50 protein-coding genes and 2 riboswitches (2 of these 52 running past the window's edge) are annotated in these 57161 nt (G+C 71.1%); of the genes, 28 read left to right on the top strand and 22 right to left on the bottom strand.

Annotated features, from left to right (window positions below; all coding sequences use genetic code 11):
• Positions 1 to 759: the 5' portion of a citrate synthase 2 gene (locus BJ971_RS37110; RefSeq protein WP_184997966.1), read on the bottom strand. Its footprint begins 348 nt before the window's first position; the window shows 759 of its 1107 coding nt (coding positions 1-759); it begins with the start codon at positions 757 to 759; the stop codon falls past the left edge of the window.
• 209 nt (positions 760 to 968) lie between these two features.
• Here BJ971_RS37110 and pdxH point away from each other — a divergent pair, with 209 nt between their 5' ends.
• From pdxH to BJ971_RS37075, 7 genes are all read left to right on the top strand, one after another.
• Positions 969 to 1595 (top strand): pyridoxamine 5'-phosphate oxidase, encoded by a 627-nt coding sequence (pdxH, locus tag BJ971_RS37105; RefSeq protein ID WP_184999295.1) that lies wholly within the window; start codon positions 969 to 971, stop codon positions 1593 to 1595.
• Complete coding sequence (locus tag BJ971_RS37100) at positions 1592 to 2914, top strand: MFS transporter (protein ID WP_184997965.1); 1323 nt, start codon at positions 1592 to 1594, stop codon at positions 2912 to 2914. The genes pdxH and BJ971_RS37100 overlap by 4 nt, the downstream gene beginning before the upstream one ends.
• Positions 2915 to 2980: 66 nt before the next feature.
• Positions 2981 to 3910 (top strand): aldose 1-epimerase family protein, encoded by a 930-nt coding sequence (locus BJ971_RS37095; RefSeq protein WP_184997964.1) that lies wholly within the window; start codon positions 2981 to 2983, stop codon positions 3908 to 3910.
• A 2-nt stretch (positions 3911 to 3912) separates the two neighbouring features.
• Positions 3913 to 4548 carry a nitroreductase family protein gene (locus BJ971_RS37090; RefSeq protein WP_184997963.1) on the top strand — a complete coding sequence of 212 codons (636 nt, stop codon included), beginning with the start codon at positions 3913 to 3915 and terminating at the stop codon, positions 4546 to 4548.
• 69 nt (positions 4549 to 4617) lie between these two features.
• On the top strand, positions 4618 to 4911 hold the full coding sequence (locus BJ971_RS37085) for a type II toxin-antitoxin system VapB family antitoxin (RefSeq protein ID WP_184997962.1): 294 nt from the start codon (positions 4618 to 4620) through the stop codon (positions 4909 to 4911).
• Between the two features lie 16 nt (positions 4912 to 4927).
• The gene (locus tag BJ971_RS37080) at positions 4928 to 6100 is read left to right on the top strand and encodes an acyl-CoA dehydrogenase family protein (protein WP_184997961.1); all 1173 of its coding nucleotides are present in this window, start codon (positions 4928 to 4930) and stop codon (positions 6098 to 6100) included.
• A gap of 62 nt (positions 6101 to 6162) precedes the next feature.
• Positions 6163 to 6897 carry a DUF4230 domain-containing protein gene (locus tag BJ971_RS37075; RefSeq protein ID WP_184997960.1) on the top strand — a complete coding sequence of 245 codons (735 nt, stop codon included), beginning with the start codon at positions 6163 to 6165 and terminating at the stop codon, positions 6895 to 6897.
• A 53-nt stretch (positions 6898 to 6950) separates the two neighbouring features.
• Here BJ971_RS37075 and BJ971_RS37070 read toward each other — a convergent pair whose 3' ends face one another.
• Positions 6951 to 7133, bottom strand: a complete 183-nt coding sequence (locus tag BJ971_RS37070) for a PspC domain-containing protein (protein ID WP_203709662.1) — start codon at positions 7131 to 7133, stop codon at positions 6951 to 6953.
• A 214-nt stretch (positions 7134 to 7347) separates the two neighbouring features.
• Between BJ971_RS37070 and BJ971_RS37065 the strand changes: the two genes are divergently transcribed.
• The 6 genes from BJ971_RS37065 (at position 7348) to BJ971_RS37040 (ending at position 17106) form a co-directional block, all read left to right on the top strand.
• Complete coding sequence (locus tag BJ971_RS37065; protein WP_184997958.1) at positions 7348 to 9378, top strand: DUF5941 domain-containing protein; 2031 nt, start codon at positions 7348 to 7350, stop codon at positions 9376 to 9378.
• Positions 9378 to 11552 carry a bifunctional glycosyltransferase/CDP-glycerol:glycerophosphate glycerophosphotransferase gene (locus tag BJ971_RS37060; RefSeq protein WP_184997957.1) on the top strand — a complete coding sequence of 725 codons (2175 nt, stop codon included), beginning with the start codon at positions 9378 to 9380 and terminating at the stop codon, positions 11550 to 11552. Before BJ971_RS37065 ends, BJ971_RS37060 begins: the two co-directional genes overlap by 1 nt.
• Before the next feature lie 214 nt (positions 11553 to 11766).
• The gene (locus BJ971_RS37055; protein ID WP_184997956.1) at positions 11767 to 13065 is read left to right on the top strand and encodes an ABC transporter ATP-binding protein; all 1299 of its coding nucleotides are present in this window, start codon (positions 11767 to 11769) and stop codon (positions 13063 to 13065) included.
• 290 nt (positions 13066 to 13355) lie between these two features.
• A complete protein-coding gene (locus BJ971_RS37050; RefSeq protein WP_184997955.1) occupies positions 13356 to 13868 on the top strand; it encodes an ATP-binding protein in 513 nt (170 codons plus the stop codon).
• 90 nt (positions 13869 to 13958) lie between these two features.
• On the top strand, positions 13959 to 14696 hold the full coding sequence (locus BJ971_RS37045) for an HAD family hydrolase (protein ID WP_184999294.1): 738 nt from the start codon (positions 13959 to 13961) through the stop codon (positions 14694 to 14696).
• 43 nt (positions 14697 to 14739) lie between these two features.
• Positions 14740 to 17106, top strand: a complete 2367-nt coding sequence (locus tag BJ971_RS37040) for a glycoside hydrolase family 65 protein (protein WP_184997954.1) — start codon at positions 14740 to 14742, stop codon at positions 17104 to 17106.
• Between the two features lie 66 nt (positions 17107 to 17172).
• Here BJ971_RS37040 and BJ971_RS37035 read toward each other — a convergent pair whose 3' ends face one another.
• Positions 17173 to 18192, bottom strand: a complete 1020-nt coding sequence (locus BJ971_RS37035; RefSeq protein ID WP_184997953.1) for a coiled-coil domain-containing protein — start codon at positions 18190 to 18192, stop codon at positions 17173 to 17175.
• Positions 18193 to 18197: 5 nt separating this feature from the next.
• A riboswitch (cyclic di-AMP (ydaO/yuaA leader) is annotated at positions 18198 to 18334 on the bottom strand.
• A 281-nt stretch (positions 18335 to 18615) separates the two neighbouring features.
• Positions 18616 to 18765: riboswitch (cyclic di-AMP (ydaO/yuaA leader) on the top strand.
• Positions 18766 to 18768: 3 nt separating this feature from the next.
• Between BJ971_RS37035 and BJ971_RS37030 the strand changes: the two genes are divergently transcribed.
• Entirely contained in the window at positions 18769 to 19857 is a 1089-nt protein-coding gene (locus BJ971_RS37030) for a coiled-coil domain-containing protein (RefSeq protein WP_184997952.1), read from the top strand.
• A 17-nt stretch (positions 19858 to 19874) separates the two neighbouring features.
• Here BJ971_RS37030 and BJ971_RS37025 read toward each other — a convergent pair whose 3' ends face one another.
• Complete coding sequence (locus BJ971_RS37025) at positions 19875 to 20696, bottom strand: ABC transporter ATP-binding protein (RefSeq protein WP_184997951.1); 822 nt, start codon at positions 20694 to 20696, stop codon at positions 19875 to 19877.
• Positions 20653 to 21549, bottom strand: coding sequence for an ABC transporter permease (locus tag BJ971_RS37020; RefSeq protein WP_184997950.1), 897 nt, complete (start codon positions 21547 to 21549; stop codon positions 20653 to 20655). The genes BJ971_RS37025 and BJ971_RS37020 overlap by 44 nt, the downstream gene beginning before the upstream one ends.
• A 206-nt stretch (positions 21550 to 21755) precedes the next feature.
• Here BJ971_RS37020 and BJ971_RS37015 point away from each other — a divergent pair, with 206 nt between their 5' ends.
• On the top strand, positions 21756 to 22313 hold the full coding sequence (locus BJ971_RS37015) for a TetR/AcrR family transcriptional regulator (protein WP_239087807.1): 558 nt from the start codon (positions 21756 to 21758) through the stop codon (positions 22311 to 22313).
• Between the two features lies 1 nt (position 22314).
• Here the strand turns inward: BJ971_RS37015 and BJ971_RS37010 are convergent, their stop codons facing one another.
• Complete coding sequence (locus BJ971_RS37010; RefSeq protein ID WP_184997948.1) at positions 22315 to 23748, bottom strand: glycoside hydrolase family 76 protein; 1434 nt, start codon at positions 23746 to 23748, stop codon at positions 22315 to 22317.
• Positions 23749 to 23878: 130 nt separating this feature from the next.
• On the opposite strand from BJ971_RS37010, the gene BJ971_RS37005 reads away from it, so the two are divergent.
• The 3 genes from BJ971_RS37005 (at position 23879) to BJ971_RS36995 (ending at position 26707) form a co-directional block, all read left to right on the top strand.
• Positions 23879 to 24448 carry a hypothetical protein gene (locus BJ971_RS37005; protein ID WP_184997947.1) on the top strand — a complete coding sequence of 190 codons (570 nt, stop codon included), beginning with the start codon at positions 23879 to 23881 and terminating at the stop codon, positions 24446 to 24448.
• 208 nt (positions 24449 to 24656) lie between these two features.
• Positions 24657 to 25571, top strand: coding sequence for an IPT/TIG domain-containing protein (locus BJ971_RS37000; RefSeq protein WP_184997946.1), 915 nt, complete (start codon positions 24657 to 24659; stop codon positions 25569 to 25571).
• A 221-nt stretch (positions 25572 to 25792) separates the two neighbouring features.
• Positions 25793 to 26707: an IPT/TIG domain-containing protein gene (locus BJ971_RS36995; protein ID WP_184997946.1), complete on the top strand. Its 915-nt coding sequence runs from the start codon at positions 25793 to 25795 to the stop codon at positions 26705 to 26707.
• Positions 26708 to 26769: 62 nt separating this feature from the next.
• Here BJ971_RS36995 and BJ971_RS36990 read toward each other — a convergent pair whose 3' ends face one another.
• Complete coding sequence (locus BJ971_RS36990; RefSeq protein ID WP_184997945.1) at positions 26770 to 28332, bottom strand: GGDEF domain-containing protein; 1563 nt, start codon at positions 28330 to 28332, stop codon at positions 26770 to 26772.
• A 99-nt stretch (positions 28333 to 28431) separates the two neighbouring features.
• On the opposite strand from BJ971_RS36990, the gene BJ971_RS36985 reads away from it, so the two are divergent.
• Positions 28432 to 29358, top strand: a complete 927-nt coding sequence (locus tag BJ971_RS36985) for a DUF1996 domain-containing protein (RefSeq protein WP_184997944.1) — start codon at positions 28432 to 28434, stop codon at positions 29356 to 29358.
• Here the strand turns inward: BJ971_RS36985 and BJ971_RS36980 are convergent.
• Positions 29352 to 30113, bottom strand: a complete 762-nt coding sequence (locus BJ971_RS36980) for a hypothetical protein (RefSeq protein ID WP_184997943.1) — start codon at positions 30111 to 30113, stop codon at positions 29352 to 29354. The genes BJ971_RS36985 and BJ971_RS36980 overlap by 7 nt on opposite strands.
• A 201-nt stretch (positions 30114 to 30314) precedes the next feature.
• Here BJ971_RS36980 and BJ971_RS36975 point away from each other — a divergent pair, with 201 nt between their 5' ends.
• Both BJ971_RS36975 and BJ971_RS36970 read left to right on the top strand, forming a co-directional pair.
• Positions 30315 to 30866, top strand: a complete 552-nt coding sequence (locus BJ971_RS36975) for a sigma-70 family RNA polymerase sigma factor (protein WP_184997942.1) — start codon at positions 30315 to 30317, stop codon at positions 30864 to 30866.
• Entirely contained in the window at positions 30863 to 31564 is a 702-nt protein-coding gene (locus BJ971_RS36970) for an anti-sigma factor family protein (RefSeq protein WP_184997941.1), read from the top strand. The genes BJ971_RS36975 and BJ971_RS36970 overlap by 4 nt, the downstream gene beginning before the upstream one ends.
• 21 nt (positions 31565 to 31585) lie before the next feature.
• On the opposite strand, the gene BJ971_RS36965 is transcribed toward BJ971_RS36970, so the two are convergent.
• Positions 31586 to 32302 (bottom strand): TetR/AcrR family transcriptional regulator, encoded by a 717-nt coding sequence (locus tag BJ971_RS36965; protein WP_184997940.1) that lies wholly within the window; start codon positions 32300 to 32302, stop codon positions 31586 to 31588.
• A gap of 83 nt (positions 32303 to 32385) precedes the next feature.
• Between BJ971_RS36965 and BJ971_RS36960 the strand changes: the two genes are divergently transcribed.
• Positions 32386 to 34044: an MFS transporter gene (locus BJ971_RS36960; RefSeq protein WP_184997939.1), complete on the top strand. Its 1659-nt coding sequence runs from the start codon at positions 32386 to 32388 to the stop codon at positions 34042 to 34044.
• 41 nt (positions 34045 to 34085) lie between these two features.
• Here the strand turns inward: BJ971_RS36960 and BJ971_RS36955 are convergent, their stop codons facing one another.
• From BJ971_RS36955 to BJ971_RS36945, 3 genes are all read right to left on the bottom strand, one after another.
• Entirely contained in the window at positions 34086 to 34511 is a 426-nt protein-coding gene (locus BJ971_RS36955; RefSeq protein WP_239087669.1) for a rhodanese-like domain-containing protein, read from the bottom strand.
• Positions 34508 to 34981: a cysteine dioxygenase gene (locus tag BJ971_RS36950; RefSeq protein WP_184997938.1), complete on the bottom strand. Its 474-nt coding sequence runs from the start codon at positions 34979 to 34981 to the stop codon at positions 34508 to 34510. The genes BJ971_RS36955 and BJ971_RS36950 overlap by 4 nt, the downstream gene beginning before the upstream one ends.
• Positions 34982 to 35276: 295 nt before the next feature.
• A complete protein-coding gene (locus BJ971_RS36945) occupies positions 35277 to 36269 on the bottom strand; it encodes a magnesium transporter CorA family protein (RefSeq protein WP_184997937.1) in 993 nt (330 codons plus the stop codon).
• Positions 36270 to 36533: 264 nt separating this feature from the next.
• Between BJ971_RS36945 and BJ971_RS36940 the strand changes: the two genes are divergently transcribed.
• The 3 genes from BJ971_RS36940 to BJ971_RS36930 all read left to right on the top strand — a co-directional run bounded on the left by BJ971_RS36940 (position 36534) and on the right by BJ971_RS36930 (position 39073).
• Positions 36534 to 37703: a neprosin family prolyl endopeptidase gene (locus BJ971_RS36940; RefSeq protein WP_184997936.1), complete on the top strand. Its 1170-nt coding sequence runs from the start codon at positions 36534 to 36536 to the stop codon at positions 37701 to 37703.
• 147 nt (positions 37704 to 37850) lie between these two features.
• Positions 37851 to 38372: a sigma-70 family RNA polymerase sigma factor gene (locus BJ971_RS36935; RefSeq protein ID WP_184997935.1), complete on the top strand. Its 522-nt coding sequence runs from the start codon at positions 37851 to 37853 to the stop codon at positions 38370 to 38372.
• The gene (locus BJ971_RS36930) at positions 38369 to 39073 is read left to right on the top strand and encodes a zf-HC2 domain-containing protein (RefSeq protein ID WP_184997934.1); all 705 of its coding nucleotides are present in this window, start codon (positions 38369 to 38371) and stop codon (positions 39071 to 39073) included. Before BJ971_RS36935 ends, BJ971_RS36930 begins: the two co-directional genes overlap by 4 nt.
• Here the strand turns inward: BJ971_RS36930 and BJ971_RS36925 are convergent.
• From BJ971_RS36925 to BJ971_RS36890, 8 genes are all read right to left on the bottom strand, one after another.
• Positions 39070 to 39477, bottom strand: coding sequence for a thiol-disulfide oxidoreductase DCC family protein (locus BJ971_RS36925; RefSeq protein WP_184997933.1), 408 nt, complete (start codon positions 39475 to 39477; stop codon positions 39070 to 39072). The two genes, BJ971_RS36930 and BJ971_RS36925, sit on opposite strands and share 4 nt — an antisense overlap.
• A gap of 12 nt (positions 39478 to 39489) precedes the next feature.
• Positions 39490 to 40506, bottom strand: coding sequence for an ABC transporter permease (locus BJ971_RS36920; RefSeq protein WP_184997932.1), 1017 nt, complete (start codon positions 40504 to 40506; stop codon positions 39490 to 39492).
• A complete protein-coding gene (locus BJ971_RS36915; RefSeq protein WP_184997931.1) occupies positions 40503 to 41474 on the bottom strand; it encodes an ABC transporter permease in 972 nt (323 codons plus the stop codon). The genes BJ971_RS36920 and BJ971_RS36915 overlap by 4 nt, the downstream gene beginning before the upstream one ends.
• Positions 41467 to 42999 carry a sugar ABC transporter ATP-binding protein gene (locus BJ971_RS36910; protein ID WP_184997930.1) on the bottom strand — a complete coding sequence of 511 codons (1533 nt, stop codon included), beginning with the start codon at positions 42997 to 42999 and terminating at the stop codon, positions 41467 to 41469. Before BJ971_RS36910 ends, BJ971_RS36915 begins: the two co-directional genes overlap by 8 nt.
• Before the next feature lie 94 nt (positions 43000 to 43093).
• Positions 43094 to 45856, bottom strand: a complete 2763-nt coding sequence (locus BJ971_RS36905) for an AbfB domain-containing protein (RefSeq protein WP_203709512.1) — start codon at positions 45854 to 45856, stop codon at positions 43094 to 43096.
• Between the two features lie 184 nt (positions 45857 to 46040).
• Positions 46041 to 47132, bottom strand: coding sequence for an ABC transporter substrate-binding protein (locus BJ971_RS36900; RefSeq protein WP_184997928.1), 1092 nt, complete (start codon positions 47130 to 47132; stop codon positions 46041 to 46043).
• A 302-nt stretch (positions 47133 to 47434) separates the two neighbouring features.
• The gene (locus BJ971_RS36895) at positions 47435 to 50914 is read right to left on the bottom strand and encodes an ATP-binding protein (protein WP_184997927.1); all 3480 of its coding nucleotides are present in this window, start codon (positions 50912 to 50914) and stop codon (positions 47435 to 47437) included.
• A gap of 55 nt (positions 50915 to 50969) precedes the next feature.
• A complete protein-coding gene (locus BJ971_RS36890) occupies positions 50970 to 53273 on the bottom strand; it encodes an ATP-binding protein (protein ID WP_184997926.1) in 2304 nt (767 codons plus the stop codon).
• Between the two features lie 219 nt (positions 53274 to 53492).
• Here BJ971_RS36890 and BJ971_RS36885 point away from each other — a divergent pair, with 219 nt between their 5' ends.
• The 3 genes from BJ971_RS36885 to BJ971_RS36875 all read left to right on the top strand — a co-directional run bounded on the left by BJ971_RS36885 (position 53493) and on the right by BJ971_RS36875 (position 55168).
• Positions 53493 to 53816 carry a hypothetical protein gene (locus BJ971_RS36885; protein WP_184997925.1) on the top strand — a complete coding sequence of 108 codons (324 nt, stop codon included), beginning with the start codon at positions 53493 to 53495 and terminating at the stop codon, positions 53814 to 53816.
• Between the two features lie 71 nt (positions 53817 to 53887).
• Positions 53888 to 54511, top strand: coding sequence for a helix-turn-helix transcriptional regulator (locus BJ971_RS36880; RefSeq protein WP_184997924.1), 624 nt, complete (start codon positions 53888 to 53890; stop codon positions 54509 to 54511).
• A 51-nt stretch (positions 54512 to 54562) separates the two neighbouring features.
• Positions 54563 to 55168 carry a TetR/AcrR family transcriptional regulator gene (locus tag BJ971_RS36875; RefSeq protein ID WP_184997923.1) on the top strand — a complete coding sequence of 202 codons (606 nt, stop codon included), beginning with the start codon at positions 54563 to 54565 and terminating at the stop codon, positions 55166 to 55168.
• Positions 55169 to 55172: 4 nt separating this feature from the next.
• Here the strand turns inward: BJ971_RS36875 and BJ971_RS36870 are convergent, their stop codons facing one another.
• Positions 55173 to 56216 carry a S66 family peptidase gene (locus BJ971_RS36870; RefSeq protein WP_184997922.1) on the bottom strand — a complete coding sequence of 348 codons (1044 nt, stop codon included), beginning with the start codon at positions 56214 to 56216 and terminating at the stop codon, positions 55173 to 55175.
• 55 nt (positions 56217 to 56271) lie between these two features.
• Positions 56272 to 57161, bottom strand: partial view of a PseG/SpsG family protein gene (locus BJ971_RS36865; protein WP_377885326.1) — the 3' portion only. The gene runs 148 nt beyond the window's last position; only the last 890 of its 1038 coding nucleotides appear in the window; its start codon lies beyond the right edge, outside the window — the gene reads right to left on this strand; the stop codon is at positions 56272 to 56274.

Raw genomic sequence — 57161 nt, 5'->3', positions numbered from 1 at the left:
CGGGTCCTCCGCGCGGTAGACGCGGTGGCCGAAGCCCATCAGCCGCTCGCCGCGGTCGAGCACGCCCTTGACGTAGCCCTCCGCGTCGCCGCTGCGCTCGACGCCCTCGATCATGTGCAGCACCCGGGACGGCGCGCCGCCGTGCAGCGGGCCGGACAGCGCGCCGATGCCGGAGGAGATGCAGGCCGCGGCGTCCGCGCCGGTGGAGGCGACGATGCGGGCGGTGAACGTGGACGCGTTCAGCCCGTGCTCGGCCGCCGAGATGAAGTAGGCGTCGACCGCCTTGACGTGCCGGGGGTCGGGCTCGCCGCGCCAGCGCTTCATGAACCGCTCGACGATCGTCTGCGCCTTGTCGATGTCCTTCTGCGGCACGGCCGGCAGGCCCAGCCCGCGGGCGGCCTGCGCCACGAACGACAGCGCGGTCACCGAGACCCGGGCCAGGTCGGCGCGGGTCTGCTCCTCGTCGATGTCGAGCAGCTGGCTGAGCCCCCAGTACGGCGCCAGCATGGCGACGGCCGACTGCACGTCGACGCGGATGTCGCCGGAGTGCACCGGCACCGGGAACGGCTCGGCGGGCGGCAGCCCGGGCCCGAAACGGCCGTCGACGAGCAGCGCCCAGACGTTGCCGAAGGACACGTGACCGATCAGGTCCTCGATGTCGACGCCTCGGTAACGCAGCGAACCGCCGGCCTTGTCCGGCTCGGCGATCTCGGTCTCGAAGGCGATGACGCCTTCGAGGCCCGGCTTGAAATCGGACACGTCACGCCTCCAGAGGACCCCGCCGGACGAAAGCCGTGGGTGTTTCATCTTGCCTGCTGGGTGACCGGCGGTCGACCCGCGGAAATGTGCTGTCTGCGACACCCATCCTCGCCGAGCAGACGCATCGCCGTCCGGGACTTTAGGTTCGTGGGGTCAATCTTCCCGGAGGAGAGCGCGTGAACCCCGAACCGTCGTCGTCGCCCGCCGGTATGCGGCGCGACTACACCGAGCGTGGCGCGCTGCTCGAGAGCGACCTGGCCGCGGACTGGACCGCCCAGTTCACCCGCTGGTTCGCCGATGCGCAGGCCGCCGGCCTGCCCGAGCCCAACGCGATGATCGTCGCTACCGCGGACGCCGACGCCCGGCCGAGCGCGCGCACGGTCCTCCTCAAGGGGTACGACGAGCGCGGTTTCGTCTTCTTCACCAACTACCGCTCGCGCAAGGGCGTTGAGGCGCTGGCGAACCCCGTCGCCAGCCTGGTCTTCCCCTGGTTCGCGATGCAGCGGCAGGTGCTTGTCGCCGGCGCCGTCGTGCCGGTGGACCGGGCCGAGACCGAGGCGTACTTCGCCACCCGGCCGCGCGGCTCGCAGCTCGGCGCGTGGGCCAGCCCGCAGAGCCAGGTGCTGCCGGACCGGGCCGCGGTCGAGGCCGGGCTGGCCGCGGCGATCGAGCGCTTCGGCACCGAGGGCGAGGTTCCCGCGCCGCCGCACTGGGGTGGGCTGCGGGTGGTGCCGGAGACGGTCGAGTTCTGGCAGGGCCGCGGCAGCCGGCTGCACGACCGGCTGCGCTTCCGGCGTACGGGCGAGGGTTTCGTGGTGGAACGGCTCGCGCCGTGAGTCAGGAGCCGGTCGAGGCGGCGGCGAAGGTCGCCGAGGAGGCGGCCGAGGGCGGGCGCCGGAGCTGGGTGATCGACGTCCGGCCGCTGCGCGGCGCCGCCTACCGGCGGATGTGGATCGGCAACGGCGTCGGGTTCTTCGGCTTCCAGTTCACCGCCGTCGCCGTGCCGGTGGAGATGTTCGCGATCACGGGCTCGTCGGCCTGGGTCGGCCTGCTCGGCGTCGCGAGCCTGGTACCCCTGTTGATCTTCGGGTTGTGGGGTGGCGCCGCGGCCGACGTTGTCGACCGGCGCAAGCTGCTGCTGGCCAGCTCGATGCTGGCCTGGCTGTCGACCGTCGGCCTGCTGGCGCAGGCCGTCCTCGGGCTGGAGAGCCCGGGGGTGCTGCTCGCGCTGACCGCCGTGCAGTCGGCGGGCTTCGCGATGAGCTCACCGGCCCGGCAGGCGATCATCCCGCGGATCGTGCCGGGCGAGCTGGTGCCGGCGGCGAACACGCTCGCGTACACGACGACAACGGCCGGCGGCGTCCTCGGGCCGCTGGCCGCGGGCCTGATCTTCGGCGCGTGGTCGACGGGTACCGGCGTCACGATCGCGTACGCGGTGGACGTCCTGCTCTTCACCGTCTCGTTCTGGGCCACCTACCGGCTGCCGGCGATCCCGCCCGTGCACGACGACGGCGCGGCCGAGCGGCCGACGGCCGGCGTGCGCGGCATCGTCGACGGGCTGCGCTTCCTGGTCACCCAGCCGGTCCTGCTGCTGTCGTTCGCGGTGGACATCGTGGCGATGGTGCTGGCCATGCCCCGGGCGCTGTTCCCGGAGATCGCCGAGGACCGCTTCGGCGGCGGCTCGGCGGTCGGCTGGCTCTTCTCCGCGATCGCGATCGGCTCGCTGGCCGGCGGCCTGACGTCGGGCTGGATCGGCCGGGTCCGGCGCCAGGGTGCCGCACTGGTGGTCGCCGTCGTCGGCTGGGGCCTCGCGGTCGGCCTGGCCGGCCTCGCGCACTCGCTGTGGCTGATGGTGCTGCTGCTCGCGGTCGGCGGCGCCGCGGACCTGGTCAGCGCGGTCTACCGGCAGTCGATCCTGCAAACCTTCGCGCCCGACCGGCTGCGCGGCCGGCTACAGGGCGTCTTCACGGTCGTGGTGGCCGGCGGTCCCCGGCTCGGCGACCTGCGGGCGGGCGCGACGGCCGACATCGCCGGCCCGACCTTCTCGTGGGCCGGCGGCGGTTTCGCGGCCGCGGGTGTCGCCGTTGTGCTGGCCGCGGCCTTCCCCGCCCTGCTTCGATACCGTCCTCCCGCTGACGCGGAGGTCACCCGATAATGTCAGGGGTATGACCGACGGTATTCCTGTGCCTCGCGGCGCCGGGAAGCAGAGCGAGGCGGTGGCGTGACAGACGTCGTGGCGGCGAAGTCCGGTTTGCAGTGGACCATCGAGGCCGAGGGGCACCGTGCGGTGATCGCGGAGGTCGGCGGCGTGCTGCGCGGCTACTCCGTGGGTGAGCGGGAGGTCGTGGACGGCTTCGGGCCGGACGAGATCTCGCCCGCCTCGGCCGGCCAGATCCTGGCGCCGTGGCCCAACCGCATCCGCGACGGGCACTACACGTTCGAGGGCACGGCCTACCAGCTTGCGCTGACCGAGCCGGCCCGGCACAACGCGATCCACGGGCTGGCGAACTGGGCACGCTGGCGGCTGGTCGAGCAGGCGGACGACGCCGTGACGGTCGAGCTCGATCTGCCGCCGCAGATGGGTTACCCCTGGTCGCTGACGCTGCGCACGCGGTGGAGCGTCTCCGCGGACGGGCTGCGCTCCGATCAGGAGGCCGTCAACACCAGCGACGGCAACGCGCCGTGGGGCTTCTCCGTGCACCCGTACCTGCGGCTGCCGGGTGTCGCGGTGGAGGACATCCTGCTCCAGGTGCCCGGCCGCAGCCGGGTACTTACCGACGCCCGGCTGCTGCCCATCGGCGCGGTCAAGGTCATCGGCAGCGACTACGACTACACCGAGCCGCGCCGCATCGGCGAGGCCGTGCTGGACACGACGTTCGGCGACCTGACCTATGCGGCCGACGGCGGCTCATCGGTGCGGATCGCCGCGCCGGCGGGCGGGCCGTCCGTGACGGTCTGGGGCGACGAGAACTTCCGCTGGTGGCAGATCTTCACGGGCGACACCCTGCACGGCGAGCGGTTCCGCCGGTCGGTGGCGATCGAGCCGATGACGTGCCCGCCGGACGCGTACCGCTCGGGCCGGGACCTGGTCGTGCTCGAGCCGGGGCAGACCTGGCGCGCCTCCTGGGGTGTCCGGCCGGCGGTCGCCTGATCATGGAGTTCGACGAGGTTCTCCGCCGCCGGCGGATGATCCGCACGTACGACCCGGACCGGCCGGTGCCGCCGGAGATCGTGGACAAGCTGATCAGGCACGCCCTGCGCGCGCCCTCGGCGGGCTTCTCGCAGGGCTGGGGCTTCCTGGTGCTGCGCGACCAGGCCGACCGCGACCTCTACTGGTCGGTGACGGCCGAGCAGGACGACGCGACCGCGGGCTCGTGGCTGGACCGGATGCGCACCGCGCCGCTGATCATCGTGGCGCTGTCCAACAAGTCGGCCTACCTGGACCGGTACGCCCAGGCCGACAAGGGCTGGACCGGCCGGGACGAGAAGCGCTGGCCGGTGCCCTACTGGGACATCGACACCGGCTTCGCCGCCCTGCTCATCCACCTGACCGCGGTGAACGAGGAGCTGGGCTCGCTGTTCTTCGGGGTGCCGGCCGCGCGGGTCGGTGCATTCCGGGAGGCTTTCGGCGTTCCGGAGGAATTCACCCCGGTCGGGGTCCTCACCGTCGGCTATCCGGCGGCGGATAAGAGGTCACCGTCACTGCGCCGGGGGCATCGCCCGGTAGACGAGGTGGTGCATCATGGCCGATGGGCCACGACGGACCGGCCCGGCGCGAGTGACATCTGACGACGGGTGCCGGCGGGCGGCTCGCTAGGCTGGCGTGACGTGTGTGAGGACCGAGGGGAGCGTGCCGTAGTGATCTTCAAGGCGGTACGAGACGGAGCACCGTACCCCGACCATCACACGACGCTCAAGAAGTGGGCGGAGATCCCTCCGCGCCCCATCCGGCTCGCCGATCTGATCACCACCAAGCGCGAGCTCGCGCTGGACAAGCTGCTCGCCGAGGACTCGACGTTCTACGGCGACCTCTTCCCGCACGTGGTGGAGTGGCACGGCGGCCTCTACCTGGAGGACGGGCTGCACCGGGCGCTGCGCGCCGCGCTGCAACAGCGCAACCAGATCCACGCCCGGGTCCTGGTCATCGACTAGGCGCTAGGGTCGATCCATGGCCGCCGTCTCTCCCCTTGACCTTCTCGACCTCGACGACCTGCTCAGCGAGGAGGAGCGCGAGGTCCGCGCGCTGGCCCGCCGGGTCGTCGACGATCGGGTCCGGCCCTACGTCGCCGACTGGTACGAGCGCGGCGAGGTGCCCGTCCGTGAGCTAGCCCTGGAGTTCGGCAAGCTCGGCCTGCTCGGCATGCACCTGACCGGCTACGGCTGCGCCGGCGCGTCCGCGGTCGCGTACGGACTGGCCTGCCTCGAGCTGGAGGCCGCCGACTCCGGCGTGCGCTCGCTGGTCTCCGTGCAGGGCTCCCTGGCGATGTACGCCATCTGGAAGTACGGCAGCGAGGAGCAGAAGCAGCGCTGGCTGCCCGGCATGGCCGCGGGCGAGCTGATCGGCTGCTTCGGGCTGACCGAGCCCGACCACGGCTCCGATCCCGGCAACATGGCGACCCGGGCCCGCCGCGACGGCGACGACTGGATACTCACCGGCGGCAAGATGTGGATCACCAACGCCCCGGTCGCCGACGTGGCCGTGATCTGGGCCCGCGCCGAGGAGGGCGTGGTCGGCTTCGCCGTGCCGACCGCCACCGAGGGCTTCGCCGCCCGCGAGGTGCGGCTCAAGCTCTCGCTGCGCGCCTCGGCCACCGGCGAGATCACCCTCGACGACGTCCGGGTGCCCGAATCGGCCCGGCTCCCCGAGGCGCGCGGCCTGCGTGCGCCGCTGTCGTGCCTGACCGAGGCCCGGTTCGGCATCATCTGGGGCGCGCTCGGCGCGGCCCGCGACTGCCTGGACGCCGCCATCGCGTACGCGACCAGCCGCGAGCAGTTCGGCCGCCCGATCGCCGGCTTCCAGCTGACGCAGGCGAAGCTCGCGGACATGGCGCTGGAGCTACAGAAGGGCTACCTGCTGGCGGTGCACCTCGGCCGCCGGGCCGACTCGGTGGGGCTGCGCCCGGAGCAGGTAAGCGTCGGCAAGCTCAACAACGTGCGCGAGGCCATCAAGATCGCTCGGGAGTGCCGGACGATCCTCGGCGCGAACGGCATCAGCGGCGAGTACCCGGTGCTCCGGCACGCGAACAACCTCGAAAGTGTGCTCACGTACGAGGGAACTTCGGAGATCCACCAGCTGGTGATAGGCCAGGGATTGACCGGGCTCAACGCCTTCGGCGGCTGACCGCGCTGCGAGTGTCGCACCCCTTCCGTACCGTGGATGGCAGAAGGAAGGGGTGAGCCCCGATGGCCAAACCGAGCGAGATCGACGAACCCACCCGGGAGTATCCAGAGGTCGAGGACCAGCCAACGCCTGCACCGGAGCCCCGGACCGGCATGGGCGGGTTCGCCCGCGTTCTGATCTTCACCGGCGTGGTCTTCGCGCTGATCGTGGCGATGTGCCTCGGCCTGCGTGCGGTCAACGTCCTGCCCGGCTTCGACAACCCGTTCTCCGACAAGACCACCGACCGCAGCCAGCCGGTGCTGTTGCAGTCGATGCGCGACCTGAGCCGCTACGTGGCGGCCGACGGCACCTTCCAGGTCATCGTCGACCTCCAGGAGAACCGGGAGAACATCCCCGACTTCCTGCTCAACAAGCGCACGCTCTTCGTGGGCTCCGGCACGGTCGAGGAGTATGTCGACTTCGGCCAGCTCGCCGAGGGTGCGGTCAAGGTCGACAACAACGACAAGTCGGTCACCATCGAGCTGCCCCCGCCGCAGCAGGGTCAGGCGGCCCTCGACATGGAGCGCAGCTACGTCGTCGCCGAGGAGCGCGGCCTGCTCAATCGCTTCGGCGACGCGTTCCGCAGCGACCCCGGCCAGCAGCAGCGGGTCTACCAGCTGGCGCAGCAGCGCATCACCGAGGCGGCCCGGGCCAGTGGGCTGGACCAGCGTGCCCGGGACAACACCACAAAGATGTTGCAGGGCCTGCTCACCAGCCTGGGCTACACCTCGGTGACCGTCACGTTCGCCAGCCCCTGACACCCGGGACAAGGAGCCCCGGCCCGATCGGGCCGGGGCGCCAAGCCGTGGGGTCACTCGTTGGGCATCATGATCCAGAGGATCAGGTAGATCAGGAACTGCGGGCCGGGCAGCAGGCAGGACAGGACGAAGATCAGTCGCACGACGCCGGAGGACAGGCCGAACCGGCGTGCCAGGCCGGAACAGACACCGGCGATCCATCGGTCGTCACGGGGCCGGGACAGTCGGCGGGTCACGTCTACCACTCCATTCGGTGCGGCTGCGACCGTGCGTCACAACCACGTTCAACGATATGAGCGCCGCACCGGGCCGCCCTCGGTCCCGAGGTGGAGAAGTGCCCTCGCGTTCCCGTAAGGGCTACCCGTAGCCCGTGTGAAACCACTGTTAGCATCGGGCGATCCCGCCCCGGACACCCCGTCGCCATGGGCGGCGTATGGGAGGGATGTCTCGGTGACGCTCGCCGTGCTGTGCGGGAGTACCGGCAACGACCTCGACCCGGGTGCGGCCCGTCGGCTCGCCGACGAGCTCACCGCGGCCCTGGCCGCGGCCGGGGCCACCGCGGTCGTGCCGGTGGAGGGACTCGACGTCGCGGCGCAGCTGCGCGAGATCGCCAGGATCGCCGCGGACGCGGCGGAACCGTTGCTGCTGTGCGCCGACAATCTCGTCGCCCACCCGAGCCTGCTCTGGACCCTGGCCACCGAGCCGGCCGGCCGCAGCACCGCCCTGGTGATCGCGGAGGACGGCGGCGACCTGCGCGAGGAGCGCGGACGGCTGGTCGCGGCGGTGGACGGCACGACCCGCTTCCTCGGCGCGATCAGCATCGCCCCGGCCGACCTGCCGATCCTGGCCACGGCCGCCGCCCGCGCGGCAGATCACGTCCCGGCCGGCCCCGAGCCGGCCGGTGCCGCCGTCGCCACGACCGCCGGCTCGACCGGCGTCGCCCGGCGGGACGCGGTCGACGTGCTGCTGCCGGGGCTGATCGACGGTGGACTCGTGCCCATCGCCACCCGGGTGCGGCTGCTGCACGCCGAGCGGGTGCACACTCCCGCCGAGCTGACCGCCGCCCGCGCCGCGGTCGCCGCCGTCGACGAGGACTCCGCCCTGCTGCGGCTCGCGGTCAAGGAGAAGGACGACTTCTTCACCACCTATGCCGTCAGCACCTGGTCGCCGCTGGTCACCAAGTGGTGTGCCCGGCTCGGCCTGAGCCCGAGCGGCGTGACCGCGCTGTCCGTGCTGTTCGCGGTGGCCGCCGCGCTCGCGTTCTGGCAGGCCTCGCGGCCCGCGATGATCGCCGGGGGGATCCTGCTCTACCTGGGCTTCGTGCTCGACTGCGTGGACGGGCAACTGGCCCGGTACACCCGCAGCTTCTCCGCGTTCGGCGGCTGGCTGGACACGATGGCAGACCGGGCCAAGGAGTACGCGGTCTACGCCGGCCTGGCCGCCGGCGCCGAGCGGGCCGGCCTGCCGTACGCCTGGCCGCTGGCGATCACCGCGATCCTGTTGCAGACGGTCCGGCACATGACCGACACCTGGTACGGGGCGCTGCACGACGAGGCCGCCGCCCGGCAGTCCGTCGGCACCGCGGGCAACGCCGACGCCGGCGGCGGGGTGGGTGCGCGGCTCAGCCGGGCGTCCAACCGGGTGCAGGCGGACACCGGCTCGGCCGCGTACTGGCTGAAGCGGATCGTGGTCTTCCCGATCGGCGAGCGGTGGGCGCTGATCGCCGTGCTCGCGGCGTTCGGCAACGGCCGGATCGCCCTGGCGGCGGTGGTGATCTGGGGGCTGCTCGCGGCCGCGTACACGTTGGGCCTGCGCTCCCTGCGCTCGATCTCGATGCGCGTCGGAGTGCTCGACACGGTCGACACGTCGCGGCACCGCGACGACGGCCTGCTGGTCCGCGCCGTCCTGAGCGCGGCTCGGGTCGGCGCGCCGCTGGCCGCGACGGTGGTGGCGGCGCTCGCGGCGCTGGTGCTGGTGGTCGGCCTGCTGGCGGGCTGGGTACCGATCGGCACCTCGGTCGGCCGGTGGGTGAGCGGCGGGCTCCAGGTGGAGTTCGTCCGGGCCGGCGGCGGCGCCGCGGTCTGGCTCGTGGTGACCGCGGTGCTGGTGCTCGGCGCCGGGCTACCGGCCCGGTCCCGGCACGACGGGCCGCTCGACTGGCTGATCCCCGCCGGTCTGCGGGCTGCCGAGTACCTGGTCGTGGTAGCCGTGGGGTTGATCTGCTCGGTGCCGCCGCCGGTTGTTTACCTGTTGTTGTTCGTACTGGCACTCCGCCACTACGACCTGACCGCCCGGATGGAGAAAGGTGCACCGGGCGCCTCCGCGGCGAGGGCGTGGCTCGGCTGGGACGGCCGGGTCGTACTGCTCGTGGTGTGCGCACTGTGCGGGGCCGCCACCATCGGTGAGCTGCTGCTCGCCCTCGTGGTGGGCGGTTCCTTCCTGGCGGGGGCGGTCGGAGACTGGAGATCCGGAGGTTCGTAGTGCCCCTGCTCAGCGTGGTGCTGCCGGTGTACAACGTGCGGGGTTACCTGCGCCAGTGCCTGGACTCACTGCTCGAGCAGGCCTTCACGGACTTCGAGGTGGTCGCCGTCGACGACTGCTCACCGGACGACAGCGGCGCCATCCTCGCCGAGTACGCGGCGCGTGACCCGCGGGTCCGGGTCGTCTCGCTCGAGACGAACGCGGGGCTGGGCGGGGCGCGCAACGCCGGCCTCGATCAGGCGATCGGCGACTACGTCTGGTTCGTCGACAGCGACGACTGGCTGGCGCAGGGCGCGCTCACCGCGGTCGCCGGCCGGCTCGTCGACACGGACGCGGACGTGCTGGTCGTGGGCTTCGACCGGGTGTACTGGGACGGCCGGGTGGAGGTCGCCGGCGCCGGGGCGGTGCTCGCCACCGCGCCGCGGACGTTCACGCTCGCGCAGTGGCCGGTGGTGCTGACCGTGCTGCACGTGGCCTGGAACAAGGTCGTGCGCCGGGATCTGCTGATCAAGCTCGGCTTCCGCTTCGAGTCGGGCTGGTACGAGGACGTCTCCTACACGTTCCCGGTCCTGGCGGCGGCCGACCGGATCAGCGCACTCGGCCGCACCTGCGTGCACTACCGGCAGCGCCGGACCGGGGCGATCACGCGTACGGTCGGTGACCGGCATTTCGAGATCTTCAGGCACTGGGAGCGCGCGCTCGAGCTGGTGGAGGAGTACGCGGAGCGGCCCGAGGAGCTGCGTCCGTCGCTGTTCGATCGGATGATGTGGCACTACGTGGTCGTGCTGCGCAATCCCGAGCGGATACCGCCGGCCTCGCGCCGGGTCTTCTTCGACCGGATCGTCGCGGACTTTCACCGGTACCGGCCGGCCAAGGGCTATCGCCCGCCGCCGGGGGCCATGGGCCTGCGGCACCGGTTCATCGAGCGGGGATCCTTCCTGTCGTTCCGGGCGCTGAACCGGGCCGTCAACGTGGTCAAGGCCCTGAACCGGCGGCGGCGGATGCCCGCGCTGAAGGTGCGGGGGATGGCCAAGCGGGCGCGGCAGGCCGCCTACCGCGGCTACTACCGGCTACACCTGCGGCTGCCGGTGGACGACCGGCTCGCGCTGTACGCCGCGTACTGGTACCGCGGGGTGACCTGCAACCCGGCGGCGATCTCGAGCAAGGCCGCCGAGCTGGCCCCGGAGGTGCGCAACGTCTGGGTCGTCGGCCGGGCCGGCGCCCGTTCCGTCCCGCCGGGCACCGACTACGTGATCGCCGGTTCGCTGCCGTACTACCGGGCGCTGGCCCGGGCCCGCTGGCTGGTCAACAACGTGAACTGGCCGAACTGGGTGGTCAAGCGGGACGGCGCCACACACCTGATGACCCACCATGGCACGCCGCTGAAGATGATGGGCCTCGACCAGGCGGATCATCCGGCCGCGGTCAAGGACCCGGACTTCCGCGCACAGATGCGCCGCGCGGACCGCTGGGACTTCAGCATCTCGGCGAACGCGCACACCACGGTCGCCTGGGAGCGGGCGTACCCCTGCCGGTACGAGACCCTCGAGGTCGGCTACCCGCGCAACGACCGGCTGGCGTCCGCGTCGCCGGCCGAGACGGCGGCCGTGCGGGCGAGGCTCGGCATCGCACCGTCCGAAAGGGTCGTCCTCTACACGCCGACGCACCGCGAGTGGCTGCGCCTGGGCGAGCGGGTGCTGGACGTCGAGGCGTTCGCCGAGGCGCTGGGGCCGGAGACCGTGCTGCTGGTCCGCGCGCACTACTTCCACGTCGCTCCGGACGAGGAGACGCGGACGCGCCGGGGGCGGATCGTGGACGTGTCGGGATACCCGGTGGTCGAGGACCTCTATCTGGCCGCCGACGTGATGGTCACCGACTACTCCTCGGCGATGTTCGACTTCGCCGTGCTCGACCGGCCGCTGGTGATCTTCGCGCCCGACTGGGAGGCGTACCGGGAGCTGCGCGGCACCTACTTCGACCTGATGGAACAGCCGCCGGGAGCCGTCGCGACGACCTTCCCGGAGTTGGTCGGCGTCTTCGCCGGCGGCGGGTACTCCGGCGGTGAGGCGGCCGCCCGTCGTGCCCGCTTCCGGGAGAGGTTCTGCTACCTCGACGACGGCCGGGCCGCCGAGCGGGTGGTGCGCCGCGTCTTGCTGGGCGAAACCGCGCCGTAATTCTTCGCGACTGCGAACCCGGGCCCGCTCGCGTCCCGCGAACGCCCGTCCGGCCTGCCACCTGCACAGACTGTGCAGTTAGTTGATCTTGTGACGTCCGTGAATGGGTAATCGTCCGGTGACTGTGGGCAAATGGCCTTTTCACCCGATGGCAGACATCGATGTGTGTAGTCACGCTAAGCCATCGTCGCAGCTCAAACGCAGGAGGTTGACGGTGTCCACCGTCGCGCTCAAGGACGTCACCAAGGTGTGGCCGCACGGCAGCGTCGCGGTCGACCGGGTCAGTTTGGACGTCGAGGACGGTGAGTTCCTGGTCCTGCTCGGCCCCTCCGGGTGCGGCAAATCGACAATTCTTCGCATGATCGCCGGGCTCGAGGACCCCACCTCCGGCGCGATTCTGCTCAACGGCGAGCCGGTCATGGACCTTGCACCGCGCGATCGCCGGATCGCCATGGTCTTCCAGGACTTCGCCCTCTACCCGCACATGACGGTCGGCGAGAACATCGGCTTCCCGCTGAAGCTCTCCGGCATCGAGCTCGTGCCGCGCGGCGAGCGGATCGGCGACGTGGCGAGCGCCCTCGGCATCGGCGACGTGCTCGCCCGCCGGCCCGGGCAGCTCTCCGGCGGCCAGCGCCAGCGGGTCGCGATGGGCCGGGCCATCGTGCGCCGCCCGGGGCTCTTCCTGATGGACGAGCCCCTGTCCAACCTGGATAGCGGCCTGCGCGCCGAACTGCGTTCGGAGATCACCGGCCTCACCCGCGAACTCGGCGTCACCACCATGTACGTCACCCACGACCAGGCCGAGGCGCTGACAATGGCCGACCGGGTGGCGATCATGCGCAAGGGCGTGCTCCAGGACATCGGTACCCCCACCGAGGTCTACGGCAGGCCGGCCACCCTCTACGTCGCCGCGTTCCTCGGCGCGCCCCGGATGAACCTGCTCGAGGCCTCGGTGTACGTGCACCTCGATCGCTACATCGCGCTCAACCTCGGCGAGCAGGCGCTCTACCTGCCCTGGAACGACATTCGGTCGCGGGCGATCGCGCACTACCACGGCGAGCGCATCGTGGTCGGCATGCGGGCCGAGGCGCTGGCGCCCGTCGCACCCGACACCCCGGGCGACGTGCTCCAGGGGCGCATCCGCCACCTCGAACACCACGGCCACGAGTCCCTGGCCTTCCTGGACATCGGCGCGACCGCCGTCGTCGTCGACGAGCTCGCCGGCATGACCGCCGACTCCGTCCCCGATGCCGGTGCCTTCCGGCGGATCGGGGGAGCGCTGCAACGGCTCGCCGGCCGCGGCGACAAGGCGGTCCTCGAGCGCGACGACCCGGAGAAGACCTCGGTGCTCAGCGACCCCGGCCGGCACCAGCGGCGCCCGGCCGAGCTGGCCGTGCGGCTGGCGCCGTACCCGGCCGTCTCGCCGGGGCATCCGCTCGCGATCAGCGTGCGGATGGACGCCCTGCACTTCTTCAACGATCGCGGAGATCGCATCGACGTCGGTTGGCGCTGAAGCTCGCACGCATTGACGGCATGGCATATCGTTCCGCGCACGTCGGTGCGATGGCGTATCGACGTCGTTGATCTGAAGGGTGGCGGCCAGCTCGGTGATCGCACGCCGATCTCGCTCTTCTTCCTGATCACCGCACCGGACTACGGCTGGATCCTGCTCTTCGGCTTCGTCGGCACCCAGCTGGCGTGTTCTACGCGGAGATCTTCCGAACCCTGTCCGACCTCTTCTGAGAAGTTTCTTGGGATCTCTCGGCTGCCACGGAGGCGGTACACAGCGTAGGCTGCTCGGCGGTGGAGGAAACTGTCGACCACGATGTGCTGCGTCCGGCTCCGGGCAGGGAGTCGCCGGACGGTGCACCGGCGCGTACAGATCCTGATCGATCCGGTCTCACCCTGCTGGACCGCACGTTCGGCCGCGACGAGATCACCGTGGTGCGCCACGAGGTCACGGCGCGGCTCGATCGCGGAGCGCTCGGCGATCGCCTGCACGGCTTCGTGCTGGCGATCAACGAGATCATCACCAATGCCGTCCTGCACGCCGGCGGTCACGGCCGGATCGTGCTGTGGGGCACCGCCGGGTCCCTGTGGTGCACGGTGACCGACTCCGGGCCGGGGATACCGGAGCGGTTCCGGCATCCGCCGGAGGCGCCGGAGGCGTTCGAGGTGGGCGGCCGGGGCATCTGGCTGGCGCACCAACTGTGCGACGAAGTAACGATGGCCACCGGTCCGATTGGGACGACTATCGGACTCCGAATTGGCCTGCCCGGGCGTATTACCCTGTCTGACCTGGTCAACGGCGCTTAGGACAACGATTGAACACGGCATGAAACGCCGTGGAAATATCGTCCTGCGCATGGAGCGGTGTTGGCAACGCTGGGCGACTACATTGGTCCAGTGCTCGGACTACCTCCCCAAGTGACGGCCTGCCTTTTCGACCTCGACGGTGTGCTCACACAGACCGCCCTGGTACATAACGCGGCATGGAAGCAGACCTTCGACGCGTTTCTCGAGGCGTGGTCAGCGCGGCATGAACAGCCGTTCGTGCCGTTCGACTCCGGCGCCGACTACCACAAGTACGTCGACGGCCGGCCGCGCGCCGACGGGGTTCGCACCTTCCTCGCCTCGCGGGGCATAACCCTGCCCGAAGGCACGCCCGACGACGGTCCCGACGAGGAGACCGTCAACGGCATCGGCAACCGCAAGAATGAACTCGTCCTCCAGAAGATCGCGGAAGGCGCGGTACAGGTGTACGCCGGATCGGTCGACTACCTGCACGCCGTCCGGGACGCGGGCCTGCGCCGCGCCGTCGTCTCGGCCAGTGCCAACTGCGCGGACGTGCTGAACGCGGCCGGCATCGCGGACCTGCTCGAGGTGCGCGTTGACGGCGTGACGGCCCGCGCGGAGCAGCTGCCGGGCAAGCCGGCCCCGGACACCTTCCTGTACGGCGCCAAACTGCTCGGCGTGGATCCCGCAAACTGCGCCGTGTTCGAGGATGCCCTGGCCGGCGTGGCCGCGGGCAAGGCCGGCGGATTCGGCATCGTGATCGGCGTCGACCGGGTCGGCCAGGCCGACGCGTTGCGCGCACACGGCGCCGACATCGTCGTGCAGGACCTCGCCGAACTCCTGAAGTAAACCCCACAGACTTTCTTTCCTTTTCAGTGCGAGAGGCACCACCGTGATCCGTGAACGGGCCTACCCCGTCGATCCCTGGCATATCCGGGAGACCCGGCTGGACCTGGACCTGATGGCTCAGTCCGAGTCCGTATTCGCCCTGTCCAACGGCCACATCGGCATCCGCGGGAACCTGGACGAGGGCGAGCCGCACGGCCTGCCCGGCACCTATCTGAACTCGTTCTACGAGCTGCGGCCGCTGCCGTACGCCGAGGCGGGCTACGGGTTCCCCGAGTCGGGCCAGACGATGGTCAACGTCACCAACGCCAAGCTCATGCGGCTCCTCGTCGACGACGAGCCCTTCGACGTGCGGTACGGCGAGCTGCGCTCCCACGAGCGCACCCTGGACCTGCGCGCGGGCACGCTCGAGCGGATAGTGGAGTGGATCTCCCCGTCCGGCCAGGCGATCCGGGTGCGCACGGTCCGGCTGGTGTCGTTCACCCAGCGGGCGGTCGTCGCGTTCCTCTACGAGGTCGAGGCGGTCGACTCACCCGCCCGGCTGATCCTCCAGTCCGAGCTGGTGGCGAACGAGCAGCTCCCGCCGACCAGCAAGGACCCCCGCGTCGCCGCGGTGCTGGACCACCCGCTCCAGGCCGAGGAGCTGCTGGAGCAGCGCACCGGCGGCCTGCTCGTGCACCGGACCAAGGCCAGCGACCTGCGGATGGCCGCGGCGATGGAGCACCTCGTCGAGGCGCCGGGCAAGCACGCCGTCACCACCGAGGGGCACCCGGACTGGCTGCGTACCACGGTGGCCTGCAAGCTCGAGCCGGGGCAGAAGCTGCGCGTCGTCAAGCTGGCCGCGTACGGCTGGTCCAGCAACCGTTCGCTGCCCGCGGTGCGCGACCAGGTCGGCGCCGCGCTGGCCAGCGCCCGGCTGGACGGCTGGGAGGGCCTGGTCGAGGCGCAGCGCGACTACCTCGACGCGTTCTGGGACCACTCCGACGTCAAGGTCGAGGGTGACCCGGAGGTGCAGCAGGCGGTGCGCTTCGGCCTCTTCCACATGCTGCAATCCGGCGCCCGCGCCGAGCAGCGGCCGATCGGCTCCAAGGGCCTCACCGGCCCGGGCTACGACGGCCACACGTTCTGGGACGCCGAGACGTTCGTGCTGCCGGCCCTGACCTACACCCAGCCGTCCGCGGCCGCGGACGTGCTGCGCTGGCGGCACTCGACGCTGGATCTGGCCCGGGAGCGCGCGCAGACCCTCGGCCTGCAAGGCGCGGCCTTCCCGTGGCGCACCATCCGCGGGCAGGAGTGCTCGGCCTACTGGCCGGCCGGCACGGCCGGCTTCCACATCGGCGCCGACATCGCCGACGCCGTGCGCCGCTACGTCTCGGCGACCGGTGACTTCGACTTCGAGCGCGAGGTCGGCCTCGAGCTGCTGGTCGAGACCGCCCGGCTGTGGCGTTCGCTGGGCCACCACGACCGGCACGGCCGCTTCCACATCGACGGCGTCACCGGCCCGGACGAGTACACGGCCGTGGTCAACGACAACATCTACACCAACCTGATGGCGCAGCAGAACCTGTTCGCCGCGGCGGACGCGGTGAAGCGGCATCCCGACCTCGCCCGCAGGCTGGGCGTGGACGGCGAGGAGTCGGCGTCGTGGCGGGACGCGGCGGCGTCCGTGCACATCCCGTACGACCGGGAGCTCGGGGTGCATCAGCAGTCGGAGGGCTTCACCCGGCTTCAGGAGTGGGACTTCGAGAACACCCCGCCGGAGGCGTACCCGCTGCTGCTGAACTACCCGTACTTCGACCTGTACCGCAAGCAGGTGGTCAAGCAGGCCGACCTGGTCATGGCGATGTACGTGCGCGGCGACGCCTTCACGCCGGAGGAGAAGGCCCGCAACTTCGCGTACTACGACTCGCGTACCGTGCGGGACTCGTCGCTGTCGGCGTGTATCCAGGCCGTCATGGCCGCGGAGGTCGGTCACCTCGAGCTGGCCCATGACTACCTGGGCGAGGCCGCCCTGATGGACCTGCACGACCTGCACCAGAACGCCCGCGACGGCGTGCACGTGGCGTCGCTCGCCGGCTCCTGGATCGCACTGGTGGCGGGACTGGGCGGCATGCGGGACTCGGGCGGGCAGCTGTCGTTCGCGCCGCGCCTGCCGAGCCGGATCAACGCGCTGGAGTTCTCGCTGCTCTGGCGCGGTCTGCGGCTGCGGGTGGAGGTGACGGCCGACGAGGTCACCTACTCGCTGCGCAACGGCGGCGGCTCGGCCCGGCTGGACCTCCTGCACCACGGCAAGGAGGTCACGATCACCCAGGTGAAGCCGGTCGTGCTGGCCATCCCGCCGGCGCCGCCGACCGGACCGCAGCCGAACCAGCCGTTCGGTCGTGCCCCGGTCCGGCGGGCCACCGGCAGCTGACCGCCGACCTCGGCAGACAAGAAAGCCCCCGTCCGCCAGGACGGGGGCTTTCTTTTGGCGCGGGGATCAGAGCATCGACACGTGCACGTGGTCCGTGTGGTCGCTCGGTCCGGAGTATGACTTCCAGCCAGTCGCCGGGAACCAGATCTGCTTGTTCCAGATGACGTAGAGAATGCCCAGCCTGTCGGCGTTGCGCACCAGGAACGCCATCAGGTTGTTGCCGTACTCCCGGGTGTCCTGGTTGTGCCAGGGCGAGAAGCCGCTCTTCTGCAGCGACCAGTCGCAGGCCCGGCCCTTCGGATGCTCGAACGGGCCCCCGTTGCGGTGGCAGCCGACGAACCGCTTGAAGTTCGCCTTCTTCACTTCCTTGTACATGTGGAAGGTCCGCGGGGTGATGCAGCCGCTGGTCGTGGGGTCGTTAACGCTGCACGACTCGGGACTGAACTCGCCGTCGGAGTTACGCGGAGCCGCGGCGGCCACCGGCGAATTGACGAGCACGAAACCGCCGGTCACGATGTTGCCGCCGACCTTCGCCAGGGCCTTCTCCGCCGACTGCTTCTGCTTCTTCATCGCGGCGAGGTTCTGCTGCTGTGCCTTGACCTCCTGGTCGAGGCGGGCCTTGGCGGTGTTGACGTCGTCGATCGCCTGGTACAGCGCGTGCAGCTTGCCGTCGTTGAGGGCGCTGATCTCCTCGAGGGAGACCGCCTTCTTGAGGAAGCCTTCCGGGCCGTCCGTGTTCAGCAGGAAGCCCATGGTGGAGATGCCGCCGGTGCGGTACTGCTGTGCCGCGACGGCGCCGACCTCGGGAAGCATGGCGTCCCGGCGGGCCTCGGCGTCCTTGACCTTGAGGGCCAGGCCGAGCTGCGTCTTCGTCGACTTCGCGACCGCCGACTTCGCCGCGACGAAGCGTCGTCCGGTGGAGTCGAGCACTTCGTTGAGGAGCGGGTCGTCTTCGCCGTCGTCGGCGGTCGACGTCTTCTTGTCGTCCGGGTCGGCGTTTGCCGGGCCGGCGGGCACGAGCAGCATCGTGACCGCGACGAGCGGTGCCAGGGCGAGGACCAGCCACCGGCGGGGTCTTGCCGTCATTCAGAATCCTTCCGCGTGGCCGCCGACCGGGTTAGCTGACGGGTTCGGGACGGAAGCAATCCCTACCACTGTTAAGTGGATTCACCCCACTACTACGTGTGGTTCCCCGGCTCGCCTCGCGGCGATTAGGCGGTGGACTGCCGGCACCTTGGGGGCGGTGCCTTCCTTGGCAGTAACCGGCGGCCAGCTTACCCGACAACGGGCCGTCTGCCAGTCTCCACGACGGCCGTAAAAGCGTTACCCCGCAACGACTTTCCGTTACATTTCGATGGAATGGCCCAGGTGGTTAACGCCGGGCGGGCCATCGGTGTGAGTCACTGCATTCTTATCGCGCCGAAATTACGCCGAGTGGCGGCATTGTTGCCCTAAGTACGACACCTGTCGATTCCTAGCATCGATGGGTAGTGTTCGTCACGGTCTCCGCGGAGACCGTCGCCTAATCGCCGCATGGCGAGCCGGGGAACCAACCGAGTAATGGGGTGAATCGGGTCCGAGCCGCAGGCACGGACCTGTAGGGATCGCTTCCGTCCCGAACCCGTCAGCTAACCCGGTCGGCGGCCGACGGAAGGAAAGCACTTGAGGCTCAAACCTGCCCGCCGACGATTAGCGGCCGTCCTGGCCGCGCTCGTCGCCACCTCGGGGCTGGCGCTGACCGCCCCGTCCCCAGCCTCCGCCGCACCCCGCCCGCTCGCCGCGCCCGGCGACTCCGGCGACGACGGCGAGGGTGGCTCCAAGTCACTGGTGCAGCAGCTCGAGGCGGCGTCCAAGGGCTTCGTCGAGGCCAAGGAGGCCCTGGCCCGCTCCAAGACGCGCCAGCAGCAGTTGATCGCCAAGCTCAAGGAGATCGACGCCGAGCTCGGCCCCCGGCAGGCGGCGCTGGACGACATAGTCCAGCAGTCGTATCGCGTCGGGCGCCTCGGGCCGATGACCGCCCTGCTCAACGCCGACTCGACCGGCAGCATGCTGGACCGCGCGGAGATCCTCGAGACGGTCGCCGTCAAGCAGGACCGCGCGGTGCGTGATCTCAAGGACTCCCGGAGCCGGCAGGAGCGGGCGAAGGCCGAGATCGACGCCGAGATCCGCGATCAGCAGCGCCAGGTCGAGATCATGGCCAAGCGCAAGGCACAGGCGGAGGGCGCCCTCAAGGCGGCCAACGCGGCGAACGGCGTCGAGGAGGAGTCGTCGAGCGGCGCCGACTCCAGCAGCGGTGGCAGCAGCGACGGCGGCAGCAGCCTGCGGGCCGCGGCCGCGCCGCGTAACTCCGACGGGTCGCTGCCGAACCAGTCATGCAGCGTCAACGACCCGACCACGTCCGGCTGCATCACGGCGCGCACCCTGCACGCGATGAAGGAGGCGCAGAAGGACGGCTTCACCCACTTCGTCGCGTGCTTCCGCACGCAGAACAGCGGTGAGCATCCGAAGGGCCGGGCCTGCGACTTCGCCGCCGACAAGAACGGCTTCGGAGGCGTCGCCTCGGGCAGCAGCAGGACGTACGGCAACCGGCTGGCGAACTACTTCATCAACAACGCCAGCGCGCTGGGCGTGCTCTACGTGATCTGGTTCAAGCGGATCTGGCTGCCCAGCAGCGGCTGGAAGGCGTACTCGAGGGGTAACGGCGACCCCTCGAGTGATCACACGAACCACGTGCATCTCTCGATGCGCTAGCTGACAGGGTGCGGGGCCTACCGCTTGACGTAGGCCTCGTACTCCTTCAGCACGTCCTCGGTCGGGCCGTCCGCCCGGATCAGCCCCGACTCGAGCCAGATGCTGCGCTCGCAGGTGTCCCGGATCGACTGCTCGCTGTGGCTGACCAGGAAGACCGTGCCGGCCTCGGCCCGCAGGTCGCGGACCCGCTGCTCGCTGCGCCGGCGGAACTTCGCGTCACCGGTGGCCAGCGCCTCGTCGATGAGCAGCACGTCGTGCTTCTTCGCCGCCGCGATCGAGAACCGCAGCCGCGCCGACATGCCGGAGGAGTAGGTGCGCATCGGCAGCGAGCTGAAGTCGCCGCGCTCGTTGATCCCGGAGAACTCGATGATGTCCTTCACCTGGGACTTCACGTCGGCCGGTGACATGCCCATCGCCAGGCAGCCGAGCACGACGTTGCGCTCGCCCGGCAGGTCGTTCATCAGGGCCGCGTTGACGCCGAGCAGCGACGGCTGGCCGGCCGCGTAGATCGCGCCCCGCTCGACCGGGAGCAGCCCGGCGATCGCGCGCAGCAGGGTTGACTTGCCGGAGCCGTTGGTGCCGATCAGGCCGACGGCCTCGCCCTTGTACGCGACGAAGCTGACGCCCTTGATCGCGTGCACCTCGCGCAGCGTGGCCGGCTTGGTGCCGGTGACGAGCCGCTTGAAGCTCGCCAGCGGGCTGCCGGTGCCGGCCGTGGCGGCCTGGTGCACCCGGTAGACCACGTGTGCGTCGTCGACGATGACCGTCGGTTCGCGCCGGTCGGTGCTGGAGTTGTCAGCCACGGCCGTAACCCTTCTCTCCGCGCCAGAAGTAGACATAACCGCCGAGTCCGACCAGCGCGGTCCAGCCGATCGCCTGGAGCCAGAGCACCGGGGCCGAGGCCGCCAGCGTGACGTCCTCCATCAGCGCGTGCCGCATCAGCTCGATGAAGATCAGCAGCGGGTTGGCCTCGACCAGGTACAGCTTCCAGCCGCTCAGGTGATCGGAGAACTGGGTCACCGGGTAGAGCACGGCCGAGCCGTACAGCCAGATCCGCATGATGAACGGCACCAGCTGCTTGAAGTCGGCGACCTTGGAGCCCAGCCGGGCCGTACCCATGGCCAGGCCCGCGTTGAAGATCGACTGAAGCACGAAGGCCGGGATGATCAGCAGCCACTCCCAGGTGATCGGCTCGCCGAAGGCCAGCACGATGACCATGAGGACCGCCATCGAGGCGAACATGTTGCGAATCTCGACCATGGTGATGGCGAGCGGCAGGCTGGCCCGCGGGAAGTGCAGTGCCCGGATCAGGCCCATGTTGGAGCTGATCGACTGGATGCCGGACTGCACCACCGACTGGGTGAAACCGAAGACGAAGACACCGATGCAGAGGTACGCGACGAAGTTGTCGACGCCCCGCTGGGTGTTCAGGAGCACACCGAAGATCACGTAGTACACGGCCGCGTTGATCAGCGGCGTCAGCACCTGCCAGAAGGCGCCGAGTTTGGTGCGGCCCAGCGACGAGCTGACCTTGGCGTTCGCGTACGACGCGATGAAGTGCCGGTATGACCAGAGCTGCCGCGAGTAGTCGCGCAGGCTGGGCAGCTTGCCGGCGGCGCTCAGGCCGTGCGTGCGGGCCAGCTCCTTGAGCGCGAGGCCGGTGTCGGAATCGGCGACCGCCGTAGGGGGCATGGGGTGGCGCTCCGATCTTGTCGGTCCGATGGGGGCCGAGGACCTGGTTGAATCGTCCGGGGACACAGGTACAAGTGTGCGCGATGGAACGGGTTCGTATCGACGCTGGCCCGAAACTATCCGACCGGGCGCCGGAACGCAACCGTTGCGTCCTCGCGTATAGTGAGACCGTGGCAACAGCGAAACGTGCACCCGCCGGAGCGGCGGTGCTCCGCGGGGACATCACCGCGGCCATTCGGAATGCGGTCATGAACGAGCTGGCCGAGGTCGGCTACGGACGGCTCTCCATCGAGGCAGTTGCCCGCCGCGCGGGTGTCGGCAAGACGGCAATCTACCGCCGGTGGAGCAACAAGCTCGAAATGGTACTCGAGATAGTGTCCGCGGTAGCGGAGCGTAGCGTGCCCATGCCCGATACCGGAAGCTTCGCGGGCGATCTGCAACTGCTGATGTTCATCGTCAGCAAGGCGCTCGGGCACCGCATCGCGTCGCAGATCATCCCCGACCTGATGGCCGAGGCGGCACGCAACCCGAAGATCGCCGAGACGTTGCAGGGTGCGCTGCGCACCCATCAGCAGGCCGTCGGCGAGAAGATAGTCGGCCAGGCCGTCGCCCGCGGCGAACTGCCCGCGGGCACCGACCCCGACCTGGCCGTCGATCTGATGCTCGGGCCGCTGTACTGGCGGCTCGCGGTCGCCCGGACCCCCATCGACGACGACTACCTGGAGAAGCTCGGCGCCGCCGTACTGGCCGCACTGCGCGCCTGAGCTAAGGCGCCGCGTTCAGCAGATCCAGCGCGCTGTGCTGGCAGGAGTGGTTCGTGCTGACGTACGGCCCGGCCCAGTGGCTGCCGTACGCGTCGAAGCCGGTCCGGTCCCTGGCGTACGCGGAATCGGCCTGTCGCCGCAGGTAGGTGTCGTACGGCCGGCCGACCGCGGCGTTCAGCACGCCGAGCCCGCGGACGAACGCGCCCTTGAACGAGACGCCGTCACCGGAGCACTGGTCGGGCTCGTTGGGTTCGCGCAGGATGCCGCCGCTGTTGAGGTAGGTGCTCGTGGTGGCCGCGTCGGCGACCCGGCGGGCGACCGCTAGGGCGTTCGCGTCCCCGGTCAGCCGGTTGAGCTGGACCAGCGCGTTGATCAGCACGCCCTGGTTGTAGGTCCAGGTGACGTCGCCGTTGTTGCGGCAGGTGCCGAGGTTGACGCCGTCGTTCACCAGGTTCGAGCTGTTGATCATCCCGGTGCTCTGGAACCAGGCCCAGCCGGCCTGTGCGCGCCCGCGGTAGACGGAGTCGCCGGCGATCCGCTGGGACAGGGCCGCGTTGAGCTGGATGTAGAGGCTGTTGGAGATGGCGTTCTTCACGGTCCGGTCGGTGCGCCAGTAGATGCCGCCGCCGCAGCGGGTGTCCCAGTAAGCGAACATGTGGTCCGCGTCGGCCCGGGCGGTGTTCAGGTAGCGGCTGTCGCCGGTCCGGTCGTACGCGGCCACCCAGGCCAGCCCCCACCAGCCGGTGTCGTCGAGGTACTCGTTGCGGAACTGCCCCCGCGCGGCGTTGATCTGCTTGTCGTACGTCGCGGCGATCGCGTAGTCGTAGCTGTGCATGCCGCTGATCCGGCTGTTGTCGATCAGCGCGGTGAGCGCGTTGGCGCCGGTCCACCAGCCGTTGGTGTCGAACAGCCCGGTGCCCCGGTCGAAGCGCATCATCAGCGCGGTCGCCGCGGCCGTGCGCCGGTCCCAGGCGTTCCAGGTGCTCCGCGCCCAGCCGGTGCAGGTGAGCTCGGGGCGGTCGCCGGCCTTGCCGCAGGCGCGCAGCACGCCGACGCCGAGGGCGCCCCAGTCGTCGACGTTGAACATGGCGGTGCGCCAGCCGCCAGCGCCGGCGGGAACGACGGTGAAGCCGATCCGGCTGTCGCCCTGCCAGGTGCGACCGCCGTCGAAGGAGCGGTCCAGCCACACCTCGTCGCCGGGCCGGCCGTTCTCCACGGTCGCCCAGATCATCGCGTCGGCGTCGTTGACGTGGACCTTGAACGTACGGCCGTACAGGATGGCGCTGGTCGCGACGCGGTCGCCGGGGGAGAGCGCGGGGTCGCGGCCGTCGCAGTACCGGTTGCAGACGGTGGCTGCCAGGGCCGGGGACCCGGCCGGCAGCTGGAGCAGGGCGGTGGCGGCGACCGTGGCGGCCGCGATCCACTTCGTGTGCATGGGGATACCTCCGTGCCGGGGATGCACTTGGGTATCTGTTAATAAAGTACACATATTCTTAACAGTCAATGCCTTGCGCGCCATCTGTCAGACCGCTAAGCCCGGCCCGATCGGGGCCGAAACTGGGTGCATGCGGTACAAGAAGGCCCTGCTCCCGTTGCTGGCACTGCCGGTCGCGCTCGGCGGGTGCGGCCTGCTCGGCATGGGCTCGGCCGGCACGCAGGCGGTGTCCGCGACGCCGACGCCCGGCCAGACCTGGATGGTCGTCGCCTCGGGCAGTGCCACGCCGAGCCCGAAGCCGTCGTTCACCGGAACGCGGCCGCCCGCGCTGCCGCCCGTTTCGTTCCTGCCGGTCGACCCGCAGTGCACCAAGGACAACCGGATGGTCCGGGAGGGCCAGGCGCTGATCCCGCTCGAGGTGGTGCCCGGCGCCGGCAGCCTGACCGTGACCTGGCCGCGGCAGTACATGTCCGACTACCGGGTCACCGCCGTCAAGCAGCCGCTGAGGGGCGGCAACCAGCCGGACTACACCTGGCAGAGCGTCCCGCCCGCGACCAGCTGCACGGTCACCGCCACGATCACCGGGCTCAAGAAGGGCACGCCGTACATCGTGTGGCTGGACGCCCCCAACACCGGCTATCTGCGGGACGGCACGCGGCATCCGTACAGCGGTCGTTCGGGCGTGGTCTTTCCGCGCTGAGTAGTCAGGTTCCGTAGTAGACGCCGAGGGGTCCCCGACCCCTCGGCGTCTCTGCTTTTGCGGCACACGGGGATTTCTCATTTTTGGTTGGGGACTTTGCTCAAGGTCGGGTCAAGGCGGGCGATAACTCTGGTGTCCGAGCGATCGGGCACAGGAACGGGGCCGGAGGGCCCAACCCTTTAAGCCCCAAACTCACGGAGGAGATCTCATGAAGGTTCGCGCTTACCAGGCCGGCGTCGCCGCCGCCGCCATCGCCGCTGGTGTCGGCATCTTCGGTCTGTCCGGCACGGCGTCCGCCGCCGTTGGCGCGCTGGACCCGGTGGTCACCAAGCTCAGCGTTTCCAAGGGCAGCACCGCTGGCGGCACGGTCCTGACGATCACCGGTAAGAACTTCGACACCGCCACGGGCGTGAAGGTCAACAGCGTCGCTGTCACGTCCTTCCTGATCGCTTCGCCGACCACGATCGTCGCCAAGGTTGCGGCTTCGACCGGCACCAAGACCCAGGTCGAGGTCACCAACCCCTCTGCCTCCAGCGCCGACAGCACCGCCGATGACTTCACCTTCCTGGCGCCGATGAACGCGACGGCGGCCTCGGCGCTGCTGAACCCGTTCGGCAAGAGCGTGATCACGGTTACCACCACCGGTGCGGGCACGACCGCAGACCTCTTCAAGGCCAACAAGGTGACCGCGACGGTCAACGGCACGGCCGCCACGGTGGCGTGGGTCAGCGACACCGTCGTCAAGGTGACGGCTCCGGCCGGCACCCCGTCCGCCACCGCCGCCACCGTGAAGCTGTACCGCGACGGCGTTGAGGGCACCCCGGACACGACCAACGCCAAGTACGCCGCGGTCATCACCAAGCTGAGCAAGGTCAGCGGCTCGACCGCCGGCGGCGGCACCATCGCCATCACCGGCAAGGGCCTGTCCACCGCCACGGCGTTCAACTTCGGCGCCACCGCCGCGACCGGCTGCACCGCGGTCTCCGTCGCGAAGCAGGACACCGACTGGACCTGCACCATCCCGGCCGCCGCGGCCAACGGTGTCGCAGTGAAGGCCGTCCTGCCGACGATCTCGTACGGCGTGCTCCCCTCGGCCGCCTACGTCTTCAGCGACATCAGCTGAACCAGCACCACTGACTGACCCGTCGGCCCGGCCCCCCACCAGGGGGCCGGGCCTTCGGCATTCGCCGATCAGGACGCGGTGGCGGGGTTCTCATTTTTGGTGGGGGACTTTGCTCAAGGTCGGGTCAAGGCGGGCGATAACTCTGGTGTCCGAGCGATCGGGCACAGGAACGGGGCCGGAGGGCCCAACCCTTTAAGCCCCAAACTCACGGAGGAGATCTCATGAAGGTTCGCGCTTACCAGGCCGGCGTCGCCGCCGCCGCCATCGCCGCTGGTGTCGGCATCTTCGGTCTGTCCGGCACGGCGTCCGCCGCCGTTGGCGCGCTGGACCCGGTGGTCACCAAGCTCAGCGTTTCCAAGGGCAGCACCGCTGGCGGCACGGTCCTGACGATCACCGGTAAGAACTTCGACACCGCCACGGGCGTGAAGGTCAACAGCGTCGCTGTCACGTCCTTCCTGATCGCTTCGCCGACCACGATCGTCGCCAAGGTTGCGGCTTCGACCGGCACCAAGACCCAGGTCGAGGTCACCAACCCCTCTGCCTCCAGCGCCGACAGCACCGCCGATGACTTCACCTTCCTGGCGCCGATGAACGCGACGGCGGCCTCGGCGCTGCTGAACCCGTTCGGCAAGAGCGTGATCACGGTTACCACCACCGGTGCGGGCACGACCGCAGACCTCTTCAAGGCCAACAAGGTGACCGCGACGGTCAACGGCACGGCCGCCACGGTGGCGTGGGTCAGCGACACCGTCGTCAAGGTGACGGCTCCGGCCGGCACCCCGTCCGCCACCGCCGCCACCGTGAAGCTGTACCGCGACGGCGTTGAGGGCACCCCGGACACGACCAACGCCAAGTACGCCGCGGTCATCACCAAGCTGAGCAAGGTCAGCGGCTCGACCGCCGGCGGCGGCACCATCGCCATCACCGGCAAGGGCCTGTCCACCGCCACGGCGTTCAACTTCGGCGCCACCGCCGCGACCGGCTGCACCGCGGTCTCCGTCGCGAAGCAGGACACCGACTGGACCTGCACCATCCCGGCCGCCGCGGCCAACGGTGTCGCAGTGAAGGCCGTCCTGCCGACGATCTCGTACGGCGTGCTCCCCTCGGCCGCCTACGTCTTCAGCGACATCAGCTGAACCAGCACCACTGACTGACCCGTCGGCCCGGCCCCCCACCAGGGGGCCGGGCCTTCGGCATCTCAGGACGCGGTGGTGTTGCGGCCGCTCCACTTGGCCGCGTACAGGCGGCCGTCGGCGGCCCGGAACAGGGCGTCGCCCGTCATGCCGGGCGACCAGGCGGCCACGCCGACGCTCACCGTCAGCCGGGCCTCCGGCAGGACCTTCGCCACCGCCACCGCGGAACGGACGCGTTCGGCCACCTCGCGCCCCGCCGCGCGGTCGCCGCGGAGGAAGATCACGAATTCGTCGCCCGCGTAGCGGACCGCCTCGTCGCCCGCGCGGCAGTGTGCCCGCAGTATCGTCGCCACCGCGCGCAGGGCACGGTCGCCGGCGCTGTGCGAGTGCGCGTCGTTCACCGCCTTGAAGTGGTCCAGGTCGATCAGGAGCAGGGTCAGCGGCCCGCGGTCCACCCGGCCGTCCACCTCGGCGATCAGCAGGTCGAACTTGCGGCGATTGCCAAGGCCGGTCAGCGGATCCAGCAGGACCTCGCGCGCGGCCCGGTCGTGCGCCGCCTCGATCTCCTCGCGCTGGGCCGCCTGGCGCAGCATCGCCAGCCGCTGGAGCCGCAGCCGCCACAGCTCGCGTACCTGGCCCTCGACCGTCTCGAACAGGTCCCGGCTGGGCTGGCCGTCGTCGAGTTCGAGCGCCGTCAGCGCGAGCTCGAAGCGGATGATCGGCCGTTCGTCCGGCCGGCAGCCGTACTCGCTCAGCTCACGGGCGGCGATGAACTCGCGGCGCGACTCGTGCAGCAGCCCCTGCGCGCGCAGGCTGATGCCCAGCGCCAGGTGCGCCATCCGGGCGTACTGGTAGGTCTCGCCGAGGCGCAGCGGCATGATCGCCTCCCGGGCGAGCTTCTCCGCCACCGTCGTGTCGCCCAGCTTGGCCAGCGCCAGCGCGTGCGCCGCCAGGACGTGTGAGTCCGGCCGGTGATCCAGCCGGCGGCCGGTGATCTCCGCGCTGCGGCGCAGCCGGGCGCGGGCCTCCTCGGTCCGGCCGACGTGCGCCAGGCGAAGTCCCCAGTAGAGCAGCGTCACCGCGTGTACCAGGTCGAACGACGACGCCGTGCGGTTAGGCGCGTCGTCCGCGCACAACTGGTCATATGCCGTCGCGGCGACCTCGTACATCTCCGCGACGGTCGCGGCCTCGGCGAACGAGCACATCGCCGAGCGGTACCGGTCGCCGCCGGCCGGACCCGAGCTCAGCATGACCCCGGCCCGGGCGAGGTTGCGCATGCAGTCGACGTAGTGCCCGCGTAGCAGGTGCAGCTGGGCCAGGTCGCAGAGCGTCTTGGCCTCGTTCAGCAGGGTTCCCGCGGTGTGCAGGAGCTCCTCGCCGAGGAGCATGGCCTCGCCGATCCGGCCCATCGCGAGCAGGGCGTACATCTTCGACTGGGTGAGGAAGCGGACCGACCTGACGTCGCCGACGGTCCGGGCGATGACCAGGTACGCGTCGGCGGCCGCGATCGCCTGCTGGGGCCGTCCGTCCTCTGTCATCCGGTGTACCCGCTGGACCAGCAGGTGCAGCGGGCCGAACGCGGTCACCGGCACCGGTAGCCGGCCGCGCGGGGAGATCCAGTCCGCCATGACCCAAGTATCAGCCGTTTACCACGCAAGTAAATGTGCGCGCGGAACGTTGTCCAGTTGAGATACACAGTGCAACGCCTTGCATGCGTATGGTTACTTATGGCGTACGCCGGGTCGGGTCGGCGCAGGGCCGCCTCGCTGGCCCTCGCGATCGAGATCCTGCTCGCCGGCCTGGCTCTCGGCGCCGGACTGGCGCGCCGCGACCCGCTGGGCGCCGACTACGTCCACATAGAGGACGTCGCCGCCCGGCCGTCCGACTTGGGCACGGGCTCGTACACCTGGGACTGCGGGCGCAACGAGATCGGGCATCGCAACACCGCGAACGTCGTCGTGACGCCCGGCCGGGCCGGGCCGTCGCACCACGTGCACGACTACATCGGGAACCTGTCCGTCGACGTCGGCTCTACCGTCAGGTCGCTGGCCGGGGGAGGCACCACCTGCGGGAACGGCGACGAGTCCAGTTACTACTGGCCGGTGCTGCGCACCGTCGGCGCCGACGGCGCGCAACACGGGGGCGCGGTGCAGGTGCCCGTTTCGCTGACACTCACGTACTACGGCAACGCGCGCGGTCCGGTGGTCGAGATGCCGCGGCTGCTCCGCGGTGCCGTCGGTGACGCGTACGCGTTCACGAACGGCGGGGCCCGGGCGGCGCCGGTCTGGAGCTGTTCCGGCAGCCCGGACCGGTGGTCGGCGCGGTACGTGATCTGCCCGGACTCCGAGCGGGTGCTGCGGGTCTTCGACTTCCCGAGCTGCTGGGACGGCCGCCGGGCCGACAGCAGCGACCACCGCCGGCACCTGGTGTTCCCGGCGCCGGGCGGTGGCTGTCCGATCTCGACCTTCGCGGTGCCCCACCTGCGGATCGTCGTCGCGTACGACATCGCGAAGGGCACCCGGTACCGGATCGACTCGTTCGAGGCTCAGCGGCACAGTCCGCTGACCGATCACGCGTTCTTCGTCAATCTGATGCCGAGTGCCCTGATGCGCGAGATTGTGCGCTGCTTGAACGCCGGGCGGGTCTGTCAGTAGCCGTTGCCGGCCGGTGCGTCGTCGGCGGGGGCGTCGTCCGCGCCGCCCGTGCCTCCGGCGGACTCGGGCAGGGCTCCGGTCTTTCCGCCCTTCGGGTTGATCGCGAACCAGGTGCCGCCGACGCCCTGGCCCAGGATGTCGCCGGGCTTGGCGTCCTTCGCGAAGAAGTAGACGGGCCAGCCGTTGATCGTGACCTGGCAGTGGCCGTCGGCGCGCTCGACGTACCCGATGATCTTGGGGTTGATGCCCTTGGGGTAGATCTTGCCGGGCGACTTGATCAGGAGCGGCGGCCAGGCCTTGGCGCAGTCGCCGTTGCAGGTCGCCTTCGGCGGATCCGCGGAGTCCTCGTCGAAGCGGTAGAGCGTGCGGCCGGCGCCGTCGGTGACGTAGGTGCCGATCACCTTGTTCTCGGCCGTCTCCAGCTCGACGGTCTTGCTGCCCTTGCGGATGCCGGCCGGCGGCGTGATGTCCTTGTCCGACTCGCCGCTGAAGATCTTCACCCACTTCTGGGTCTTCGCGACCGTTGGCTCGGGGATCGGCTGCGCCGGCGCGCCGGGTGTCTCCTCGGCCGCGAGCTGCTCGGTGTCGACGGCCGGCGCGGGCGGCGCGCTCGGGTCGGCGGTGGGGTCGGCCGGCGCGTCATCCTCCGCGGCCACGTAGCTGACCGCGGTCGGCACCCCCGTCCCCGCACACGCGGTGAGGCCAAGTGCGCTGGTCAGTGCCACTGCGGCTAGGGCGATCCGGCTGCGCTTCATGATTCCCCCTGAAAGTGAGCGCGTACGCCACCCACACGGGCATCGATGCGATCCGGTTCAGCCGTAAGTTTGTCTGAACCGTTTTTGACTCAGCCACGTGTGAGGGGAGTCAGACCGACGAAACGGGGGTCGAGGGTGGCCGGGCCAGCGCTCCGTCCGGCCAGCCTCGGCATGAAGTCCGCCGTCACCTGGGGGTAATAGATGCCGGGGTTAAGGCTCCAACGTCGCCGGGAGGTGGCCGATGAAGCACTTGTCAGGTCCTTGTTCTCCGAACACGGGGCGGCGATGCTCGCCTACGCGACGCAGCTGACCCGGGACCGGGCCGCCGCCGAGGACGTGGTCCAGGAGGCGCTCGTGCGTGCCTGGCGACATCCGGACAGCCTGGTGAACGGCAAGGGTTCGGTGCGCGGCTGGCTGCTCACGGTGGTCCGCAACATCGTCACCGACCAGGTCCGGGCCCGCAGGGCCCGGGCGACCGAGGTCCGGGAGAGCCCGATCGAGGCCGCTGTCGAGGGTGACCACGCCGAGCAGGTGGTCAACTCGATGGTCGTGGTCGACGCGCTCAGCCGGCTCTCCGCCGAGCACCGCGAGGTCCTCGAGCAGGTCTACCTGCTCGGCAGCACGGTCGCGGAAGCGGCCAAGACACTGGGCATCCCGCCCGGGACGGTCAAGTCGCGCTCCTTCTACGCCCTACGGGCATTACGCGAGCTCCGGTCGCTGAATGTAGCCGGAACGGAACGGTCAGCCTCATGAAGACCAATCACGAGGACCTCGCCGGCTACCTGACGAAGTCACTGGACGCGGAGCAGTTGCGGCAGTTCGAGGAGCACCTCGCCGGCTGCGCCGAGTGCCGGGCCGAGGCGGAATCTTTGCAGGAGTGGACCATGGCGCTCGAGGCTGTGCCCGAGGCGATGCTGCTTGACGGGCCGCCCGAGGGCGGTGACCTGCTGTTGCAGCGCACGCTGCGGCAGATCCGTGACGAGTCCGCCGGGAGGCGGCATCGGCAATCCGCGCTCGTAGGCGCGGCCGCGGCCGTCGTGGTCGCCGCCGCGATCGCTTCGGGTGTCGTTGTCGGCCGCTCGACGGCCGAGCCGGCGAACCCGATCGCGCAGCCGCCGGCGACGGTGGAGCCGACGACGATCCCAGGTACGAAGACCGCGACCGCGCTCGACCCGGACACCGGGGCGCGGATCACCGTCGCGGTGGCGCCGGCGCCCGGCTGGGTGCGGATCAAGGCCGCGGTCGTCGGGATCCCGGCCGGCGAGCGGTGCCGGCTCGAGGTCGTCGCCGCGGACGGCAAGTCGGTCCTGGCCGGCAGCTGGGTGGTCTCCGAGAAGGGCGCGGCCGAGGGCACCACGCTGGACGGCAGCGCGCTCGTGCCGCCGGACCAGGTCGCGTCGGTCCGGGTCGTCACCGAGACCGGCAAGCAGTACACCAGCGTCAACGTCTGAGCTGAGCCCGGTGCCGGTCCGTTACGGCAGGTACCGGGCCAGTCCGTCGACAAGCATGTCCAGGCCGAACTCGAAGCGCTCGTCGCCGTCGCCCGTCGTCAGGGTCTTGGCGTGCGCGCGGATGTTCGGGAAGCGGTCCGCGGGCAGGGCGCCGTAGAAGTCCCGGAGCTGGGTGACGAAGCCCTCGAAGTACTCCTTGGTCTCAAGGCCCGGCCGCATGTTCTCCATGTGTAGCGAGTTCTCGTAGGCGTCCGCGACGATGTACAGGAACAGCCGGTCCAGCGACCAGGCCGCCACCTGCGGCGGCACGCCGGCGGACAGCATGATCGCCAGCATCGCCTCGGAGACCCGCAGCGCGTACGGCCCGGTCGGCACGGTGGCCAGCGCGGCGCGGGCGAGGTTGTTGTACCTGCACATCACCGCGTGGCTGTCGCGGGCCATCTCCTTGATCTGCTCCCGCCAGCGGGCCGGCTCCGGCTCGGGCGTTGCCACCTCGCCGCAGATCCGGTCGAACATCAGCTGGAGCAGCTCCTCCTTGTTCGCCACGTGTGCGTAGAGGCTGGACGCGCCGGTGTCGAAGACGGCGGCGACCCGGCGCATGCTCACCGCCTCGATGCCCTCGGCCATGACGATCCGTAGGCCCGCGTCGACGATCTGGTCCTGGGACAGCGGGGCCTTGGCGGCACGGGTGCGCTTGGCGACGGCGCGGCGCCAGGGGGGAAGTGGGATTTCGCTCATCGACGTACAGCGTACTTGACTCGAACGGTGTTCGTCGGTAGAACGGTGTTCGACACTACGAACATCGTTCCGGGGGAGATCAGATGCAAGCCGTGCTGGAGAGGCCGTCCGAGGCGGCGTACCGCTGGCGGTGGGTCGCGCTCTTCGTGATCCTCGCCGTCGAGGTCATGGACCTGCTCGACTCGCTGGTCACCACGATCGCCGGGCCGGTGATCCGGGCGGAGCTGGGCGGCTCGCTGAGCCTGATCCAGTGGCTCGGCGCGGTCTATACGCTGTCGATGGCGATCGGCCTGCTGACCGGCGGGCGGCTCGGCGACATCTACGGCCGGCGCCGGATGTTCATCATCGGCGCCGCCGGCTTCACCCTCGCCTCCCTGCTCTGCGCCCTGGCCTGGTCGCCGGGCGTGCTGATCGGCGCCCGCGCGGTGCAGGGCCTGTTCGGCGCGCTGATGCTGCCGCAGGGCCTCGGCATGATCAAGCAGATGTTCTCGCCGTCGGAGCAGGCGAAGGCGTTCGGCGCGTTCGGCCCGGTCATGGGCCTCGGCGCGGTCGGCGGCCCGATCCTGGCCGGCTGGCTGGTCGACGCGGACTACTTCGGCACCGGCTGGCGCATGATCTTCCTCATCAACCTGCCGCTGGGGATCTTCGCCGTGGTGGGCGCGTTCAAGTTCCTGCCCGAGTTCCGCAGCGAGCGCACGCCCCGGCTCGACCTGGCCGGCGTGGCGCTGGCGGCCGTCGGCGCGTTCCTGCTGCTCTTCCCGCTCGTGCAGGGCCGCGAGCTGGACTGGCCGGCTTGGGTCTTCGTGATGCTGGCGCTGGGCGTGATGCTCTTCGGGATCTTCGGTGTTTACGAGTCGCGCCGCGAGCGCCGCGGCCTCGACCCGCTGGTGACGCCCAGCCTGTTCCGCAAGCGGGCCTTCACCGGCGGGCTGCTGCTCGGCCTGTTCTTCTTCGCCGCGCTGATCGGCACCGGCCTGGTCTTCACGCTCTACCTACAGGTCGGCCTCGGCTACTCGCCGCTCAAGGCGGGCCTCACCACGCTGCCGCAGGCGCTCGGCACGGTGGCCGGCTTCATCGCGGCCGGCGCCGGGCTCAGCGAGCGGCTCGGCCGCAAGCTGCTGCTGATCGGCACGGTCATCATGGGCCTCGGCACGATCGGTGTCGCCGTGACCATCCGGGCGGCGGGCGGGGACATGGCGCCGTGGCACCTGATCCCCGCGCTCGTCGCGCTGGGCGTCGGCATGGGCCTGGCGATGGCGCCGTTCTTCAACATCGTGCTGGCCGGCGTCGACGACGAGGAGACCGGCTCGGCGTCCGGTGCGCTCACCTCGGTGCAGCAGCTCGGCGGCGCGTTCGGCATCGCGGTGCTGGGCACGATCTTCTTCGCGATGCTGCCCGGCGCGGTCGGCGAGCATGTCGACGCGGCGGGCCTGCGCCCGGCCCTGACCGCGGCGTCCGTGCCGGCGCAGGCGCAGCCGGCGGTGGTCACCGGTATCCGCGCCTGCCTCGAGGACCGCGCGGCGCAGGACGACCCGTCCGCCCAGCCGGCGTCGTGCCGCGACGTCGAGAACGGCGGGGAGTCCTCGCCGGCCGTCGGCGCCTACGTGCAGGAGGCGGTGCACGCCGGCTTCCGGGACGCAACGGTGGGCAGTCTCGCCGTCGCGTTGCTGCTGCTGGTGGCCGCGTTCGGGCTCGCCTTCCTGCTGCCGCGGCAGGGGCGGCCGGAGGGCGAGGGTCACTGACGCGCCGGACGGGCGGCGGCACGCCGCCGCCCCGCCGGTCGTCAGACGGTCGGTAGACCCGCCGCCTGCCAGGCCTTGAAGCCGCCCTCGAGATCCGTCGCCCGCAGCAGGCCGAGATCTTGCAGCGCCGCCGCGGCCAGGCTGCTCGTGTAGCCCTCCTGGCAGGTCACGATCACCTCGAGGTCGTAGCGGGTGAACGACAGCCGCGCGTCGCTGCGCGGGTCGAGGCGCCACTCGAGGACGTTGCGCTCGATGACGATGGCGCCGGGGATCTCGCCGTGCTCGGCGCGCTGGGCCGCCGGGCGGATGTCCACCAGCACGGCGCCGCGGCCGACTGCCCGGTACGTCTCGTGCGGTCCCAGCCGCACGATCCGGGCGCGGGCGCCGGCAAGCAGCTCATCGATGCCCCGCGAGCCCCGGGGCGGGGCGGCGAAGACCGGAGCGGTGCGCAGCGGCGGGGTGCTCACCACTGGGCACCCGCCCGCTCGACGGGGATGACGTCCAGGCCGGCGGTGCCGATCCGGTACCGGGTCATGCTGCTCAGCGCGGGTCCGTACGCGTGGATGCTGATCGCCGGCCGGTTCGAGCGGTTGGTGATCCGGTGGATGTGCCGGGTGCCGAAGCGGCGGCCGGCGCCCTCGCCCAGCTCCCGGGCGGTGATCCGCGGCGGTCCGCCGAGGCCGGTCTCGACCGTGTCCTCGGTCAGCGTGCCGGAGAAGACGCGGAACGCCCCGGCCGAGCCGCCGTGGTCGTGCAGATCGGTGCCCTGCCCGGGCAGCCAGGTCAGCAGCCAGACCTCGTGGTCGTGCTCCTGCGCGAGCCGGTGGTACCAGCGCTCGACCGCGTCGAAGCGGGGCGCGACCGGCCAGCTGTCCGGGTCGGCGGCGTATCGGGTGGCGGTGGCGAGATGGTCGAGGCGGGTGTCGACGGCGGTCACTACTGCTCCTCGCTTTGTATATATTGCCTATCAGTCCTATAGGTTTACCCCCACAGTACGGCCCGGGCTGGGCGACGCGCGGAGGGAACCTCGAAACCGGCGCTCAGGCCGGCGGAACTACCCGAAGGGTGTGCGGAAAGCGCAGATCAGCGCGGACAGCGCGCGCTGGCGCAGCGCGCCAGGTCGATCGCCCGGCGGGCCGTGAGGAGGATCCGCTGCCGCTGCATGATCCCATCGTCGTCGCGGTCCGTGGGCAAATCAAACCTGTACCAACATGCGGGAATGAAGATCCGGATTACCACCAGCCGCGGCGCTTGGCCCAGGTGAGCAGCAAAGTGGACATGATCGCCATAACCGTCAGCACCGCCAGCAATTGGGGTATTCGCGTGTGATCGTTGACGATGATGTTCATGCCGTAGATGGAGGAGAGCGCGGTGATCGGTAGCGTCACGACCGCGATCACCGCGAGGCGTTCCGCGGCAATGGTCATTTTTGTCTCCGCCCGGGCGCGATAGAACTCGATCACGCCTTGCAGGTATTCGCGCTCGCCGTCGGCCAGGGCCCGGATCCGCGCTAATTGATCGACGACATCGGCCACCAATGGAAGATCATTTTCCGGTACCCCTTTACCCAGTGCCGCGATTCGGCCGTATACCTCGGCGCCGAGTGCGCCCATCGTGCGGACGGCGAGCAGTCCGTGCCGCGCCTGGAACAGTTCTTCCAGGAATTCCTCCGGGTTGCCCATGTGGCCGCCGGTCACTCGCTGCTCCAATTGCCAGACCTCGCGGGTGAGCTCCTCGATGAGCGTCTCGAGGGTGTGCGCCAGGGCGGTGGTGATCGCGTAGGACAACTCGTGCGGCGTGCCCGGCCGCAGCCGCCCGGCCTCGAGGCGGCGCCGCACCGCCTCGGTCTCCCGCAGCGCGACCCCGGGATCGACCGAGGGGTTGAGCGGCCCGTGCACGGTCACGACGTATTTGTCGCCGATTATCTGATCGAGCTCGATGTAGTGGACATGGCCGGATGGTCCGCGTTCCGGCCCGTGCAGTATCACCAGTTGCTGATGCGGGTAGACGCGCACGCGCGGCACCCGGTTGCGTTGCAGGCAGTCGCGCACGGCCAGCGGATGGCAGCCGAGAACGTCGGTGAGGAGCGCGACGGCCTCCTCGCCGCACTCCGGAATGTCCACCCAGATCAGTGCCGCGTCGCGCGCCAGCAAGGCCTCGACTGCGGACACAGGGTGCGTTTCGACGCCCTTGTCCGTCAGCAGCTGAACCTGGATGCCGCCCATGTGGGTCACGCTAGACCCGAAAGAGCCTCACAGTGGTTAGCCTCTTTCTTAACTATGGGAAAAAACCACTCCCCACAGCTACCGTCTGAACACGCACCGTCGACCACTGTGGTCTATGAATCACCGGATCGGCCCGGGGACTCAGCCGTTCAGGCGGAAAGGCCGCTCGACCCGCGCGGACGGTATTCAGAACGTTATATGGTCTGTTCTGCCGCTGAGAGCCGGCGTTGGGGCGTTCCCTCGCCCACCGCCGTCGAGCCCCCGATGAACGAGGACGGACACGTGTCGAACTCAAGCCGCGGTTTGCTCGCCGCCGGTCTAGTCGCAGCCGTAGTCGGCTCCATGGGGGTCGTCTGGACCCTGAGCGCCAGCGCCGAAGAGACGCCCGAGGTGGAGATCCCGGCCGCGGCAACGGACGTGGTCGCCGAGGACCCTGTTCTCGTGCCGCCGCCGCTGCTGCCCTGGGGTGAGCGCCCCCGCAAGAACAAGCGTGGCAAGGTCGGCGCGAGCGGCGCCGAACTCGCGGCCTCCGGTGCGGACGCCGCGCCCCCGGCCGCGAGCGACTTGCTCAAGTCGAGGCCCGAGTTGGCGCCGAAGGGTGGCATCCCCGACCCGAAGGTGCTCAAGACGGGGAAGACGGCGGCCGTGCCGGCCCCGCCGGCCCCGCCGACCTCGGCAAAGGCCGGCCCCACTAATTACCTTTACAACTGGGCCGGCGGTTACCAGGAAGCGGATAACGACGGCTCCTGGGCGAACATGATCATCCCCAGGCCGAAGCGGTACGAACTCGATCTCCACACGCTCGCGGAGATATCGGTGGAGGCCGGCCCCAACACCAACAAGCAGAGAGTCGAGGTGGGCTGGACCGTCGACGAAATTCTCAACGGGGACGAGGACCCGCACCTCTTCGTCTACTACTGGGTTGACGGCAAGCCCGGTTGTTACAACTACAAGGTCGACCCCAACCCCGAGAAGAACTGCATCGCCTTCCAGGAGATGCCGGGTGCTACCAAAGCGGGCTACACATTGCCGGTCGGCAAGTCGATGCGCTTCGGCATCGAGCACTTCGGCGGGGCATGGTGGATCGCGTACGGCTCCGAGTGGATCGGCTACTACCCCGACTCCGTCTGGAAGGGCAACTACACCAGGAGTAACGTCGTCCAGTGGTTCGGCGAGGTCGCGGCCCCCCGCGGAAAGTTGCCCTGCTCCCAAATGGGCAACGGTGAAGAGCCCAGCAACGGCGATCCCAGCAAGGACCTGCCGGCCACGGGCGGCCGCATTAGCAGCATCTCGTTCACCAACGGGCCGGCCGTCGCGTTCACCACATTCCTGGCTGCGACTGACAACCTGACGCCCCTCTACAGCGTAGTGCGCTCGACTGACAGGGCGTTCCGCTACGGTGGCCCGCAGCCGCCGGAGAACCGGGACTGCTAACCAGCGGCCTGAGCAGGCCTTGATCGCATACCGAAAAGACGCCCGGCCCGGTCGCGGGTCCGGGCGTCTTTTCGCGCCCTGCCGATTCGAACCAGCCGTCCGTCTCCGGGGTACAACGAGGCGGTGGGGCCGACGAGGGGGCAGCGGATGAGGCGACGCGGGAGTCCCGACGAGGAGCAGATGACCGCGCTCTACACCGAGCACTACGCGGTGCTGCTCAGCTTCATCTCGCGCTACGTGCGGGACCGGCACAAGGCCGAAGACCTCGTGCAGGAGACGCTGCTGCGTGCCTGGCGGCACATCGACCATCTTGAGCCGGACCCGGTGCGCACCCGCTCCTACCTGCTGACCATCGCCCGCAACGTGGTCACCAACACCTGGCGCGCCGAGCAGCGCAGGCCGCGCCTGGTGGCCGACGAGGCAGCGGTCGAGGCGGTGCCGTCCGCCGACAACGTCGATCAGCTCGTCGAGGGCTGGCTGGTCGCCGAGGCGCTGGAGCGGCTCTCCGCCGACCACCGGGCCGTGGTGCAGGCGATGTACTACGAGGGCCAGACCGTGGCCGACGCGGCGCGCAAGCTGTCGGTGCCCGAGGGCACGGTCAAGTCGCGCGCGTACTACGCGGTCCGGGCGCTGCGGCAGGCGTTCGAGGAGATGGGGGTGCTGCGATGAGCGCCGACCACGACGAGACGCGCCGGCTGCTCGGCGGCTACCTGCTGGGCGCGCTGGACGACGCCGACACCGACCGCCTCGACGCGCACCTGCTGCGCTGCGACGACTGCCGCACCGAGCTGGACCGGCTCGCGCCCGTACCGGAGCTGCTGCGGTCCCTGGAGAACGGGGCGTCGTTCGCGGTGCCGGTCGGCACCCGGCCCAGCCCCGCACGGATCGAGGGCCTGCTCGCGCAGTTTCGCGCGCAGCGGGCGGGTGCGCGCCGCCGCGCCCTCGGCCGCCGGCTGGCCGCCGTCGCGGCGGCGGTCGCGCTGGTCGCGGCCGCCGCGGTCGGTGTCATTCTCAGCCGGGACCAGGAGCGCAAGCCGACACCGCCGCCGACGGCGGCGTCGAGCCCGCCGCTGGTCACCGCCGTTTTCGAGCCGGAGGGCGGCAGCGGGCTGACCGGCCAGGCCGTGCTGACCGGCAAGACCTGGGGCGTCTCCGTCGACCTGAGCGTGTCCCGGCTGCCGGGCCGCGGCCCGTTCGTCTGCCGGGTCAGCGACGCCGAGGGCCTGGTCGAGCAGGCCGCGATCTGGGGGCCGACGCCGAGCGGGAACGCCCGGGTCACCGGCGCGAGCTCGATCCAGCTGCGCAACGTCCACGCCGTCGCGGTGGCGGACCGCGACGGCCACCTGCTGGGCACCGCGCGGCTGGACTAGGGACGGCCGGTCGGGCCGTAGAGCTTCTCGCGCTGTGCCTGCGGCAGCGAGCAGGCCGCGGTGCCGCCCGGCATCATGTGGCGGTGCCGCGACACCCAGCGGTACGCCGGCCAGGCGAGGGCGCCGACCGGCCGCAGCTGGAGGGCCCGGCCCGGCACCTCCCACAGCCGGCCCGCGTCGCGCAGCAGCAGCGCGATCGCGTCCGGCCCCGAGGCGACCGAGCCGTCGGTGCCCACCCACTGCACCGCCTCCTCGACCTGCTCCAGGCTCAGGCCGAGGCGGTCGAGGTCGGCGAACTGCCACGGCACCACGGTGGCGCGGGACGGCACCCGGCGCTCGATGAAGTTCGCGCACGTCGTACAGAACGCGCAGTCACCGTCGTACACGAAGGTCGCCTTGTCCATGCACCCATCCTGTCAGGTCACGCGCCGTAGCTTGACCAGGTAGGTCTGTGCGACGACCACGACGGCCAGGAAGGCGCCGCTGATCACCTGCTGGTAGCTGCTCGGTACGTTGCCGACCTGGTTGATCATGTTCTGGATAACGCCGAGCAGCAGCACGCCGGCGATGGTGCCGGCGATCGTGCCGGCGCCGCCGGTCAGCAGCGTGCCGCCGATGACGACCGCCGCGATCGCGTCGAGCTCCATGCCGGTGCCGAGCACGGTGACGCCGGAGCCCAGCTTCGCCGCGTTGATCGCGCCCGCCAGGCCCGCGAGCAGGCCGGACATCACGTAGACCCAGACCTTGGTGCGGCGCACGGCGACGCCCATCAGGCTGGCCGCGTCCTCGCTGCCGCCGACCGCGTAGACGGCGTGGCCGAACCGGGTGCGCGACAGCAGCACCATTCCGGCGGCGAAGACGGCCGCGACCAGCCAGACCGGGTAGCCGATGCCGAGGAACGAGCCGGTGCCGAACGCGCGGAACGCGTCGTTCTCGACCAGGTAGGTGGTCGAGCCCTCGTCGCTGATCGCCCGCATCAGGCCGCGGGCGCCGAGCAGCGCCGCCAGCGTCACGATGAACGGCGCCATCCGCGAGTACGCGATCAGCGCGCCGTTGAGGACCCCGATGAGCCCGCACACCGCGAGCGGCGCGAGGAAGGCGGGCAGCAGGCCCCACTGCGACGCGTACGCGGAGACGACCCCGCCGAGCACGTAGAGCGAGCCGACCGACAGGTCGATGCCGCCCGTGATGATCACGAAGGTCATTCCCAGCGCGATGAGCGCGGGCGGCGCGGCCGCGATCAGGATGGTTGCCGCGTTGTCGAAGCTGCGGAAGTTCGGGAACGCCACCGAGCCGATGACGACGACCACGACGAGCACCGCGAGCGCGCCCTGGCGCTGGATCAGGCCGACGATCCGGTCGATGCGTTCCGCCCGGCGCTCGTCGGCGGCGACGACGGCGGCGACCTCGTGATCCGAGACGGTCTGGGTCACCGGGTCTTCCTCTCTCGGGCGACGTAGACGGCGACGAGGATGATGACGGCCTGCACCATCTCGGTCGTCGACGGCTGGAGGTTGTGTTTGATCATGGTGGCGACGACGAGCTGCATGAGCAGCGCGCCCGCGACCGTGCCGAGCACGCGCACCCGGCCGCCGGTCAGCGGCGTGCCGCCGACCACGACCGCGGTGATCGCGGAGAGCTCGATGAGCAGGCCGACCGCGGAGGCGTCGCTGGACTGGATGCGGGCAACGGCGAGCAGGCCGGCGATCGAGGCGAGCACCGAGCAGACCACGTAGACGGTGACCAGCACCCGCTTCACCGGCACCCCGGCCAGCTCTGTCGCGGGCCGGTTGCCGCCGATCGCCAGCAGCCGGCGGCCGAAGACGGTGCGCCGGACCACGAAGCCGACGATCAGCACCAGCAGGGCGGCGATCCAGACCAGCACCGGTATCCCGAAGAGGTCGCCCGAGCCGAGGTAGATCAGGTCCTCGTTGCGGACGTCCTTGAGCTGACCGCCGGAGATGACCAGGGCGAGGCCCCGGCCGCCGACGAAGAGCGCGAGGGTCGCGACGATGGGTTGCAGCCCGACCCGGGCGACCAGGGTGCCGTTGATCAGGCCGACCAGCACGCCGGCGATGAGCGAGACGATGATCGCCGCGATGACGCCGTAGCCGAGGTAGAGCGGGATCAGCGCGGCGGCCAGCGCCATCACCGCGCCGACCGAGAGGTCGATGCCCTCGGTGCCGATCACCAGGGCCATGCCGAGCGCCACGATCACGATCGGCGCCATCTGGATCAGCTGGATCCGCAGGTTGCTCCAGGCCAGGAAGTTCGGCGTGAACAGCACGTTGAAGAGCATCAGCAGCGCGATCGCCACGTACACGCCGTAGGCCGGCAGCCAGGCCCGGATCCGCGCCAGGTCGATGGCCGGCCGGGTGGCCGTCGCCGTCGCCTCACTCATTGTTCTCCTCCAGCTCCGCCGCGGCGGCGATCGTCTCGAGCAGGGCCTCGGTGGTCACCCGGTCGCCGGTCAGCTCGCCGACGACCGCGCCGTCGCGCAGCACCACCACCCGGTCGGCGCCTTCGACCAGCTCCTCCGCGTCGGAGGAGACCAGCACCACGCCGAGCCCCTCGGCCGCCAGCTCGTCGATGAGCGACTGCACCTCGGCCTTGGCGCCGACGTCGATGCCGCGGGTCGGCTCGTCGAGCAGCAGCACCTTGGGCCGGGTGGCGAGCAGGCGGGCGAGCAGCACCTTCTGCTGGTTGCCGCCGGAGAGGTCGCCGACGCGCTGGTCCGGGCCGGACGCTTTGATCCGCAGCCGGTCCATGTAGGTGCGGACGATCTCGTCGATCCTGCGGTCGGAGACCAGGCCGAAGCGGGACAGCCGGGGCAGGACGGCGAGCGCGATGTTCTCGCGCACCGACAGGCCGGCGACCAGGCCCTCGGCCTTGCGGTCCTCGGGCTGCACCGCGATGCCGGCCTTGACCGCCTGCACCGTGGTGGGCCGCTTCAGGTCCCGGCCGTCGACCTCGACGGTGCCGCCGTCGATCGGGTACGCGCCGCCGATCGCCTTGATGGTCTCGCTGCGGCCGGCGCCGAGCAGGCCGCCGAGGCCGACGACCTCGCCGGGGCGCACCGAGAAGCTGATGTCGTGCAGCCTGCGCCGGCTGTTCAGGTCGGTGACCTTCAGGACGGGCTCGGCGTCCGCCGCGGTGGCGTGCCCGCCCGCGAAGCCGGTGAAGCCCTCCCGGCGCACCGCGGACATCTCGCGGCCGAGCATGAGCGAGACCAGCCTGATGCGCTCCAGGTCGGCGAGCTTGCCGGTGTGCACGACCTTGCCATCGCGCAGGATCGTGACGGCGTCGCAGATCTGGTACAGCTCGTCGAGCCGGTGGCTGACGTAGACGATGCCGATGCCCTGCGCGTGCAGGTCGCGGATGACGCCGAAGAGCGTCGCCACCTCGCGCGGCTCCAGCGAGGAGGTCGGCTCGTCCATGATGACGACCTTGGCGTCGATCATCACGGCCCGGGCCAGGGCGACCATCTGCTGCGCGCCGAGGGCGAGGGTGCCGAGCTGACGCCGGACGTCGGTGGTGACGCCGTAGCGGATGAGGATCTCGCTCGCCTCGCGGTGCATCCGGCCCTCGTCGAGCAGGCCCAGCGCGTTACGGGGTTCGCGGCCGAGGAAGAGGTTGTGCGCCACGCTCATCAGCGGGATGAGGTTGACCTCCTGGTAGATCGTGGAGATCCCGGCCCGCTGCGCGTCCATCGGGGTGTCGAAACGGGCGGCCTCGTCGCGGTAGCGCAGCGAGCCTGCGTCCGGCTGGTACACCCCGGTCAGAACTTTGATCAATGTGGACTTGCCGGCGCCGTTCTCACCGACCAGGGCGTGGACCTCGCCCGCCTGGAGAGTGAAGGAGACGTCGTCCAGGGCGCGGACGCCCGGGAACACTTTGGAGACATCGACGACTTCTAGGAGCGCCATGAACGCATTCACTCACTTCTCAACATAATCCGTCAAGACTTCGAACATTGACTGGGCCGGGCGACTCGTGGCCGCCCGGCCCGTCATCGCCGCGTCAGCCCAGTGGGGCCGCGTTGTTCCAGGTCGCATCGGCGTTGAAGCTGCCCGGGTTGTCCCAGGTGTTGCCGCCACCGTTGGTGGCGATGTAGACGGCCTCCGCGTAGTGCCGCCAGTAGTAGCCGGGATAGTTGATGGACTCCAGCGACACGTTGCCGCTGCCGCCGTTCAGCGCCGGCTGCGCGCAGAAGGTGGCGTCCTGCTGGAACGTGGTCGTGCCGTCGTTCGTGGCGATTTGCAGCCGGTAGCCCGCGTGCCGCAGGAAGCGACCCGGGAAATTGACCGACTCGAGCGTGTAGCAGGTGCTGTCGGCCAGGCCGGTCCGCACGGTGAAGCTGGCGTCCTGGCGGTCGGCGAGTGCGCTGGCCGAGTTGATCACGTCGGTCCGGGCCAGCGAGTCGCGGTGCCGCAGGTAGCGGGTGTCGTAGCCGGGCGTGGTGACCCGGAACGACCGGTTCTGCCCGACGGCCAGGTCGGCGCCGCTGCGCCACAGCGGGTTGACCACGGCCCAGGTCGCGTCGTTGTTGAACGACCCGCCGGTGTTCTGGTCCATCCACACCTCGGAGTTGCGGTGCCGCATGTAGTAGCCGGCCATGTTGGCCGATTCCAGCGACGTGCCGCCGCCGGACAGGCCCGGCCGCGCGCAGAACGTGGCGTCGGCGTTGAACGTGCCGCCGCTGTTCGCCTCCCGGTAGACCCGGTACGCCCGATGCCTCAGGTACTGACCCGGGAAGTTCCGGGACTCGAACGAGTAGCAGGCGGCGTTGGACAGGCCGGGCCGCACCCAGAAGGTTCCGTCCTGCTTGTCGCTGGTCGGGCTCGACGCGTTGAGTACCGAGGTGACCGCCGCGCCCCCCGAGTGCCGCAGGTAGCGGTCCGTGTAGCCCGGCGTGGTGACCCGCAGCGAGGCCAGCTTGCCGGTCGAGAGGGTCGTGCCGGAGGCCGCACCGAGCACCCGCAGGTTGACGGCCCGGACATTGGCGAAGTTCATCTTCTGGATCTGCCGGTCGTACGTGTAGAAGCCGTTCAGCTCCTCCTCGACGTCCGTGGGCTCGGTGTATACGGAACCGGAGAGCCCGTTCGCCGAGATGAGATCGACCAGCTTGCTGGTGATCTGCACGTAGCGGTTGGTCAGCGCGTTGCTGTCCGGCAGCCACTCGTACGCGAACTTGCCGCTGGTCGGCCACTCGTGCCCGGCGACGCGCAGGCCGAGGCCGCCGTACTCGCCGTTGACCGCGATCCGGGTCGCCGTCGGCGCGCGGGTGATGCCCGGGCCGACGTACATGTGGTCGTCGATCACGTCGCCGTTGCCGGGGTCCGGATCGGAGTCGCAGCAGTTGGAGCCCGAGTTGTGGTTGACCAGCCGGGTGGCGTCCCAGCTCTTCACCAGGTCCGCGATGCGGCCGGCGTCGTACTCGCCCCAGCCCTCGTTGAACGGCACCCACTGGACGATCGACGTGATCCCCTTGTGCTCGTCGATCATCTCCTTGAGTTCCTTCTCGTACCGGGTGCGCCCGGCCGTCGAGGGATCCCGGCCGCTGGCCAGCGCCGGCATGTCCTGCCAGACCATCAGGCCGAGCCGGTCCGCCCAGTAGAACCAGCGGTCGCTCTCCACCTTGATGTGCTTGCGGACCATGTTGAAGCCGAGCGCCTTCTGCTGCTCCAGGTCGAAGCGCAGCGCGGTGTCGGTCGGCGCCGTGTAGATCCCGTCGGGCCAGTAGCCCTGGTCGAGCGTCCCGAGCTGGAAGACGAACTTGCCGTTCAGCGTGGGGCGCAGCGTGCCGCCGAGCAGGGCCTTGCCGAGCGAGCGCATGCCGAAGTAGCCGCCGACCGTGTCGCCGCCGCCGGTGCCGGTGAGGCTGACGCGCAGGTCGTACAGGAAGGGGTCGTCCGGGCTCCAGAGGTGTGCGTTCGGCACCGGCACGCGGATGGACGAGCCGACGCTGCCCGAGGCGGTGCCGACCACCGTGCCGCCGGTGAGCACCTGGGCGGTGACGCCCTGGCCGCTGATGCCGGCGCCCTGAACGACCAGGTCGAGCGCACCCGCGGCGACGTTCGGGGTGGTGTCGAGCCGGGTGATCCGGGCCGGGTTGGTCGGCTCGAGCCAGACCGTCTGCCAGATGCCGGAGGACGTGGTGTACCAGATGCCGCCGCGGTTGGTGCGCTGCTTGCCGACCGGGATGTCCTGGCCGTTGGACGGGTCCCAGACGCCGACGATGACCTCGTTGGAGCCCGCGCGCAGCGCGCCGGTCACGTCGTAGGAGAACTTGTCGTAGCCGCCCTCGTGCGTGCCGAGCAGCGTGCCGTTGACCCAGACCTTCGACTGCCAGTCGACGGCGCCGAAGTTGAGCTGCACGTTGCGGCCGCTCCAGCCGGCCGGAACCGTGAACGTTTTGCGGTAGTACATATAGTCTTCGTGCCGCATGATGCCGGAGAGAGCGCTCTCGATCGGGTACGGAACAAGCACCTCCTCGCCCAGCGTCTGGTTCACCGGCGGGGTGTTGATGTTGGCCGCGCCGGCGAACTGCCAGATCCCGTTGAGGCTCTGCCAGTCGGTGCGGGTGAGCTGGGGCCGGGGGTACTCGGGGAGCGGGTTGGTCGTGGAGACCTGGTTGCTCCACGGGGTGGCCAGCGGGGGAGTCTTCGGCACGAAGGCCGCCGCGGGGGCGGCGGTGACGATCAGTGTGCCGGCTGACGCGGTGAGGGCCGCGGCGGTCACGGCGAGGAAGCGTCGCCAGGACCGGGGTTGATGTTCAGTCACGTGCTCTCTCCTTCGAGGGAGTGTGCTGCTCGGGGATGGGATGCCGGTGGCGGTGGTTACCAGCTTGGAACACATATTGACGCAAATGAACACGCAGAACAATGGAGGTTTGTCTATGTCCGCAGATGCCGCGCGGCGGCGCCGGACCGGGTCCGACGCCGCCGCGCGGGCCACGCTTGAGTGATCAGTACGCGCTGTTCAGGTCCGTCTTGGCGTTGCTCTCGTCGTACTCGCGGTCGGAGATGATGATGTCCTCGGGGATCGGCTCGCCGTTGAAGAACTTGGTGGCCGTTTCGAAGGCGAGAGGGCCGAAGCGCGGGTTGGACTCGATGACGGCGTAGATCCAGCCGTCCACGATGGCCTGCACCGCGCCCTTGGTGCCGTCGATCGAGACGATCTTCACGTCGCCGGGCTTCTTGCCGGCGCCCTTGAGCGCCACCTCGGCGCCGAGCGCCATCTCGTCGTTCTCCGCGTAGATGCCCTTGATGTCCGGGTTGGACTGGAGCAGCTGCTCGGAGACCTTCTGGCCCTCCTCGCGGGAGAACTGGCCGGTCTGCTCGAACACGACCTTGACGTCCGGCGCGGCCTTGGCGATCTGGTCCTTGAAGCCCTTGGTGCGCAGCGTGGTGACGTTGTTGCCGGGCGCGCCGAGCAGGATCGCCACCTCGCCCTTGTTGCCCAGGGCCGCCGCCATCTTGTCGGCCGCGCGCTTGCCCTGCTCCTCGAAGTCCGACCCGATGAAGGTCAGGTAGTCGGTGCAGGACGACGCGTTGATCTTGCGGTCGATGGTGACGATCGGGATCTTCTTCGCCGCGGCCTTGGCGAAGACCGAGTCCCAGCCGTCCGAGTTCAGCGGGGCGATGATGAGCAGCTGCACGCCGGAGTCGATCATCTGCTCGACGTCGCTGATCTGCTTGTTGAACTGCGAGGCGGCGTTGGTGGTCTGGAGGTTGCCGCTCGGGATGCCCAGCTTCGCCGCCTCGTCCTTGATGGACTGCGTCTCGGCGATGCGGAACGGGTTGGCCTCCTTCTCCGACTGCGAGAAGCCGACCTTGGCGGTCTTGAGGTCGACCTTCGTGCCGCCGAACTGCTCCAGCGTGCAGGTTTTCGCGCCGGGTGCGGCCGACTGAACGACCTGGGCGCCGCCGGACGCGGGCGATCCGCCGCTCGGCGTGTCGCCGTCCTCGGACTTCGCGCAGGCGCTCGCGCTCGCGAGCAGGAGGGCCGCGCCGAGGGTAAGAACCGCCGGCCTCCAGTGGCCGGACATAACGCTCATGACATTGGCTCCTTAGTGGTGACTGCGGCGTCGTCCGGTGAGGCATCGACGCTTTACCATCCCGAAACACATTCACGCACTATCAAACTTTTCCTGTCAAGGTCACGGTCATAACCAATCAGAAACGCACGCGACGCTCTGTCGTGAGTCGACTCCAGGTTCGGAGAGCAGCAGGTCAGCGGCCTAAAGTGGGCGAGAGCTGCGGTTTCTGTCCATCGACGGGCGCCAACGGGAAGGTTTGTTACCGATCACAATTGAACGTTCGCTCCGATCTGGAGCGTTCGATTCCCGGAGACGTTTGATCAACCACTGCGGACGGAGGTGTGCGCCGCGACCCGGACACCCTCGATGCCGAACTCGGCCAGGCGGCGGCGCAGCCGGCGCAGGTCCCAGCGGGCACCCAGCACGGTGTAGACCTCGGCGGCCTCGCCGCCGCAGAGCGCCGCCTCCTGCGGGCGCCGCCGCGCGGCCAGCAACACGGCCGCGTCCTCGCAGGCGGCGGCGAGCTCCGGCACCCGCCCGACCGCCCGGTAGTGCGCGACGGCCTCCAGCGCCGGCTCCGGGTCGCCCGAGAGCAGCGCCCGGCAGCGGGCCGCGGCGGCCCAGGCGCGGGCGGGCCGGACCTCCTTCGCCGCCTCGTCCGCACAGATCTTCGCCGCCCGCCGGGCCACGTCCTCCCGGCCGATCTCGCACGCGACCCGGATCGCGTCCGGCAGCCACTGGTGGCGCAGCATCATCGGGGCGTACTCCGGGGTGAGCAGCGGGGCGAGGATGCTCAGCGCCTCGGCCGGCCGGCCCCGCTGCTCGGCACCGAGCGCGCGGGCGACCAGCAGGAAGTCGCAGCTCTCCCGCTCGGCGTCGCTGGCCGGCACCGCGTCCGCCGCGTCCAGGTGCGCGGCGGCCAGGTCGGCGTCGTCGCGGTGCCCCGCGATCAGCGCCGCGACCCCGTGCAGCAGCATCGTCACCGCGCCTGGCTCCCGCATGCCCAGGAAGGTGAGGCCGGGCGCGTCGTCGGTGACCGCGCTGACCTCGGCCGTCGCGTCGTCCCACCGGCCCAGCCAGTGGTACTGCACCGCGGAGGCGACCTGGAGGCTGGCCGGCAGCCGGTGCCGGATGGCGAACAGCGCCGCCTCGCGCAGGGTCCGCTCGGCCTCCTCGAGGCGGTCCAGGTTCTGGAGCGTGAACATGCGGTTGTCCAGCAGGTCGAAGTACATCCCGGCGAAGGTCGGGTGGTCGTGCATGATGTCCAGCGCGCGGTCCACGTACTCCAGGGCTCGCTCGTGGTCGCGCCGGATCGAGTTGGTCAGCCACGTCGTCTGCAACGCGAACGCCGCCTCGTACGGCTGGTCGGCCGCCACCGCCTCGTCGTGCACCCGCCGCGCGGCGCGGTCGGCGCGATCCAGGTCGCTCAGGTCCCCCCGGCGGAAGTTGGCAAGCAGCACCCGGTGCCGGGTACGCCACAGCTCCGGCACCGCCCGGTCGTCGACCGCGCCGGTCAGCAGGCCGATGGCGCCCGCCGCGTCGCCGCGCCGGAACCGCATCGCCGAGAGCACCTGGCGCATCTCCGCCCGGTCCGCCGGATCGGTGGCGCTGCCGAGCGCCTCCAGCGCCTCGTCCATCGGATAGCGGTCCTGGCGGAACTCCAGCTTGACCAGGGCGACCAGCAGGGTCTCCCGCTGTCGCGGCGCCGGCAGGTCGGTGGCCAGGGCCTGGCGCAGCAGCTGCGCGGCGATCAGGGGAGTCCGCTTCACCACCTCGGCGTGGTGCTCGACCAGCCACCGCACCACCCAGGCGTCGATGACGGGTGTCTCGGCGGCGAGCTGCTCGGCGACCCGGGTCACCGGGCTGCCGCCGCGGGCGAGCGCCTCGGCCGTGTGCCGGTGCAGCGTCGAGCGCTCCGCCGCGGGCACGCTCTCGTGCAGCGCCTGCCGCAGGAACGGATGCCGAAAGGCCAGGTCGCTGCCGGAGTCCACCAGGACGTTCGCGGCGAGCGCCTCCTCCAGGTTGACCATCAGGTCGAACGGCGAGCGCCCGGTGACGGCGACGACGTCGTCCACGGCGAACTCGGTGCCCAGCAGGGCGGCCAGCCGCAGCACCTCCTGGGTGTCCCCGGTGAGGAAGTCCAGGGTGGCCCGGACCACGGCGAGCAGTGACCTCGGCGCCTCGACCGGCACCGCCGCGGGAATCTCGGCCCGGCCGTCGCTGATCCGCACGACGCCGCGGCGCAGCAGCGCGGTGGCCAGCTCGCGGGCGCAGAGCGGATTGCCGCCGGAGCGGGGCACGATGCCGCGCAGGTGCGGACCGATCCGGGCGCCCACGAGGGCGGCGACCAGCTCCTCGATGTCGCGGGGCGGCAGCGCCCGCAGCATCAGCGCGTGCCCCTGCCGGGACCGGACGCCCCGCCGCAGCCGGGCCAGCGCGCGCCCGTTCGGCTCGGGCCGGGCCGCGGCGACAAGCAGCAGCGGCATCCGCGGAGTCGCGGCGATCAGCCGGTCCCAGAGCAGCACGCTGGCGTCGTCGGCCCACTGGAGGTCGTCGACGACAAGCACCAGCGGCGCGACGGCACAGGTCGCCCGCACGTACGCCAGCACCCGGTCCGCCGCCGGCGCGGTGCCGGCCTCCTGCTGGTCGCCGCCGTCCAGCTCCGCCGCGAGGGCGGCGCGCCGCGGATCCGCGGAGTCCGGCTCGATGCCGAGCGCACGCGTGATGACCTGCAGCGGCACGTGCCGATCCAACTCGTCCGCGACGCCCCAGGCGAGCTGGCAGCCGTCGTCGCCGACGGCAGCGAACGCCGCGGTGAGCAGCTCGGTCTTGCCGATGCCGGGCTCGCCCTCGATCCACACCGCGGCGCCGGTGCCGCCCGCCACGTCGCGGGTCAGCCCGCGCAGCCGGGCCAGCTCGGCGTCCCGGCCGACAAGCGTCCGGCCGGCGAGACCGTCCCGGATGGCCCGGGCAACCGGGGTCGGCACGATCGGGTCGACCGGCCGCGGGCCGAAGCCGTCGGCCGGCTCGACCGAGCCGGCCAGCACGCGCCGGTGCAGGTCGCGCAGGGCAGGGCCGGGCTCGACGCCGAGCTCGGCGACAAGCGTGCGCCGGGCCGCGCGGAACACCTCCAGCGCCTCGGCGTGCCGCCCGGCGCGGTGCAGGGCCAGCATCAGCAGCTCGTGCAGTGGCTCGTGCAACGGGTGGTCACGGGCCAGGCCGGCCAGCTCCGCCACCAGGCCGTCGTCGCCCAGCTCCATCACTATCCGGGCCCGCCGCTCGACCGCGGCCAGCCGGCGGTCCGCCAGGTGCGCCCGCTCCACCTCGAGCAGGTGGCCGGAGAGCCCGCCGTACGCCTCGCCGTGCCACAGCGCGAGCGCCTCGTCGAGCCGCGCCGCCGCGCCGGCCAGGTCGCCGGCCCCGTGCAGCTCCGCGGCCCGGGTGCAGAGGACGGCGAACCGGTCGCTGTCCAGCGCGCCGGGGGAGAGGCGGAGCAGATAGCCGGACGAGCCGGAGACCAGCAGCTCGCCGGCGCCGCGGCCGGCGCGGTCCGGGTCGAGGCTGCGGCGCAGCCCGGAGATGTAGGTGTACACGCTGCCGGTCGCGGTGGCCGGCGCCGAGGCTCCCCACACCGCCTCGATCAGCTCGTCGCGGCTCACCATCCGGTTGGCGTTCGCGGTCAGCGCGGCGAAGAGCGCGCGCTGCCGGCCGGGCCCCAGGTTGAGCTCGCGCTCGCCGATCCAGGCCCGGAGCGGCCCGAGTACCGAGATCCGGAGCAGGTCGTCGGAGGAGGCCGACACTTGTCCTCCGTTTCCGCGGTTCGGAGATTTCATGCAGGTGGAGACCGTTCGGCCGTCAGCCGATAACGGAAATCGGGTCGGCGGAGCCGGCCGTCCGGGTGATGGGCGCGGCCGGGTCGCCCGGCAGGTCGGTACGCAGCCGGGTGAGCAGCGTCCGGAACCGCCCGAGCCAGGGCTCCGGTGCCCGGCGGGCGGCGAGCACGAGGCGGACCACGTCGGCGGCGGCCGCGTGGTCGCCGCGGCGCTCGTGTGTCCCGGCCACGATCCAGCGCATCTCCGCCTCCAGCGCCGGGTCGGTGGCCCGGGCGGCCACCCAGCCCGCCTCGGCCACCGCGCCGTGCCCCTGAAGGAACAGCAGCCGGGCCAGCCAGGCGGTCAGCTCGACGCGGGTGTCGTGATCCACGGTGTATTGCGCGCGGGCGCGCTGCAACACCGCGATCGTCGGCTTCGGCGCGCGGGCCCACAGCTGCTCGACGTGGCCGGCCAGCCACCGGCCGGCCCAGGGGCCCGGCGGGACCGGCCCGGCCAGCAGCTGCGCGACCACCAGCTCCGGCGCTCCGCCCGCGGCGGCGACCTTCTCCGCGAACGAGCGGTGCAGCATGAGGCGCAGGGCCGTCGGGGTGCCCTCGTGCAGGACGCGGGCGACGATCCGGTGCCGGAACACGAGCCGGGGGCCGGCGCCGAGCACGCCCGCGGCGCGCGCGGGCGCCAGCACCCGCTGGATCTCGTCCGCCGGCCGGCCGGTCACCGCGGCCACCTCGGGCACCGTGCACCCGACGTGACGGCCCGAGTCGGCGCCAAGGAACGCGACGGCCCGCAGGATCTGCCGGGTCTCCTCCGCGAACGGGCCGAGGTGGGCGGTGACCGCGGCCACCAGCTCGGCGGGCAGCGGACCGCCGGGCTCGCGCCACGCGCCGGCCGCGAGATGCCGCAGGTAGCAGGGGTTGCCGCCGGCGTCGGCGAGCAGCCGCCGCAGAATCCGCGGCTCCGGCGGCCCGGCGGCCGTCCGCCAGACCAGCGCGGCCGCGTCGGCCGGCGTCAGCCCCGGCAGCACCACCTCGCCCGGGTGCAGGGAGCGCAGCTCGTCCAGCCGCCGGTCGCCGTCGGCCGGCCCGCCGGCGCCCACGAGCAGCAGCGGCAGCTCGCCGGTCAGCGCGTGCAGCGCCGTCCAGACCCGCAGCGTGGCGTCGTCCGCCAGCTCCAGGTCGTCGATGACCAGGACCAGCGGGCCCTCGGCGGCGGCACGCCGGATCGTCGCGACGGTGCGGTCCACAATGCCCGGTTCGGGCCCGTCGGCGGCGAGTGGCTCCCCGTCGCCGGCCCCTGCGGACTCGACGCACTCGCGCAGCACCCCCAGCGGCATCCGCCGGGCCAGCTCGTCGCCGACACCCCAGCCGATCCGGCAGCCGGGCCTCGCCGCGTCCCGCAGCGCCGCGGCGAGCAGGGCCGACTTGCCCATGCCGGGCGCGCCCTTGAGCCAGACGCTGCCGCCGCGCCCCGCCGCCGCCGCGGCGACCGCGTCGCGGAGCAGTCGCAGCTCGGCCGTCCGGCCGACGAACACGGCGGCCGGCGCCGGGCCGGCGCCGCCGCGGTCGCGGCCCAGCACCCGGCCGTGCACGGCGCGCAGCGCCGCGCCGGGCTCGGTGCCGGTCTCGTCCCGCAGCAGGTCCCGCAGCCGGTCGTACACCTCGCACGCCTCGGCCCTTCGGCCGGCGGCGTGCAGGGCGGACATCAGCACGGCGTGCAGGTTCTCCTGCAACGGGTACGCCGTCACGAGCATCCGCAGCGTGCTGATCGCCTCGTCGTGCCGGCCGAGCTCGACCAGGAGCGTGGCGCGCCGCTCCGCGGTGGCCAGCCGCAGCTCGGTGAGGCGCAGGCGCTGCGCCTCCGCGTAGCGGCCCGGGACGCCGGTCAGCGCCTCGCCCCGCCACAGGCCCATGGCCGCCTCCAGCTCGGCCAGCTCGGCGCGCTGGTCACCGGCGGCGCGGTGCCGGCGGCTGCGCTCCCGCAGCGCCTCGAAGCGGTGGACGTCGACGGCCGGACCCGGCACGTGCAGGCGGTAGCCGCCCGCGCCGGAGGTCAGGGTGCGCCCGGCGGCCCATCGGTCGCGGCCGGGCTCCAGCGCCCGGCGCAGCGCGGAGACGTAGGTGTAGACGTTGCCGGTGGCGCTCGCCGGCGGGTCGTCGCCCCAGACCGCGGCGACCAGCTGCTCGCGGGAGACGACCTGGTCGGCGTGCAGGGCGAGCGCGCTGAACACGGCCGTGCACCGGGCCGAGCCCAGCGGGATCTCGGTGCCGTCCCGCCAGGCGCGTACGGGGCCGAGCAGGCGGAGGTCCAGGCCCTCGTGCTCTGCCGCCATCGCTGTCCCCAACGTCAGATGCCTGCGTGCTGTCGCGCCGCGCGAACCACCATAGCGCCGCATCGACAACCGTGTGCGTGGCGCTGGACAGATTCCCGCGCGGGCAGAGTCCGCCGGAGCCCGGGGCACCACCGCGCGCACACCCTTCCGCGCCCCGCGACCTCTCTGATGGACTCGCAGCCGTGCCGGGCGCTCGCCCGGTGCGCGGAGGAGGGGTCGATGAGCGGGGACTTCGCCGGTGACCTCTTCCTGACCCTGGCGGCAGAGGGCCGCCTGGTGCTCGACCCGGGCAGCGCCGACGAGGTCGTCGCCGGGCTGGAACGCACGCTCGCCCTGGTCCGGTCCCGGCTCCGGATCAAACGGATCTGGGAGCAGCTGCCGGTACAGCGCCTGGACGAGCTGCCCGCCGAGCTGCGGCAGGACGTCGTGGACGCGGTCTTCGTCGACCAGCTGACGCCGGGGCGGCTCGAGCGCGCCGCCGTCGAGTTGCCGAAGTACATCGAGGCGCTGCGCAGCGCCGGCCGGCTGCCGCCGGCCGGCTGAAGACGGCGTGAAGATTTTCTGAAGAACGCTCCCGGAGACTGGCGCCGCCGCAACGACAACCGGAGGCAGCCGTGGAACAGGTGCGAGTGGCCTTGCAGGCGTCGGACCCGCTCGTCCAGGCGGGACTCGCCAGCTATCTGCAGTCACGCCCGGAGCTGACGCTGCTGCGCCCCGCCGACCGCGCACAGGCCAAGGTCCTGGTCGTCTGCGCCGAGCGGCTGAGCGCCGAGGTCATCGCCCTGCTGCGCCGCTGCGCGGCCGAGCTGGGCGCGCCGGTCGTGCTCATCACCAATGAGATCACCGAGACCGAGCTGCTCACCGCCGTCGAGTGCCGGGTGGTCGCGATCCTGCCCCGGGCCGCCGTGACCGCCGACCGCCTCGCGCACAGCGTGCTCGCCGCGGCGGCCGGCGGCGGCGTCATGCCGCCGAACCTGGTCGGCGAGCTGCTCAAGCACATCGAACGCCTCCAGCGCGACGTGCTCACCCCGAACGGGCTGAACACCTCGGGCCTGACGCCCCGCGAGATCGACGTGCTGCGGCTGATGGCTGACGGCCTCGACACCAGCGAGATCGCCGGCGAGCTCAGCTACTCCGAGCGCACCGTGAAGAACGTGATCTACGGTGTCACCCACCGGCTGAAGCTGCGCAATCGTTCGCACGCGGTCGCGTACGCGTTGCGCTCCGGCATGATCTGATCGCTCGCCGTTAGTGGTTCTCACCTAGCGTCAGGGCTGTAACGTTGCCGCATGACGGCAGGGGGGATCAGAGACCGGTTCCGCGCGCAGATGCGCCAGGAGGTCAAGGACGCGGCGCTGCGGCAGCTCGCGGAGGGCGGCCCGCAGGCGCTGTCCATCAACGCGATCGCCAAGGAACTGGGCGTCTCCGGCCCCGCGCTCTACCGCTACTTCGCCGGCCGCGACGAGCTGCTCACCGAGCTCATCCTGGACGCGTACGCCGACCTGACCAGCGCGGTGTCGGCCGCACCGCGACGGATGCCGGACCTGGCGGCCGCGTACCGGGCCTGGGCGATCGCCAACCCGCACCGCTACCGGCTGCTCTTCGGCGCTCCGCTGCCCGGCTACGACGCGCACGACGAGCGCCTGGTCGCCGCGGCGCGGGAGGCGATGGACGTGCTGTTCGCCTTCGCCGGTCCCGGGCGGGAGCCGGAGCCGCCGCTCGCCGAGGCGCTGCGCGCCTGGGCCGGCGGGGTCGACCCGGCGGTGGCGCTGCACGCGGTCACCGCGTGGAGCCGCCTGCACGGCTTCGTCAGCCTGGAGATCGAGGGCAACTTCCTCTCGATGGGGCTCGACCCCGGCCCGTTGTTCGCGGCCGAGGTCGAGGCGCTCAAATAGCGACTCAGTAGTGCGCGGTGATCCGCCGGGCCGGGCCGTCGACGGTGATCCGCCCGCCGTACGGCAGCACCCACTGCGGGTCGGTGTGCCCGAAGTCCACGCCGAAGACGACCATCGCGCCGGGGTGGTAGTCCGCCAGCGCCCGCAGCACGGCGGCGCGCTGCTCTTCGCGGTAGCGGACCCGCTCCGCCATCGGTTTCGGGTTGTTGAAGACGGTGCCCTTGGCGGTGCCGACCAGGATCGCCGGGAACTGCTCGAGCAGCCCGCGCTCGCCGAAGTTCCGCAGCATCCGGAACACCTCGTCGGCCGGGGGCATCTCCTCGGAGGTCTCCAGCAGCAGCACGCACCCGGCGTAGTCCTCGACCGGGCGGACCCAGCGGCCGGCGGCCAGCGTCCAGTGCAGGATCTCGAGGCAGCCGCCCCAGGTCGGCGCGGAGACCACGCGGTCGGCCTGGTGCCACACCCGCCCGGGGCTGTCGTACGGGGTGGCCGACCGGGTGAGCGACGCCGGGTCGGTCCACGGGATCTCCTCGTCGCTGAACCGCTCGACCGCGCGGATCTCGACGTCGCCGCCGGTGAAGAGCGCGGCGCGCAGGGACTCGGCGGCGATCGGCTGTACGCCCGCGCCGCGGGCGATGTGCATCATCGTGGACATGCCGTGATAGGCGGCGACGCCGTGTGACCAGAGCCAGTTCAGCACGTTGGTGTTGTCCGAGAAGCCGAAGAACGGCTTGGGGTCGGCGAGGAACGGCTTCGGGTCGAGGTGCCGCAGCACGGTGATCTGGTCGTCGCCGCCGATCGTGGCGAGGACGGCCCGGATCGACGGGTCGGCATAGGCGGCCATGAGGTCCTCCGCGCGCTCCCGCGCCGACGAATGTCGCCGGGTGCTGGGGAACTCGACCGGCTCCAGCTGAAAGTCCCTGCGCAGGCGGAGCAGGGACTGCTCGTGCAGCTCGGGGAAGAGTGCGGGCGCGGCGAAGGCGGGCGACAAGACCGCGATCCGGTCGCCGGCGGCAAGCTTCGGTGGGTCGGTGAACTCTGGGCGCATGTGGACATCCTCCGATGTTGATCGCGGATGCCGCCACGCAATTGCCGGTCCGGCGCTACCGCCGGCGCAGGTGGTCGAGCAGCGCGTCCGCGACCCGGGCGGTGCCGCGCCCGTTGACGGCCGCCCAGGCCCGCTCGGCCAGCGCCGCCCGCTCGGCCGGGCTCACCAGCAGCCGGCGGAGCGTGTCGACGGCCGCGGCCGACTCGATCGGCGACGAGGTCAGCGCCGGCAGGTGCCCGAGGCCGGCCGCGAGACCGCGTGCGGTCGTCCGTTCGTACCCGATGATCTGGTTTTCGACGACCCAGAGCAGGGCGGCGGGCAGGCCGAGGCAGAGCAGCTCCCAGGTCGAGGTGCCGCTGGCGCTGATCGCCAGATCGGCGCCGGCGAGCAGCTTGGGCAGGTCGTCCGTCGGCGCGATCACCTCGATCCGCTGGCCGGGCCCCGGCTCCAGCGCGACCAGCTCGCGGCGCAGGTCGTCGTCGGCGGCGACGATCGTTGCCGCGTAGGCGGCCCCGGTCCGGATCAGCAGCCGGGCCGCGACCGGGGCCGCCCGGTACGCGTCGGTCGCGCCGAAGACGGCGACCACCTCGGGGGTACGGGCCGGGCCGGCGACGGGCGCGGAGTCCGGGCGCAGGTCGCGGACCGCCCGGCGCAGCAGCGCGAACTCGAGCCCCGCCAGCCGGACCACGCCCGGCGCGAGCGGCGGGTGCTGCAGCTCGGCGCCGAGGTTCTGGTCCACATAGATGTCCGCGTCCTGGCCGCGCGGGTCGCCGTCGACGATCGCGACAACGGTCCGCCCGCTCGCCCGCACCGCGCGCGACTGCGCCGGCGGCAGCTCGTACGAGTCGACGACCAGCGCGTCCAGGCCGAGCCGGCCGGCCGCCGCGACCAGCCCGACGGCGTCGTAGGGCGCCGGATGCCAGGGCAGGCCCCGGGCGGTCAGCT

The organism is Amorphoplanes digitatis, assembly GCF_014205335.1.
Lineage (GTDB): Bacteria > Actinomycetota > Actinomycetes > Mycobacteriales > Micromonosporaceae > Actinoplanes > Actinoplanes digitatus.
This window is presented reverse-complemented; position numbering and strand designations above follow the sequence as displayed.

Bases quoted from the DNA above. Each gene is read 5' to 3' on its own strand.
- BJ971_RS36890 (WP_184997926.1), bottom strand. From the start codon at position 53,273: ATGGCGGCAGAGCACGAGGGCCTGGACCTCCGCCTGCTCGGCCCCGTA.
- BJ971_RS36935 (WP_184997935.1), top strand. From the start codon at position 37,851: ATGAGGCGACGCGGGAGTCCCGACGAGGAGCAGATGACCGCGCTCTAC.
- BJ971_RS36980 (WP_184997943.1), bottom strand. From the start codon at position 30,113: ATGAAGCGCAGCCGGATCGCCCTAGCCGCAGTGGCACTGACCAGCGCA.
- BJ971_RS36870 (WP_184997922.1), bottom strand. From the start codon at position 56,216: ATGCGCCCAGAGTTCACCGACCCACCGAAGCTTGCCGCCGGCGACCGG.
- BJ971_RS36915 (WP_184997931.1), bottom strand. From the start codon at position 41,474: ATGAGTGAGGCGACGGCGACGGCCACCCGGCCGGCCATCGACCTGGCG.
- BJ971_RS36965 (WP_184997940.1), bottom strand. From the start codon at position 32,302: ATGAGCGAAATCCCACTTCCCCCCTGGCGCCGCGCCGTCGCCAAGCGC.
- BJ971_RS36885 (WP_184997925.1), top strand. From the start codon at position 53,493: ATGAGCGGGGACTTCGCCGGTGACCTCTTCCTGACCCTGGCGGCAGAG.
- BJ971_RS36940 (WP_184997936.1), top strand. From the start codon at position 36,534: ATGAACGAGGACGGACACGTGTCGAACTCAAGCCGCGGTTTGCTCGCC.
- BJ971_RS36945 (WP_184997937.1), bottom strand. From the start codon at position 36,269: ATGGGCGGCATCCAGGTTCAGCTGCTGACGGACAAGGGCGTCGAAACG.
- BJ971_RS37035 (WP_184997953.1), bottom strand. From the start codon at position 18,192: ATGACGGCAAGACCCCGCCGGTGGCTGGTCCTCGCCCTGGCACCGCTC.
- BJ971_RS36995 (WP_184997946.1), top strand. From the start codon at position 25,793: ATGAAGGTTCGCGCTTACCAGGCCGGCGTCGCCGCCGCCGCCATCGCC.
- BJ971_RS37075 (WP_184997960.1), top strand. From the start codon at position 6,163: ATGGCCAAACCGAGCGAGATCGACGAACCCACCCGGGAGTATCCAGAG.
- BJ971_RS37010 (WP_184997948.1), bottom strand. From the start codon at position 23,748: ATGCACACGAAGTGGATCGCGGCCGCCACGGTCGCCGCCACCGCCCTG.
- BJ971_RS36875 (WP_184997923.1), top strand. From the start codon at position 54,563: ATGACGGCAGGGGGGATCAGAGACCGGTTCCGCGCGCAGATGCGCCAG.
- BJ971_RS36990 (WP_184997945.1), bottom strand. From the start codon at position 28,332: ATGGCGGACTGGATCTCCCCGCGCGGCCGGCTACCGGTGCCGGTGACC.
- BJ971_RS36960 (WP_184997939.1), top strand. From the start codon at position 32,386: ATGCAAGCCGTGCTGGAGAGGCCGTCCGAGGCGGCGTACCGCTGGCGG.
- BJ971_RS37000 (WP_184997946.1), top strand. From the start codon at position 24,657: ATGAAGGTTCGCGCTTACCAGGCCGGCGTCGCCGCCGCCGCCATCGCC.
- BJ971_RS36985 (WP_184997944.1), top strand. From the start codon at position 28,432: ATGGCGTACGCCGGGTCGGGTCGGCGCAGGGCCGCCTCGCTGGCCCTC.
- BJ971_RS36975 (WP_184997942.1), top strand. From the start codon at position 30,315: ATGCCGGGGTTAAGGCTCCAACGTCGCCGGGAGGTGGCCGATGAAGCA.
- BJ971_RS37005 (WP_184997947.1), top strand. From the start codon at position 23,879: ATGCGGTACAAGAAGGCCCTGCTCCCGTTGCTGGCACTGCCGGTCGCG.
- BJ971_RS36925 (WP_184997933.1), bottom strand. From the start codon at position 39,477: ATGGACAAGGCGACCTTCGTGTACGACGGTGACTGCGCGTTCTGTACG.
- BJ971_RS37020 (WP_184997950.1), bottom strand. From the start codon at position 21,549: ATGCCCCCTACGGCGGTCGCCGATTCCGACACCGGCCTCGCGCTCAAG.
- BJ971_RS36910 (WP_184997930.1), bottom strand. From the start codon at position 42,999: ATGGCGCTCCTAGAAGTCGTCGATGTCTCCAAAGTGTTCCCGGGCGTC.
- BJ971_RS37080 (WP_184997961.1), top strand. From the start codon at position 4,928: ATGGCCGCCGTCTCTCCCCTTGACCTTCTCGACCTCGACGACCTGCTC.
- pdxH (WP_184999295.1), top strand. From the start codon at position 969: ATGCGGCGCGACTACACCGAGCGTGGCGCGCTGCTCGAGAGCGACCTG.
- BJ971_RS36930 (WP_184997934.1), top strand. From the start codon at position 38,369: ATGAGCGCCGACCACGACGAGACGCGCCGGCTGCTCGGCGGCTACCTG.
- BJ971_RS37025 (WP_184997951.1), bottom strand. From the start codon at position 20,696: ATGTCTACTTCTGGCGCGGAGAGAAGGGTTACGGCCGTGGCTGACAAC.
- BJ971_RS37090 (WP_184997963.1), top strand. From the start codon at position 3,913: ATGGAGTTCGACGAGGTTCTCCGCCGCCGGCGGATGATCCGCACGTAC.
- BJ971_RS36900 (WP_184997928.1), bottom strand. From the start codon at position 47,132: ATGAGCGTTATGTCCGGCCACTGGAGGCCGGCGGTTCTTACCCTCGGC.
- BJ971_RS36970 (WP_184997941.1), top strand. From the start codon at position 30,863: ATGAAGACCAATCACGAGGACCTCGCCGGCTACCTGACGAAGTCACTG.